The organism is Polaromonas sp. P1_G1 (assembly GCF_056405595.1).
In genome coordinates, this window is the sequence record NZ_JBFUBU010000035.1 from 1 (window position 1) to 56,175 (window position 56,175).

General features: G+C 65.1%; 51 protein-coding genes, 1 pseudogene and 2 riboswitches (1 of these 54 only partly in view). Of the genes and pseudogenes, 24 read left to right on the plus strand and 28 right to left on the minus strand.

What is annotated here, in order from left to right; all coding sequences use genetic code 11:
* The first annotated feature begins 369 nt into the window (after window positions 1-369).
* The 9 genes from AC1D1Y_RS17645 to AC1D1Y_RS17685 all read left to right on the plus strand — a co-directional run bounded on the left by AC1D1Y_RS17645 (window position 370) and on the right by AC1D1Y_RS17685 (window position 8,634).
* Complete coding sequence (locus AC1D1Y_RS17645; protein WP_477683463.1) at window positions 370-1,947, plus strand: sugar ABC transporter ATP-binding protein; 1,578 nt, start codon at window positions 370-372, stop codon at window positions 1,945-1,947.
* 38 nt (window positions 1,948-1,985) lie between these two features.
* Window positions 1,986-2,969 (plus strand): ABC transporter permease, encoded by a 984-nt coding sequence (locus AC1D1Y_RS17650; RefSeq protein WP_477683464.1) that lies wholly within the window; start codon window positions 1,986-1,988, stop codon window positions 2,967-2,969.
* A 68-nt stretch (window positions 2,970-3,037) separates the two neighbouring features.
* Window positions 3,038-3,982 (plus strand): substrate-binding domain-containing protein, encoded by a 945-nt coding sequence (locus tag AC1D1Y_RS17655; RefSeq protein WP_477683465.1) that lies wholly within the window; start codon window positions 3,038-3,040, stop codon window positions 3,980-3,982.
* 51 nt (window positions 3,983-4,033) lie between these two features.
* On the plus strand, window positions 4,034-5,041 hold the full coding sequence (locus tag AC1D1Y_RS17660; RefSeq protein WP_477683466.1) for an aldo/keto reductase: 1,008 nt from the start codon (window positions 4,034-4,036) through the stop codon (window positions 5,039-5,041).
* Window positions 5,042-5,051: 10 nt separating this feature from the next.
* Complete coding sequence (locus tag AC1D1Y_RS17665) at window positions 5,052-5,174, plus strand: hypothetical protein (protein WP_477683467.1); 123 nt, start codon at window positions 5,052-5,054, stop codon at window positions 5,172-5,174.
* 1 nt (window position 5,175) lies between these two features.
* Window positions 5,176-5,505, plus strand: a complete 330-nt coding sequence (locus tag AC1D1Y_RS17670; RefSeq protein WP_477683468.1) for an L-rhamnose mutarotase — start codon at window positions 5,176-5,178, stop codon at window positions 5,503-5,505.
* A 22-nt stretch (window positions 5,506-5,527) separates the two neighbouring features.
* Window positions 5,528-6,538 (plus strand): zinc-binding alcohol dehydrogenase family protein, encoded by a 1,011-nt coding sequence (locus AC1D1Y_RS17675; protein ID WP_477683469.1) that lies wholly within the window; start codon window positions 5,528-5,530, stop codon window positions 6,536-6,538.
* Window positions 6,539-6,551: 13 nt separating this feature from the next.
* Window positions 6,552-7,682, plus strand: coding sequence for a mannitol dehydrogenase family protein (locus AC1D1Y_RS17680; protein ID WP_477683470.1), 1,131 nt, complete (start codon window positions 6,552-6,554; stop codon window positions 7,680-7,682).
* 181 nt (window positions 7,683-7,863) lie between these two features.
* Window positions 7,864-8,634 (plus strand): transglutaminase-like domain-containing protein, encoded by a 771-nt coding sequence (locus AC1D1Y_RS17685; protein ID WP_477683471.1) that lies wholly within the window; start codon window positions 7,864-7,866, stop codon window positions 8,632-8,634.
* A 15-nt stretch (window positions 8,635-8,649) separates the two neighbouring features.
* Here AC1D1Y_RS17685 and AC1D1Y_RS17690 read toward each other — a convergent pair whose 3' ends face one another.
* The 9 genes from AC1D1Y_RS17690 to denD form a co-directional block, all read right to left on the minus strand.
* On the minus strand, window positions 8,650-9,405 hold the full coding sequence (locus tag AC1D1Y_RS17690; RefSeq protein WP_477683472.1) for a sulfite exporter TauE/SafE family protein: 756 nt from the start codon (window positions 9,403-9,405) through the stop codon (window positions 8,650-8,652).
* A 36-nt stretch (window positions 9,406-9,441) separates the two neighbouring features.
* Complete coding sequence (gene gcvP, locus AC1D1Y_RS17695) at window positions 9,442-12,336, minus strand: aminomethyl-transferring glycine dehydrogenase (RefSeq protein ID WP_477683473.1); 2,895 nt, start codon at window positions 12,334-12,336, stop codon at window positions 9,442-9,444.
* Between the two features lie 63 nt (window positions 12,337-12,399).
* Window positions 12,400-12,765 (minus strand): glycine cleavage system protein GcvH, encoded by a 366-nt coding sequence (gene gcvH, locus AC1D1Y_RS17700; protein ID WP_477678003.1) that lies wholly within the window; start codon window positions 12,763-12,765, stop codon window positions 12,400-12,402.
* A 39-nt stretch (window positions 12,766-12,804) separates the two neighbouring features.
* Window positions 12,805-13,965: a glycine cleavage system aminomethyltransferase GcvT gene (gene gcvT, locus AC1D1Y_RS17705; protein WP_477683474.1), complete on the minus strand. Its 1,161-nt coding sequence runs from the start codon at window positions 13,963-13,965 to the stop codon at window positions 12,805-12,807.
* 38 nt (window positions 13,966-14,003) lie between these two features.
* Window positions 14,004-14,105, minus strand: a riboswitch (glycine riboswitch).
* A gap of 21 nt (window positions 14,106-14,126) precedes the next feature.
* Window positions 14,127-14,240: riboswitch (glycine riboswitch) on the minus strand.
* Window positions 14,241-14,681: 441 nt separating this feature from the next.
* The gene (locus AC1D1Y_RS17710; RefSeq protein ID WP_477683475.1) at window positions 14,682-15,251 is read right to left on the minus strand and encodes a hypothetical protein; all 570 of its coding nucleotides are present in this window, start codon (window positions 15,249-15,251) and stop codon (window positions 14,682-14,684) included.
* 76 nt (window positions 15,252-15,327) lie between these two features.
* Window positions 15,328-16,605 carry a TRAP transporter large permease gene (locus AC1D1Y_RS17715; protein ID WP_477683476.1) on the minus strand — a complete coding sequence of 426 codons (1,278 nt, stop codon included), beginning with the start codon at window positions 16,603-16,605 and terminating at the stop codon, window positions 15,328-15,330.
* On the minus strand, window positions 16,602-17,096 hold the full coding sequence (locus AC1D1Y_RS17720) for a TRAP transporter small permease (protein WP_477654772.1): 495 nt from the start codon (window positions 17,094-17,096) through the stop codon (window positions 16,602-16,604). The genes AC1D1Y_RS17715 and AC1D1Y_RS17720 overlap by 4 nt, the downstream gene beginning before the upstream one ends.
* Window positions 17,097-17,226: 130 nt before the next feature.
* Window positions 17,227-18,198, minus strand: coding sequence for a TRAP transporter substrate-binding protein (locus tag AC1D1Y_RS17725; RefSeq protein ID WP_477683477.1), 972 nt, complete (start codon window positions 18,196-18,198; stop codon window positions 17,227-17,229).
* Between the two features lie 66 nt (window positions 18,199-18,264).
* Window positions 18,265-19,290 (minus strand): D-erythronate dehydrogenase, encoded by a 1,026-nt coding sequence (gene denD, locus AC1D1Y_RS17730; protein ID WP_477683478.1) that lies wholly within the window; start codon window positions 19,288-19,290, stop codon window positions 18,265-18,267.
* Window positions 19,291-19,665: 375 nt separating this feature from the next.
* On the opposite strand from denD, the gene AC1D1Y_RS17735 reads away from it, so the two are divergent.
* Window positions 19,666-20,136, plus strand: a complete 471-nt coding sequence (locus AC1D1Y_RS17735) for a hypothetical protein (RefSeq protein WP_477683479.1) — start codon at window positions 19,666-19,668, stop codon at window positions 20,134-20,136.
* Window positions 20,137-20,250: 114 nt separating this feature from the next.
* Window positions 20,251-20,814, plus strand: coding sequence for an exonuclease (locus AC1D1Y_RS17740; RefSeq protein WP_477683480.1), 564 nt, complete (start codon window positions 20,251-20,253; stop codon window positions 20,812-20,814).
* A gap of 71 nt (window positions 20,815-20,885) precedes the next feature.
* On the opposite strand, the gene AC1D1Y_RS17745 is transcribed toward AC1D1Y_RS17740, so the two are convergent.
* The 3 genes from AC1D1Y_RS17745 to AC1D1Y_RS17755 form a co-directional block, all read right to left on the minus strand.
* The gene (locus tag AC1D1Y_RS17745; protein ID WP_477683481.1) at window positions 20,886-22,184 is read right to left on the minus strand and encodes a TAXI family TRAP transporter solute-binding subunit; all 1,299 of its coding nucleotides are present in this window, start codon (window positions 22,182-22,184) and stop codon (window positions 20,886-20,888) included.
* A gap of 3 nt (window positions 22,185-22,187) precedes the next feature.
* A complete protein-coding gene (locus AC1D1Y_RS17750) occupies window positions 22,188-23,495 on the minus strand; it encodes a TAXI family TRAP transporter solute-binding subunit (protein ID WP_477683482.1) in 1,308 nt (435 codons plus the stop codon).
* A gap of 127 nt (window positions 23,496-23,622) precedes the next feature.
* Entirely contained in the window at window positions 23,623-24,621 is a 999-nt protein-coding gene (locus AC1D1Y_RS17755; protein WP_477683483.1) for an acyltransferase family protein, read from the minus strand.
* Window positions 24,622-25,042: 421 nt separating this feature from the next.
* Between AC1D1Y_RS17755 and epsA the strand changes: the two genes are divergently transcribed.
* The 6 genes from epsA (at window position 25,043) to epsG (ending at window position 32,024) form a co-directional block, all read left to right on the plus strand.
* Window positions 25,043-25,828 carry an XrtB/PEP-CTERM-associated transcriptional regulator EpsA gene (gene epsA / locus AC1D1Y_RS17760; RefSeq protein WP_477683484.1) on the plus strand — a complete coding sequence of 262 codons (786 nt, stop codon included), beginning with the start codon at window positions 25,043-25,045 and terminating at the stop codon, window positions 25,826-25,828.
* The gene (locus tag AC1D1Y_RS17765) at window positions 25,821-27,248 is read left to right on the plus strand and encodes an undecaprenyl-phosphate glucose phosphotransferase (RefSeq protein WP_477683485.1); all 1,428 of its coding nucleotides are present in this window, start codon (window positions 25,821-25,823) and stop codon (window positions 27,246-27,248) included. Before epsA ends, AC1D1Y_RS17765 begins: the two co-directional genes overlap by 8 nt.
* A 253-nt stretch (window positions 27,249-27,501) precedes the next feature.
* Window positions 27,502-28,704 carry an XrtB/PEP-CTERM-associated polysaccharide biosynthesis outer membrane protein EpsL gene (gene epsL / locus AC1D1Y_RS17770; RefSeq protein ID WP_477683486.1) on the plus strand — a complete coding sequence of 401 codons (1,203 nt, stop codon included), beginning with the start codon at window positions 27,502-27,504 and terminating at the stop codon, window positions 28,702-28,704.
* A gap of 73 nt (window positions 28,705-28,777) precedes the next feature.
* Window positions 28,778-29,701, plus strand: coding sequence for a polysaccharide export protein EpsE (epsE, locus tag AC1D1Y_RS17775; protein ID WP_477683487.1), 924 nt, complete (start codon window positions 28,778-28,780; stop codon window positions 29,699-29,701).
* Window positions 29,702-29,721: 20 nt separating this feature from the next.
* A complete protein-coding gene (gene epsF, locus AC1D1Y_RS17780) occupies window positions 29,722-31,119 on the plus strand; it encodes a chain length determinant protein EpsF (RefSeq protein ID WP_477654782.1) in 1,398 nt (465 codons plus the stop codon).
* A gap of 2 nt (window positions 31,120-31,121) precedes the next feature.
* Window positions 31,122-32,024, plus strand: coding sequence for a chain length determinant protein tyrosine kinase EpsG (gene epsG / locus AC1D1Y_RS17785; protein ID WP_477676232.1), 903 nt, complete (start codon window positions 31,122-31,124; stop codon window positions 32,022-32,024).
* Here epsG and AC1D1Y_RS17790 read toward each other — a convergent pair.
* On the minus strand, window positions 32,011-32,424 hold the full coding sequence (locus AC1D1Y_RS17790; RefSeq protein WP_477683488.1) for a VanZ family protein: 414 nt from the start codon (window positions 32,422-32,424) through the stop codon (window positions 32,011-32,013). The two genes, epsG and AC1D1Y_RS17790, sit on opposite strands and share 14 nt — an antisense overlap.
* Window positions 32,425-32,468: 44 nt before the next feature.
* On the opposite strand from AC1D1Y_RS17790, the gene AC1D1Y_RS17795 reads away from it, so the two are divergent.
* Window positions 32,469-33,236, plus strand: a complete 768-nt coding sequence (locus AC1D1Y_RS17795; protein ID WP_477683489.1) for a WecB/TagA/CpsF family glycosyltransferase — start codon at window positions 32,469-32,471, stop codon at window positions 33,234-33,236.
* Here AC1D1Y_RS17795 and AC1D1Y_RS17800 read toward each other — a convergent pair.
* The 12 genes from AC1D1Y_RS17800 to AC1D1Y_RS17855 form a co-directional block, all read right to left on the minus strand.
* Window positions 33,223-33,867, minus strand: a complete 645-nt coding sequence (locus tag AC1D1Y_RS17800; RefSeq protein WP_477683490.1) for a serine O-acetyltransferase — start codon at window positions 33,865-33,867, stop codon at window positions 33,223-33,225. The two genes, AC1D1Y_RS17795 and AC1D1Y_RS17800, sit on opposite strands and share 14 nt — an antisense overlap.
* Window positions 33,855-34,859, minus strand: a complete 1,005-nt coding sequence (locus AC1D1Y_RS17805) for an NAD-dependent epimerase/dehydratase family protein (protein WP_477683491.1) — start codon at window positions 34,857-34,859, stop codon at window positions 33,855-33,857. Before AC1D1Y_RS17805 ends, AC1D1Y_RS17800 begins: the two co-directional genes overlap by 13 nt.
* Window positions 34,856-36,547 (minus strand): FAD-dependent oxidoreductase, encoded by a 1,692-nt coding sequence (locus AC1D1Y_RS17810; protein ID WP_477683492.1) that lies wholly within the window; start codon window positions 36,545-36,547, stop codon window positions 34,856-34,858. The genes AC1D1Y_RS17805 and AC1D1Y_RS17810 overlap by 4 nt, the downstream gene beginning before the upstream one ends.
* Window positions 36,544-37,728 (minus strand): glycosyltransferase family 4 protein, encoded by a 1,185-nt coding sequence (locus AC1D1Y_RS17815; protein WP_477683493.1) that lies wholly within the window; start codon window positions 37,726-37,728, stop codon window positions 36,544-36,546. The genes AC1D1Y_RS17810 and AC1D1Y_RS17815 overlap by 4 nt, the downstream gene beginning before the upstream one ends.
* Window positions 37,729-37,735: 7 nt before the next feature.
* Entirely contained in the window at window positions 37,736-38,812 is a 1,077-nt protein-coding gene (locus tag AC1D1Y_RS17820; protein ID WP_477683494.1) for an acyltransferase family protein, read from the minus strand.
* Window positions 38,809-39,888 (minus strand): glycosyltransferase family 2 protein, encoded by a 1,080-nt coding sequence (locus AC1D1Y_RS17825; protein ID WP_477683495.1) that lies wholly within the window; start codon window positions 39,886-39,888, stop codon window positions 38,809-38,811. The genes AC1D1Y_RS17820 and AC1D1Y_RS17825 overlap by 4 nt, the downstream gene beginning before the upstream one ends.
* Before the next feature lie 4 nt (window positions 39,889-39,892).
* A complete protein-coding gene (locus AC1D1Y_RS17830) occupies window positions 39,893-40,864 on the minus strand; it encodes a glycosyltransferase family 2 protein (RefSeq protein WP_477683496.1) in 972 nt (323 codons plus the stop codon).
* 4 nt (window positions 40,865-40,868) lie between these two features.
* On the minus strand, window positions 40,869-42,368 hold the full coding sequence (locus tag AC1D1Y_RS17835) for an O-antigen ligase family protein (protein ID WP_477683497.1): 1,500 nt from the start codon (window positions 42,366-42,368) through the stop codon (window positions 40,869-40,871).
* Between the two features lie 11 nt (window positions 42,369-42,379).
* On the minus strand, window positions 42,380-43,900 hold the full coding sequence (locus tag AC1D1Y_RS17840) for a lipopolysaccharide biosynthesis protein (protein WP_477683498.1): 1,521 nt from the start codon (window positions 43,898-43,900) through the stop codon (window positions 42,380-42,382).
* Window positions 43,901-43,902: 2 nt separating this feature from the next.
* The gene (locus AC1D1Y_RS17845) at window positions 43,903-44,253 is read right to left on the minus strand and encodes a hypothetical protein (protein ID WP_477683499.1); all 351 of its coding nucleotides are present in this window, start codon (window positions 44,251-44,253) and stop codon (window positions 43,903-43,905) included.
* A 145-nt stretch (window positions 44,254-44,398) separates the two neighbouring features.
* Entirely contained in the window at window positions 44,399-45,514 is a 1,116-nt protein-coding gene (galE, locus tag AC1D1Y_RS17850; protein WP_477683500.1) for a UDP-glucose 4-epimerase GalE, read from the minus strand.
* A gap of 474 nt (window positions 45,515-45,988) precedes the next feature.
* Window positions 45,989-47,020: a saccharopine dehydrogenase family protein gene (locus AC1D1Y_RS17855; RefSeq protein ID WP_477683501.1), complete on the minus strand. Its 1,032-nt coding sequence runs from the start codon at window positions 47,018-47,020 to the stop codon at window positions 45,989-45,991.
* A gap of 106 nt (window positions 47,021-47,126) precedes the next feature.
* Here AC1D1Y_RS17855 and AC1D1Y_RS17860 point away from each other — a divergent pair, with 106 nt between their 5' ends.
* Complete coding sequence (locus AC1D1Y_RS17860; RefSeq protein WP_477683502.1) at window positions 47,127-47,738, plus strand: TetR/AcrR family transcriptional regulator; 612 nt, start codon at window positions 47,127-47,129, stop codon at window positions 47,736-47,738.
* Between the two features lie 70 nt (window positions 47,739-47,808).
* Here AC1D1Y_RS17860 and AC1D1Y_RS17865 read toward each other — a convergent pair whose 3' ends face one another.
* Window positions 47,809-49,494: an electron transfer flavoprotein-ubiquinone oxidoreductase gene (locus tag AC1D1Y_RS17865; protein ID WP_477683503.1), complete on the minus strand. Its 1,686-nt coding sequence runs from the start codon at window positions 49,492-49,494 to the stop codon at window positions 47,809-47,811.
* 125 nt (window positions 49,495-49,619) lie between these two features.
* On the opposite strand from AC1D1Y_RS17865, the pseudogene AC1D1Y_RS17870 reads away from it, so the two are divergent.
* The 4 genes and pseudogenes from AC1D1Y_RS17870 (at window position 49,620) to AC1D1Y_RS17885 (ending at window position 52,451) form a co-directional block, all read left to right on the plus strand.
* A pseudogene (locus AC1D1Y_RS17870) lies at window positions 49,620-50,410 on the plus strand (SDR family oxidoreductase).
* A 43-nt stretch (window positions 50,411-50,453) separates the two neighbouring features.
* On the plus strand, window positions 50,454-51,104 hold the full coding sequence (locus AC1D1Y_RS17875; protein ID WP_477683504.1) for a LysE family translocator: 651 nt from the start codon (window positions 50,454-50,456) through the stop codon (window positions 51,102-51,104).
* A 10-nt stretch (window positions 51,105-51,114) separates the two neighbouring features.
* The gene (locus tag AC1D1Y_RS17880; protein WP_477683505.1) at window positions 51,115-52,017 is read left to right on the plus strand and encodes a DMT family transporter; all 903 of its coding nucleotides are present in this window, start codon (window positions 51,115-51,117) and stop codon (window positions 52,015-52,017) included.
* Window positions 52,018-52,031: 14 nt separating this feature from the next.
* Window positions 52,032-52,451: an acyl-CoA thioesterase gene (locus AC1D1Y_RS17885; RefSeq protein ID WP_477683506.1), complete on the plus strand. Its 420-nt coding sequence runs from the start codon at window positions 52,032-52,034 to the stop codon at window positions 52,449-52,451.
* Between the two features lie 141 nt (window positions 52,452-52,592).
* Here AC1D1Y_RS17885 and AC1D1Y_RS17890 read toward each other — a convergent pair whose 3' ends face one another.
* Window positions 52,593-53,504 (minus strand): metal-dependent hydrolase, encoded by a 912-nt coding sequence (locus tag AC1D1Y_RS17890; protein ID WP_477683507.1) that lies wholly within the window; start codon window positions 53,502-53,504, stop codon window positions 52,593-52,595.
* 7 nt (window positions 53,505-53,511) lie between these two features.
* The gene (locus AC1D1Y_RS17895) at window positions 53,512-54,135 is read right to left on the minus strand and encodes a peroxidase-related enzyme (RefSeq protein WP_477683508.1); all 624 of its coding nucleotides are present in this window, start codon (window positions 54,133-54,135) and stop codon (window positions 53,512-53,514) included.
* Window positions 54,136-54,382: 247 nt separating this feature from the next.
* Between AC1D1Y_RS17895 and katG the strand changes: the two genes are divergently transcribed.
* Window positions 54,383-56,175: the 5' portion of a catalase/peroxidase HPI gene (gene katG, locus AC1D1Y_RS17900; RefSeq protein WP_477683509.1), read on the plus strand. 418 nt of this gene lie beyond the right edge of the window; the window shows 1,793 of its 2,211 coding nt (coding positions 1-1,793); it begins with the start codon at window positions 54,383-54,385; its stop codon lies off the right edge, out of view.

Below are 56,175 nucleotides of genomic sequence, written 5' to 3' on the forward strand. Positions count from 1 at the left end.
GCGTTGCAAAGCCTTGACGGGGTTCACCCCGCCTGCGTTTTGGCGTTGCAAAGCCTTGACGGGGTTCACCCCGCCTGCGTTTTGCGCCTTGCTCAAGGCCTTTTTGACTCGCAACGCATCTTGCATAAATAGCGTTAACAGGCCCTAGCTCCGCCGTCACCCTTTACTCTGGTCAGGCCTGTGCAATTTGCACAGGCTTTTTTTCGTCTTTTCACCCCGATTTTGACCCTCGACAACGGGTAAATACCAGTACACACGCACTTCTTGGTAAGGCCAAATACCTCGATTCATGTCAGGTGGCCTTACCAATTTGCAGGGCGGCAAATTCATCCCTCCAGGTCCCCCTGACCCCACCAAGAGGAGTTCGCATTGCTGTCATCCGTGTCCGATCCCGTGCGCCCCGGCGCGCCCAGCCCCGCCGAGGCTGGCGTACTGTTGCGCCTGGAAGGGATTACCAAACGCTTCCCGGGGGTGCTGGCACTGGACGGTGTGAGCCTTGAGGTGCGAAGTGGCGAAGTACACGCGGTGTGCGGCGAAAACGGCGCAGGCAAATCGACGTTGATGAAGGTGATCAGCGGCCAGTACCAGCCCGATGCGGGAACCCTGCACTACCACGGCGAGGTCTGTCAGTTCCAATCCACCGCCGAATCCGAGGCTGCCGGCATTGCCATCATTCACCAGGAACTGAACCTGGCTCCGCACCTCACGGTGGCCGAAAACATTTACCTGGCCCGCGAGCCGCGCAAAGGCTGGCTGATTGACCGGGCGGCGCTGCGCCGCCAGGCACGGCAATGCCTGGACCGGTTGGGGCTGGACATTGCCACGGACGCTCTGGTCAAAACCCTGTCGGTAGCCCAGCGGCAGATGGTGGAAATTGCCAAGGCGCTGTCGCTCAACGCCCAGGTGCTCATCATGGACGAACCCACCTCGTCCCTCACGGAGTCGGAGACCGAGAGGCTGTTTGCCATCATCCACGAGCTCAAGCGTACAGGGGTGGGTATTGTCTACATCTCGCACCGCCTCGACGAACTGGCGCTTATCGTGGACCGGGTCACTGTCTTGCGCGACGGACGCTACGTGTCCACCGAACGCCTGGCCGACACCAGCGTGGAGGAGATCGTGGCCAAGATGGTGGGGCGCTCGCTGGACGATGTATTCCCCAAGAGAACATCCGTGCCCACTACCGACGTGTTGTTACGCGTGCAGGGCCTGACACGCCAGGGGGTGTTTCACGACGTGAACTTTGAGCTGCGCCGCGGCGAAATCCTGGGCTTTGCGGGGCTCATGGGGGCCGGCCGCACCGAAGTGGCTCGCGCCATTTTTGGTGCCGACCCCATCGACGCCGGCGAGGTGTTTCTGGCCGGGCAGCGTCTCACCATTCACTCGCCGCGGGATGCCGTGCGCCAGGGGCTGGCCTACCTGTCGGAGGACCGCAAGCACGACGGGCTGGCATTGAAGATGACTGTGGCACAGAACATCACACTGGCCAACATGGAAGCCGTGTCCAACCGTGCGGGCATGATCCAGTTTGCCAAAGAGCAGGATGCCGCACGCCACTACATCGGCGCGCTCGACATCCGCACGCCCGGCAGCAGCCAGATCGTGCGTCTGCTCTCGGGTGGCAACCAGCAGAAACTCGTGATCAGCAAATGGCTGTTCCGTCAATCACGCGTGCTGTTCTTTGACGAGCCCACGCGCGGCATCGATGTGGGCGCCAAGTACGCGATCTACCAGTTGCTGGACCAGCTCGCAGGGCAGGGCATCGGCGTCGTGATGATCAGCTCCGAGCTGCCCGAAATCATGGGGATGACCGACCGTGTCGCGGTCTTCCATGAAGGCCGCCTGGTCACCATCCGCCCCACCCGCGAGACCCACCAGGAGGAGGTCATGCACTACGCCTCCGGTCGCAGCGTGCCGCCTCTGCCAGCCGACCAGCCGACCAGCTGACCAACTGAACCCTCCAAGACCCTTCTCCGAACCACACCATGACCGAACAACAACAAGACCTGTTTCAAAAATTTGCCGCGCTGGCCAGCCTGCTGGGACTCATCGCCATCTTCTCGTTCACCAGCAACGCCTTCTTCAGCGTGGGCAATGGCATGACCGTGGCGCTCCAGGTGACGTCCATCGCCTACCTCGGCATCGCGGCGACCTGCGTGATCATCACCGGCGGTATTGACCTCTCGGTAGGTGCCATCCTGGCACTGTCCGGCGTGGTGGCCGCCATGCTGGTCAAGGCGGGCGCGCCCGTGCCTGTGGGCATGTTTGCCGGCCTGCTGGTCGGCGCCCTGTGCGGGCTGATCAACGGGCTGTGCGTGACGGTGCTCAAACTGCCGCCCTTTATTGCCACCTTGGGAATGATGCTGGTGGCACGCGGCGTGGCCTTGCAACTGACCGATGCCCGCGCCATCAGCGGCCTGGGCGACAGCTTCGCGGAACTGGGCAACGGAGCCTTGTTCCGCATCGTCAATATCGGTGCGGACGGCTTCCCCGACGTGGTGTTCGTCGGCATCCCTTACCCCGTGGTGCTCATGGTCGTGCTGGCGCTGGCCGTCTCCATCCTGCTTAACCGTGCCACGCTGGGGCGCCATCTGTACGCCATCGGCTCCAACCTCGAAGCCGCTCGGCTCTCGGGCGTGAACGTCAAGGGCGTGACGCTGTTTGCCTATGTGCTTTCCGGTCTGCTGGCCGGGCTGACCGGCTGCGTGCTGATGTCACGCCTGGTCACGGCCCAGCCCAGCGAGGGCCTGATGTACGAGCTTGATGCCATTGCCGCCGCGGTGATAGGCGGCACCTCGCTCACSGGCGGTGTGGGCACSGTGTCGGGCACCGTSATTGGCGCSTTCGTGATCGGCATCCTGCGCAACGGTTTGAACATGRGYGGCGTSTCCGCYTTCACCCARCAAATTCTGATTGGCGTCGTCATCCTGCTSGCCGTRTGGATCGACCAGATGCGCCATCGCAAGTGATCCCTACCGGCAGGGCTTACCGGGACTTCGAGAGACAACCTCCACAACCATTACCCAAGAGGAAAGAAATGAAAAAATTTGTCCACACACTGATCGCAGCCGCCCTGGTGGCTGCGTCGTCGATGGCCCTGGCCGCCGACAAGGAAATTGCCGTCATCGTGAAGACCGCCAACTCGGACTTCTGGCAAAACGTGAAGAAGGGCTCCAACGCTGCCGTGGGAAATCTCAAGGGCTACACCGCCACCTTCCAGGGCGCGGCATCCGACACCGACCTGGCCGGGCARGTMKCMCTGGTGGAAAACGCCRTSAACCGCAARGTSGCCGGCATYGTGCTKGCSCCSTCSGAYCCSGAYGCCCTGATCCCCGCSATCAAAAAAGCCTGGGAAGCCAAGATGCCTGTSGTGCTGATTGACTCCGCCGCATCGGATGCCGGCAAGGCTTACTACCAGTCCTTCCTGGCCACCGACAACAAGACTGCCGGGGAAATGTCCGCCAAGACGCTGATCGACAAGATCGGTACCACCGGCAAGATTGCCATCATGTCCTACACCGCGGGCTCGGGTTCCGAAATCGGCCGCGTGGGAGGTTTCACCGACTACATCAAGAAGCACTCCAAGCTGCAGATCGTAGGTCCGTTCTACTCCAACTCGCAGATGGGCACCGCACTGAACCAGACCACCGACGTGCTGGCCGCCAATCCCGACCTCAAGGGAATTTTCGGCGCCAACGAACCCACCGCTATTGGCATGGGCCGCGCGCTGGTTCAGTCGGGCAAAGCCGGCAAAGTGGTGGCCATCGGCTTTGACGGCAACGCCGACCTGCAAGGCTTTGTGAAAGACGGCACCATCGAGGCGATTGCCGTGCAAAGCGCCTTCGAGATGGGCAACCTGGGCGTAAAGACCGTGGCGGAAATCGTGGCAGGCAAGAAAGTACCCGCCTTCCGCGATACCGGTGTGTTGATGGTGAACAAGAAAAACATCGACACGCCCGCAGCCAAGAACGTTCTCTACTAAACCGCTCCAACCCAAGGACCCCTCCGGCACCGGCTGCCGGAGGATGGGCATATGCACACCACGGATTTGAAAACCCTTTCCCGCGTGGACCTGAGGCTGACCGCCTTGGGCCTGGGCTGCGCGCAAATGGGCGGCCTGTACCGCGCCACCAGCGCCCGCGAGGTGGAGGAGGTCTTTGCCAGCGCCTGGGCGGCCGGCGTGCGCTATTTCGACACCGCGCCTTACTATGGCTACACCCGCTCCGAGCACCGGCTGGGAGCCCAACTTGCCGATTGCCCTCGCCATGAGTATGTCGTCAGCACCAAGGTGGGCCGCCTGCTGCGCCCCGATGCCAGCGTGGCTCCCGGCGATGGAGGCTGGGCCAACCCCTATCCGTTTCGCCCGCAGTATGACTACAGCTACAGCGGCGTGATGCGCTCGTTCGAAGACAGCCAGCAACGGCTGGGCCTGGCTCACATCGACATCCTGTACGTGCACGACATCGGCCGCGACACCCATGGTGAACAGCATGCGCATTACTGGCAACAACTGACCACGGGGGGCGGCTTCCGCGCGCTGGACGAATTGCGCGGCAGCGGTGCCACCAAGGCGGTGGGCCTGGGCGTGAACGAATGGCAGGTGGTGATGGACAGCATGCGGGAGTTCGACCTGGACTGCACCATGCTGGCCGGGCGCTACACGCTGCTGGAGCAGGACTGCCTCACGCCCTTTCTGGACGAGTGCATGCGCCGCGGCAACGCCATCGTGGCGGCCGGGCCGTTCAACTCCGGCGTCCTGGCGGGCAACACCAAATTCAATTATGCGGAAGCCCCGCCCGCTGTGTTGGCACGCGTGCAAGCGCTGGCGCTGGCCTGTGAGGAATTCGGCGTGCCCCTGCAGGCCGCCGCATTGCAGTTTCCACTGGCGCACCCCGCGGTGGTGAGTTGCGTCACCGGCACCCACACCGCAGCCCAGCTGCAACAGAACGTCGCCTGGCTGGAGACGCCCCTTCCCGCCACGCTGTGGCAGGCCCTGCGCGCCCGCGGCCTGCTGCATCCCGATGCGCCGGTACCAGCCTGAGGAAAACCCCATGCTGATCGACGCGCACCCAGCATTTCTGGAATCTGGCGGATCGCACCGGCCACTGGCCGCCATCTTTGTCGGCAATGCGCGCCGCCTGTACCACCTTGGCCAACCTATAGACGGAAATTGACATGCAACGAATGGGATGGGTCATTGGTATCGACCCCCAGCACATCGCCGAATACAAGCGCCTGCACGCGGCCGTCTGGCCCGCTGTGCTGCGGCGCATTCGGCAATCGCAGCTGCGCAACTACAGCATTTTTTTGCGTGAGCCGGAAAACCTGCTGTTCGGCTACTGGGAATACCACGGCCAGGATTTTGACGCGGACATGGCAGCTATCGCCGCCGAGACCGAGACGCAGCGTTGGTGGACCCTGTGCGGCCCCTGCCAACGCCCCCTTCAAACGCGCGGCCCCGGCGAGCACTGGGCCGCCATGGAATCCGTATTCCACATTGACTAACCACTTCCACCCAAGGACATCTATGCTGACAGTCATTTGCGAAACCCCCGGCGTGCTGCGCACGGTCGAAGCGGCCATGCCCATCCGCAATGAAGGCGATGTGCTGCTGCGCATCCGCCGCGTAGGGGTGTGCGGCACCGATCTGCACATCTTCACCGGCAAACAACCCTTCCTGGCCTATCCGCGCGTCATGGGCCACGAGATCGCGGGCACCGTGGAGGACGCTCCGGCGGACAGCCCCCTTCAGGCCGGTGACAGCGTCTTCGTCATGCCTTACCTGTCGTGCGGCCGGTGTGTAGCCTGCCGCCAGGGCAAGACCAACTGCTGCGTCAACATCCAGGTACTGGGCGTGCACCGCGACGGCGCCTTCACCGAATATCTCAACGTACCCGCGCAGTTTGTGCGCAAGGCGGAGGGGGTCTCACTGGACCAGGCCGCCATGCTGGAATTTCTGGCGATTGGCGCCCACGCCGTACGCCGCGCCGACGTGCAGCCCGGCCAGCGTGTACTGGTGGTAGGGACGGGCCCCATCGGCATGGCTGCCCTGCTGTTCGCCGGCCTGCGTGGCGGCCAGGTCACAGCGCTGGACACGCGAAAGGAGAGGGTGGAATTCTGCAAACAACACCTGGGTGCGCATGCGGGCGTCGTGATAGGTGACAAGGACCTGGACGAGCTGCGCGCACTGACCGCTGGAGATTTTTACGATGTCGTTTTTGACGCCACGGGCAACGCAAAGGCCATGGAGCGCGGCTTCCAGTTCATTGCCCATGGCGGCAAGTATGTGCTGGTGTCGATCGTGCTGGACAACATTACGTTCGCTGATCCGGAGTTTCACAAACGCGAGGCGACGCTGCTGGGCAGCCGCAATGCCACCATGGAAGACTTCGAAACGGTGCTTGAGGCGATGCGGGGCGGCAAAATCCCCACCGCGGCACTCAACACCCATCGCATGGCCCTGGCCGATGTACCCGCTCAGTTCGCCACCCTGCTGGACCCGACGCAGGGCGTGGTCAAGGCGCTGATCGAATGCTGACCGGAGCCTTCGCGTGAGCACTCCCATCCTCCAGTTCGGCACCGGGCGCTTTCTGCAGGCGCATGCGGACCTGTTTGTGTCCCAGGCCCTGGCCCAAGGCCAGGCACTGGGCGGCATCACCGTCGTGCAGAGCACAGACAGCCCGCAGAGCAGTGCACGCGCCGCGGCACTGGCGCATGGCTACCGCGTGGAATTGCGCGGCATGCAACAGGGCCAGCGTATCGAGGAAACCGTGCAAGTGAACGCAGTCCAGGCCGTCTGGCATGCCCGCCGCGACTGGACACCATTGCGCGAKGCCATGGCCACYACKGTRCARGTCATCATCTCCAACACCGCGGATATGGGCTATGTGCTGGACGACGCCGACACCGTGGCGCTGCTGGGCAGCCCGACGACGCCGCCGCACAGCTACCCGGCCAAGCTGGTGGCGCTTCTGCACCACCGCTGGCAGCAGCAGCCGGAGGCTCCCCTGACGCTGTACCCCTGCGAACTGGTCAGCCGCAACGGTGACACACTGCGCGACCTGGTATCCACGCTGGCACAGGGCTGGGGCGTTACGCCCGCCTTCCTTCGCTATGTGCGGGAGCACTGCGTGTGGGTCAATTCACTGGTGGACCGCATCGTGTCGTCTCCGCTGGAACCCGCCGGTGCGGTAGCCGAGCCCTATGCGCTGTGGGCCATCGAACGCCGGCCGCGCATGGTGCTTCCTTGCAGCCACCCGGCCATGGTGGTGACGGATGCGCTGGCCCCCTTCGAGCAACGCAAGCTCTGGCTGCTGAACCTGGGCCACACGGTATTGGCCGAACGCTGGCAACTGCTGGGCGGTGCCGCGGACATGACCGTGGTGCAGGCCATGCACACCCCGGCGCTGCGCATCCCACTGGAGGCTGCATGGGCCGACGAGGTGCTGCCGGTATTTGACGCCGAGGGCACAGGCCCCGAGGCCCGCGCCTACCTGGTGGAATTGCGCGACCGTCTGCTCAACCCGTTTCTGGAACACCGTCTGGCCGACATTGCCAAGGACCACGCGCAGAAGAAGCTGCGCCGCCTGGCACCCGTGGTAGAGCGCGCCGTGGCGCTGCAACTGCCCATCGCACAGACCCAGCTGCGCAATGCCTTGGCCGAAACCGGGGGCTTGGGGTGAGGGCCGGCGGCTTTTGAATGCATGCTGCGGCGCAACATCCAACGCCGCGAACCCTCATGCCTGCCTTCTACCAGGGGAACAAGTAGCCGGCCCCTCAGCGCCCGACTGTGGAACGGAAATCCACCACAATTGCAGCTCCCGGGGTTACGATGCGTGAACCATTCACTCCGTCGGTGGTTCCATGGTGGCACTAGCCGCACAACTTGATTCGCCCCGCCGGCTGCACAAGAAGACCAGCGACCGGCCGCAGGACTGGCTAGGCACAACGCCCCTGCTGGACCTGGACGACACCAAGTTGCGCCTGAAGGCTCGCGCGCTTGTCCAGCTGTGCCGCACCGACCGGGACAAGGCACTGGCCATCTATCGCTTCGTCAAGCGCCTGCCCTATACCAAGAGAGTCAAGCTGCAGTACCCGACGGCCCGCGACGTACTCGAGGCGCGCGGGGGCGACGGCGACGACAAGGCGACCTTGCTGATCGCACTGATGCGCTCTGCCGGCATCCCGGCGCGACTGCGCTACATGGAGATGCGCGGCGAGATGCTGCGCGGCCTGATCCCCAGAGCCACGCCGGCGGCGCGCCCGCTGGCGGAAATCTGGCTGGGCCGTTGGGTGCGTACCGATACCTATATTTTCGATGCCGAATACGTGGCCGCCGCCCGCGAACGCCTGCAAGCGAACGGCTGGGAATGCGGCTGGGGTATCCACATCAATGCCCAGCTTCTGTGGGACGGGAAGAACGACGCCTTCCTCGGCGGTATGCCTACCGACCAGGACCCCATGCTCACACGGCTTCTGTGCGTGGTGAGCGATCCCCTGGAACTGGTGTCGGAATCCTTGCGGGCCAGCGGGCTGCGTTACCGCCGGTCGGTACGGGCCCTGCAATGGAATATGCTGGCGCCCACCATGATGCGGGCCATTCGCGAGCTACGGGCCGGCTCCCGTTTTTATTGAAATGCGTTGCGTGGCCTAGCCTATTCGCCGCAACAAGCCCGGCACGGATGACACCAGCATCGCCAGGCCCGAGCAGGTCAGCAGGCTCAGCACCAGCCTGCGAAAAGCCAGGTCGCTGATGCCCATGTACACCCGTCCACCGAGCCAGGCGGGAATCAGCGCGGCAGGCGCCACGATGGCCAGCATGGGAAGCGTCTCGCGGGTGACCAGGCCGGCGGCCGCGTAGCTGGCCATGGTGACGGTCAACACGGCCAGATTGAAGTTCTGGATGACGGCGCGCTGGGCACTTTTCTCATAGCCCCGCAGCGTGCACCACAGCGTCGGAATAACACCGCTGAAGCCACCTAATGCACCCATAAAACCGCCCGCCGCGCCTATCGCGCCATCGGCGACGCGGCCGCCATGGTGGATGCGTGGAAGCTTGCCCGAAAACAGCATGGCCGGGCACCATGCCGTCAGCAGCACGCCGAGAAACAGCTTGAACAGCTGGACGTCAAGCCGCGGCAACAACAGTAAACCCAACGGCAGCCCGAGCAAGCCGCCGGCCAGGAATGGCAGCAGGCGCTTCCAGTCGGTCACGCGGCTGACCGTGAAAGCCGCCATGACCTGGCCTGTCAGCCCACCGAAAACGGCCATGACAGCCGCCAGTTTCGGGTCTATGGCCCAGGCCCAGAAAGACATGGCCACCAGGCTGAAGCCAAAACCCGACAGGCCCTGGACAAACCCCGCGGCCGCCGCGCCCACAATGATCAGGACGAGCGTGGCGTCCATGCGGCGGGCAAAGTGGCGTGAAGCAAGAGAAGCGTCTTAAGCGTAGTCGCTCACCGGCACGCAGCTGCAGAACAGGTTGCGGTCGCCGTAGACGTTGTCGACCCGGCCCACGGGCGGCCAGTACTTCACCAGCTTGAGCGAAGCCAGCGGGAAGGCGCCGGTTTCGCGTGAGTAAGGCCTGTCCCAGTCGGCGCCCAGCAGGCTGGCCGCTGTGTGCGGCGCATGCTTGAGCGGGTTGTTGTCCTGCGGCCATTGGCCGGCTTCGATCTTGCGGATCTCGTCGCGGATGGCGATCATCGCGTCGATGAAGCGGTCCAGCTCGGCCAGGGTTTCGCTTTCGGTCGGCTCGACCATCAGCGTGCCGGGCACGGGGAAGCTCAGCGTGGGCGCATGAAAGCCGTAGTCCATCAGGCGCTTGGCGACGTCTTCGGCGCTGACGCCGCTGGTTTCTTTCAGCGGCCGCAAATCGAGAATGCACTCGTGGGCCACATGGCCGTTTTCGCTGGCGTAGAGCGTCGGGTAATGATCTTTTAGGCGCGAGCTGATGTAGTTGGCGCTCAGGATGGCGACCTCGGTGGCCTGCGTCAGGCCCTCGGGGCCCATCATGCGGCAGTACATCCAGCTGATGGGCAGCACCGCGGCATTGCCTAAAGGCGCGGCCGAGACGGCGCCCACGCCGTTGACGGGAATGCCCGCCGTGGCATGGCCGGGAAGGTAAGGCACCAGGTCGGCCACCACACACACAGGGCCCACACCCGGGCCGCCGCCGCCGTGCGGAATGCAGAAGGTCTTGTGCAGGTTCAGGTGGCTCACGTCGCCGCCGAACTCGCCCGGCGCGGCCACGCCGACCAGCGCGTTCATGTTGGCGCCGTCCACGTAGACACGGCCGCCATGGCTGTGCACCATCGCGCAGAGTTCTTTCACCTGCGTTTCAAACACGCCGTGCGTGCTGGGGTAGGTGATCATCACGCAGGCCAGCTTGGCGCTGTGCTGTTCGCACTTGGCCTTGAGGTCGGCCATGTCGACGTTGCCCTGCGCGTCGCAGGCGGTGACGACGACCGTCATGCCCACCATCTGCGCGCTGGCCGGGTTGGTGCCGTGGGCCGACGAGGGGATCAGGCAGATGTTGCGGTGGCCCTGGCCCTGGGCTTCATGGAAGGCCTTGATGACCAGCAGGCCCGCGTATTCGCCCTGCGAGCCGGCATTGGGCTGCAGGCTGATGCCGGCATAACCGGTGGCCTGGCACAGCCAGTCGCGCAACTGCTTGTCGAGCTCGGCATAACCCTGCAACTGCTCGGCGGGCGCAAAGGGGTGAATGTTGGCGAACTCGGGCCAGGTGATGGGAATCATCTCGCTGGTCGCGTTGAGTTTCATGGTGCAGCTGCCCAGCGGGATCATGCTGCGGTCCAGGGCCAGGTCTTTGTCGCTCAGCATGCGGATGTAGCGCAGCATGCCGGTTTCGGAGTGATGCGTGTTGAACACCGGGTGCGTGAGGAAGGCCGTGGTGCGGCGCAGGTCGGCGGGGATCAGCGACTCCACGCCTTTTTCAAAGGCGCTCACCACGGGGATCGTCTGGCCGGGCTTGGCGAAGAAGGACCAGAGCAGCTCGATGTCCTTGCGGCTGGTGGTTTCGTCCAGCGACACGCCGAGGTGGTTGTTCAGGCGAAAGCGCAGGTTGGCGCCGGACTGGCGCGCGCGCTCGGCGATTGCATTGGTCGCCTCGCCGGTCTTCACCGTCACGGAGTCAAAGGCGCCGGTGTTGGTGATCTCATAGCCGAGTTCCTGCAGGCCGCGCACGAAGACAGCCGTGTAGGCGGCCACGCGTTCGGCGATGCGCTTCAAGCCTTGTGGGCCGTGGTAGACCGCGTACATGCTGGCGATCACCGCCGGCAGCACCTGCGCGGTGCAGATGTTGGAGGTGGCTTTTTCGCGGCGGATGTGCTGCTCGCGCGTCTGCAGCGCGAGGCGGTAGGTCGGGTTGCCGTGGCTGTCGACGCTGACGCCGACCAGGCGGCCCGGCAGCGAGCGTTTGAACTCGTCGCGGCAGGCGAGGTAAGCCGCGTGCGGCCCGCCGTTTCCCATGGGCATGCCGAAGCGCTGGGTGTTGCCCAGCACGATGTCGGCGTCCCATTCGCCGGGCGGGGCCAGCAGCGTGAGCGCCAGCAGGTCGGCCGCGACGCACAGGGCCGCGCCGTCGACGTGGGCCTGGCCCGCAAGCGGGCGCAGGTCGTGGATGCTGCCGGTGGTGGCCGGGTACTGGGCCAGCACGCCGAAGTAGTCGCCCTCGGCCATGAGCAGGGGCAGGGTGGCCGACGCCGTGCTGACCTTGACTTCAATGCCCAGCGGCTTGGCGCGGGTCTGGATCACCTCGATGGTCTGCGGATGGCAGTCACCGGCCACGATGAAGACGTTGCTTTTGCTTTTGACGCTGCGTTTGGCCAAAGTCATGGCTTCGGCGGCGGCGGTGGCCTCGTCGAGCATGGATGCGTTGGCGATCGGCATGCCGGTCAGGTCGCAGACCATGGTCTGGAAGTTGATCAGCGCCTCCATGCGGCCCTGCGAAATCTCGGCCTGGTAGGGCGTGTAGGCCGTGTACCAGGCGGGATTCTCGAGGATGTTGCGCAGGATCACGCCCGGCGTGCAGGTGCCGTAGTAGCCCTGGCCGATGAAGTTCTTGAACACCTGGTTCTTGCCCGCGATGGCTTTCAGCTGCTTGAGCGCGGCGGCTTCCGTGACCGGGGCCGGGATGGCCATGGGCGTGCTGCGCGCGATGGAGCGTGGAACGATGCCTTCGACCAGCTCGCGGCGCGAGGCCGAGCCCACGATGCTGAGCATGTGGACTTCGTCGGTCTCGTCAATGCCGATGTGGCGCGCGATGAACTCGGAAGGGTTTTCAAGGTCGCCCAGGGGCTTGGCGGTTTGCATCAACATGTCGGGTCCCGTGTCAGGCTTGGCAGCCAGGAGTCAGAAAACAGAAAAAAGGAGCGGAAAAAATCAGGCCGAGAAAGCCGTGTAGCGGGTCTCGTCCATCAGCGCGTTGAGCTGCGAAGGGTCGGACAGCTTGATCTTGAAGAACCAGCCGGCGCCCATGGGGTCGCTGTTGGCCAGGGACGGGTCGTCCTTCAGGGCTTCATTGATGGCGGTCACTTCGCCGCTCACAGGCATGTAGACGTCGGCGGCGGCCTTGACCGACTCGACGACGCCGGCGGTTTCCTTTTGCGCGAAGGTCGTGCCCACGGCGGGGAGGTCCACAAACACCACGTCGCCCAGCGCGTCCTGCGCATGCACGGTGATGCCGACGGTGGCGATGTCGCCTTCAATCTTGAGCCATTCGTGGTCTTCGGTGTATTTGACGGTCATGAAAATCTCCAGGGGTTAAGGGGGTGGGGATGGCAGGGTTCAGCCGCGGAAGTAGCGGTTGGGGACAAAAGGCATGGCCGCGACTTCCATGGGGACGGGCTTGCCGCGCACGATGGCGTTGACGCGCGTGCCCAGGGCGGCGAATTCGGGTTTCACATAGCCCATGGCGACCGGTTGGTTGATCGTGGGGCCCAGCAGGCCGCTGGTGACTTCGCCGATCACCGTGCCGTCGATGGATTGCAGCTCGGTGTGGTCGCGCACGGGCACGCGCTCCAGCGCCACCAGGCCCACACGCTTGCGGGCCAGCGCGGCGGGGTCGGCCAGTTGTGCCAGGATTTTGTCCGCGCCCGGGAATCCGCCGGCGCGCGCGCCACCGGTGCGCCGCACTTTTTGCATGGCCCAGTTGAGGCTGGCTTCGACCGGCGTGGTCGTCGTGTCGATGTCGTTGCCGTAGAGGCAGAGGCCGGCTTCCAGGCGCAGCGAGTTGCGTGCGCCCAAGCCTATGGGCTTGACCTCGGGCTGGGCCAGCAGCGCGCGCGCCAGCGTTTCGGCCTGGGACGCATGAACGGAAATTTCAAAACCGTCTTCGCCGGTGTAGCCGCTGCGCGTGAGGAAGCAGTCACAGCCGGCGACGCTGAAGCGCCCGCCGGTCATGAACACGAGCTTTTCGACGCCGGGCGCCAGGCGCTGTAGCGCGGTGACGGCCTGCGGGCCCTGCAGTGCCAGCAGCGCCATCTCGGGCATGGGAATGACCTGGCAGCGCGCGCCGATTTTTGCCTGGATGTGCGCGATGTCGCCCACCTTGCAGGCGCCGTTGACGATGACGAAGAGGTCGCCGCCGTTCGCGTAATCGCGGTTGAAAAACATCAGGTCGTCGATGATGCCGCCTTCGTCATTGAGCAGCAGGCCGTAGCGCTGCTTGCCGGCCGGCAGGTCGATCACGTCGACCGGAATCAGCGATTCGAGCGCCGCCGCGGCGTCGGAACCCACCAGGCGCAGCTGGCCCATGTGGGACACGTCGAAGAGGCCGGCGGCCTGGCGCGTATGAAGGTGTTCGGCCATCAGCCCTGCGGGGTATTGCACCGGCATGGAATAGCCTGCGAAGGGCACCATGCGCGCGCCGAGTTCCACGTGCAGGTCATGCAGTGGCGTTTTCAGCAGGGTTTCAGGGGCGGCGGAAGAGGTGGACGAATCGGACAAGGCATTCTCCAGAGGGGCAAACAGGTTCTAAATCCATGGGTGCCCCTGCTGTCCACTTTACCTGAGAGATTCACCCGGCGATGCGGATTTGCTCCTTCGGTGGGCCGCTTTGAAAACGGCCTCTCTCCAGTAGGGAACGCCTTGCCGCGTGGTGCGCCGCAGGGCGGTTGCCAGTCCTTTTGCCTGAGCGTTCAGTGCACCAAAAAGGGTTGCCCCGGGGTGTACGTGCGCCTTCGGCGGTTTTCGCTGGGAAAACTCTCTCCTGACCCCGCCGAGTGTAACTTAGGCCGCCCACAAGACCCTCCCGGCGATGCTGGCCAAGTCTTGCACCCTCTCCCTCTGGGAGAGGGCGGGGTGAGGGCTGCGGCCTTCAAACATGCGCAGCGAAATATCAAGCGCCGACAGCCCCCATCCCTGCCTTCCCCCMGCGGGGGAAGGAGCAAAACCAAAAGACACGACTGCAGCGCGCCGCTTCTTTCTTACTCCCTCTCCCCCTGGGAGAGGGCAGGGGCTGAGCGCTGCGGCTCTGGATGCGCCTGCGCGCATCCGGACAGCGCGAAGAAGCCCAGGCTCTGACTGGGTTGCGGTCTGCAAGACAGGGCCGCGGCTTACGCATGAAAGCTTTGGGTATTTGCCGCCGCCGGCCCTCACTCCAACCCTCTCCCCAGGGGGAGAGGGGGTAAAACCTCAGGGGTTTGGTCGCGGCTCTCAGGTCGCTACGCCACGATGTCTATGTGCTGCGGCAGCAGCATGGCGATGCGCTCGCTGATGGAGTCGGCACGCTCGTGGCCCGCGATTTTTTCGATTTCTTCGATCATTTCGCGCGAGGCGGCCAGCATGCTGTCGCGGTCCTTGGCGTTGCGCAGCGCTTCGCGAAAGCGCTCGGCCATCACCGGGTCGCGCCGGGCGAACATGCGTTCGCAGATATCAAAAAGAAACATGCGCGTCGTGGCCAGCGAGCGTTTGCCTTCAAACTGGTCGGCCGAGACCTGGATGGCCTGCGTGGTTTCGGGGCTCGGGAAGTTCTGTAGCTGCGCTGGCGTGGGTTTGGGTAGGGGGGCAGAGGCCGGTGTGGGGGCGGACGTTTTGCCCGGATGGGCCTCCAGAAAGCCTTCGCGCAACAGCCGCAGGGCGATGGCCTCGCCGTCGCCGTCGAACAGCGGGCGGAAGTCCTGGGCTGACTTGCTGCCGTCGGCCATCAGCAGCAGGGTGCGCTCGCGCTGGCCTAGCGTTCTCACGCCGGGCTTGAGCTCGGCGCGGGCACGGTCGGTTTTGTGGAGCTGCATGGATTTCATCCTGAAATGAAAGCCTGAGCATTACCTCCATAGATGACAAAGGCGTGAAACCCCGCCTGAAAAAAAGCTATTTGGCGTAGACCAGGTCGCGCAGCCCCAGCGAGAGTTGCGGTACGTAAGTGATCACCATCAGGCAAACCAATATGACCGCTACAAAAGGCAGCAGGTGGGTCACGATGCGGTCCAGCGATATCCTGGCGACGGTGCAGGCCGCGAACAGGTTCACGCCGAAAGGCGGCGTGATCATGCCGAGCGCGAGGTTGACCACCATCACCAGGCCGAAGTGCACCGGGTCTATGCCGAAGTGCACCGCCACCGGCGCCAGGATGGGCGCCAGCACGATGATGGCGGCGCTGGTCTCGATGAACATGCCGATGATGAACAGCGCCGCGTTGACGCCCAGCAGGAAGAGGGCGGGCGACTTCAGCACTTCCTGCAGCCAGTGGCCTATGGCGTCCGGCACGCCGGCCCGGGTGATCAGGAAGGCGAACAAGCCAGCGTTGGCGATGATGAACATGATCACGGCGCTGGAAATTACCGACTTGCGCAGGATGACATACAGGTCCGCCAGCTTGATCTCGCGGTAGATCACGATGCCGACGACCAGCGCATAAAACACCGCCACCGCCGAGGCTTCGGTCGGCGTGAAAATCCCACCGTAAATGCCGCCCAGGATGATCACCGGCATCAGTAGCGCCCAGCCGGCCTGCCAGGTCGCCTTGCCGAAACTCAGGCGGCCGTCGCCATCCTGTTTGCCCCAGCCCTTCCAGCGGCAGTACAGGTGCACAAACAGCATCAGCGCGAAGCCTATCAGCAGTCCGGGGCCGAAGCCGGCGATGAAAAGCTCGCCGATGGAGACTTCGGCGCTCACGCCGTAGAGGATCATGGGGATCGACGGCGGAATGATCACGCCCAGCTCCGCGCTGGTGGCCTGCAGGGCCGCGGCGTAGGCCGTGGGGTAGCCGTGCTTGATGAGCGCGGGGATCAGGATGGCGCCTATGGCGAAGGTGGTGGCCACGGACGAGCCGGAGACGGCCGCGAAAATCATGCAGGTCAGCACGCAGGTCATGGGCAGGCCGCCCTGGACGCCGCCCACGATGCTTTTAGCGAACTCGACCAGCCGGCGCGAGATGCCGCCGGTTTCCATCAGGTTACCGGCCAGGATGAAGAAGGGGATCGCGGCCAGCGGGAATTTGTTGATCGAGGAGAACATCTCCTTGACGGAGATCAGCATGTTGGCGTTGGACGCCTGGATGCCGAAGATGGAGGCCAGGCCGATGGACACCGCCACGGAGACGGTGAGCGCAAAGCACAGCACCATGGTGGAGATCATCACTGCAGTCATTGCGCCGTCTCCAGTTCGTTACGCTGCGGATCCAGCAGGTTGCCGATGATGCCGATCACGCAGAACATGCCGCCCACCGGCATGGCCACATAACCCCAGAACATCGAGACCGATTCCAGGCCCGCCATGGACTGCACGCGGCCGCGCAGCGAATAGTCCCAGCCCCACCAGACGATGACGGCGACCAGCGCCAGGGCGGCCAGGCAGACAAACCAGTCCAGTACGCGCCGGATGCGTGGCGGGCTCCAGCGGTAAAGCACGTCCACGCTGACCATGGCGCCCTGCCGGAAGGCCATGGGGATGCCCATGAACACCATCCAGATCAGGCTCAGGCGGATCAGGATTTCGCTCCACTCGGCGGGCTGCTCCAGGACGAAGCGGGTGACGATCTGGAACATGCCGAGCGCCGAGGCGATGACCAGCATTAGGCAGGCCACCAGCATGGAGAAGCCGGTGGTCCAGCGTTCAAATGTGAGGAAGGCTTGTTTCATGCGATGCGATGGAGAAGAGAGGGGAGCCGGTGCATGGAAAGCGCCCGCCAGTGCGATGTCTGCGGGCGCGTTCGGTGAAAAAAAAGTGCGCAGGCCGGGCAGTGAAGCCGGTGGCCCGCGTGCCTTGCACTTACTTGTAGTTCCGGATCGCGTCGATGTTTGCCTTGCCGAACTGCTTCTCGAAATCGGCATTGACGGGTGCCAGCATGGCCACGAATTTGGACTTGTCGACGTTCTCGATCACGGTCATGCCCTTGGCGCGCAGCTCGGCCACGCCGTTGGCATCGTCCTGATCGACGCGCGCGCGGTTGACCTTGGTGGCCTCCTTGGCCGCATCGACGAAGGCCGTCTTGTCGGCGGCGCTGAGCTTGTCGAAGGCCGCCTTGTTCATCACAAAAATACAGGGCGAATAAACGTGGCCGGTCAGCGACAGGTGTTTTTGCACCTGGTCGAACTTGGCGGACATGATCACCGACAGCGGGTTCTCCTGGCCGTCGACCGTGCCCTGCTGCAGCGCGGTGAACACCTCAGGAAACGCCATCGGCGTGGTGATGATGCCCAGGCCCTTGTAGGCCGCGATGTGCACCGGGTTTTCCATGGTGCGCATCTTCAGGCCCTTGAGGTCTTCAGGCAGTTTCACGTCGCGCTTGCTGTTGGTCATGTGGCGAAAGCCGTTTTCGGCCCAGGCCAGCGCCTTGAAGCCTTTGGCGTCGAACTTGGTCAGCAGGTCCTGGCCGATGGGGCCGTCGAGCACCGCGCGCGCATGCGCCTTGTCGCGAAACAGAAAGGGCACATCGAGGATTTTGGTCTCGGGCACGAAGTTGGGTATCGGGCCGGTGGACGAGAAGGCCAGTTCCTGGGTGCCCAGCTGCACGGCCTCAATGGATTCGCGTTCGCCGCCCAGCGCGCCGTTGTAAAAGGTCTGGACCTTGTAGCGGCCGGCCGTGCGTTTTTCGACTTCCTTGGCAAAAGTGTCGATGGCAACGCCCTGGTGTGAATTCTGCGCCGTGGAAATGCTGATCCGCATGGTGGTCTGCGCGCTTGCCGTCGCGATGAAACCCAGGCCCAAAGCCATGCCGACCAGCAGTTTTGAAATTTTCATGGTGTCTCCAAAATAATCGTTGTTCAGAAAATCCGCGACTACGGCATGCGGCCGTATGCACACCTATTATTGCGTCGCTGCTGGGGGCGTGGTGCGCGGGTTTTCGCTTAAGTAAGCCGCAATAATGCTGTCGAAATCGGGATCGGGCAGCAGTCCCAGGCCCCGGGCCCGGGCCGCGTCTATGACCGCCGGCCAGTTGGCCACGATGTTGGCGATGGCAGGGTCCGGCGTCCAGTCGATGAGGCCGGCGGCCTCCTTGCCGGCCACGCGCTCCAGCGCCGCGGCCATCTCGCCCACCGTGGTCTTCAGCGCCGGCAGGTTGATCGCCGTGCGCGCACCCCATTCGGTATCGCTGGCCTCCGCCGCGCGTACCAGTCCTTCAATCGTTCGCGCCGGCGAGGCCAAGGCCACGGCCGTTTCGCGCGGCACCGGGCATGTGGCGCGCTGGCCCGCCAGCGGCTCACGGATCATGCCGCTCAGGAAGCTCGAGGCCGCGCCGTTGGGCTTGCCGGGCCGCACGCTGACGGTCATCAGCCGCACGTTGCGACCGCGTATGAAACCCTTGCGCGCGTAATCCGCCACCATCTGCTCGCCGATGAACTTCTGGATGCCGTAGCTGTTCTGCGGCGTGGGCAGCGTCCTGTCGTCGATCACCGGCGGCAGGGGCTGCGCGGGCGAATTGCCGAACACCGCGAGCGAACTGGCGAACACCACGGTGGGCGAGCTGCCCAGCTTGCGGCAGGCCTGCAGCAACGCGCGCGTGGCATCGACGTTGCTGCGCATGCCGAGGTCGAAGTCGGCTTCGCATTCGCCGCTGACTGCGGCGGCCAGGTGAAACACCAGCGCGTCGTCGGCGTGTACCACCTGTGATGCCGTATCGCTGGTTTCGAGGAGTTGGTTGAGGTCGCCGACCACGGAGCGAATCCGTGGGTCCGCCGCCAGCGCCGCGGGCGGTGCGACCCGGTCGATCAGTGTGATGGTCTGTATGGTTTGCGGCGCGCCGCCTGCAAGGGAAAGTTTTCCTTGCTCAAGCAGCTGGCGGGCGAGCCTGGCGCCCAGGAAACCGGCGCCGCCGGTAATGACGATATTCATGTGTGTTTTGTCTCCGCAATGACTGTTCTTGGTCTCCGCCGCTTGATGTTGGCGTGTCGCACAGTTTAGGCCAAGACTTGTTTCCACGAAGACAGAGAGCCGGCTCCCGTGATTGCGGTCATGGGTGGCGATGCTCAAACACAACGGAATTGGTTGTTTGGTTTGCGCTCGTTCATATTGAGGAGGCGGCGGCCACGCTACTTGCCTAGAATCGCCCTGCCTCCTTTTTGTCGAGCTGAGCGAACCCAAAAATGGACAATAGGTTTTTTAATAGCAAGCGTTTGGCTGATCTCCTTGTGACCAGCTTATGCCGCAGGCGCCAGGTTATGCCGCAGACCTTGCGGTATACGTTACGTTAGACCTCGGAAAGACTCGATGCCACAAGTTCACCAATGGTTGGTCAAGCAGGGCCGTCTCGGGATGTCCGCAAGTGCTGAGCGCGTCCTGCTGGAGGTTGACCCCGAGGGGTCTGAAAGCTGTGTGCTTACGCCTCGCGACGCAGCGGAGGTGGCTAGCATCCTCACGGAGCACGCCAGAATTCTGTGGCAACAGAGCGCGCAAGCGCACGAGTACGAGCCTTCCGTCAGAGAATTGACCGAGATGGAGTACCAGTGGCAAACGCAGTCAGGGCTGCTCACGGTCCTACTATCACCCGAACAACCCGAAATGGCCGTGAAATATGCTGGAGCAAACCCGTGCCAACTTTCCGTCGCCGAAGCTGTCGAGGTGGTTCAAGTGATCGAACGGCTACTCAGCCGACTTGCCCATCGAGCAGTCTCCACACCACCAGCATCCGAGCCGCAAGCCGAGGTCGCGCCAAAACGTCCATGGTGGAAAATTTGGTGAGGCCACAACCGAGGTCTAACCCGTCCATCGAGGGAACGGTCGACATCAGGCTTCGCCAGCTATCGGCCATCCTCTTTCCAAACCTTAGACATCATCTATTACGGGCAGATCTACATGAGCGAAATCTACATCAGCACCGACGTTGAGACTGACGGGCCAATTCCGGGGCCTCATTCCATGTTGAGCTTTGGCTCTGCCGCATATACCGCCGACAAGAAGCTTGTCTCGACTTTCTCCGCAAACCTGGAAACACTCGACGGAGCGAATCCACATCCAAAGACAGCCGAATGGTGGGCTACGCAACCGGAAGCATGGGCTGCATGCAGGGCGGATCTGCAGAAGCCGGAAAGCGCCATGCGAGTCTATGTCGAGTGGATTAAATCCCTCAAAGGAAAACCTGTATTTGTCGCCTATCCGGCAGGTTTCGACTTCCTGTTTGTCTACTGGTATCTCATCAGGTTCGTAGGTGAAAGTCCGTTCAGCCACTCTGCGCTTGACATGAAATCCTATGCCATGGCGGTGCTGAAGACCGAATACCGCGAGAGCACCAAGCGCAATATGCCAAAGCAGTGGTTCGACTCATTTCCTCACACCCATGTTGCGCTGGATGATGCCATTGAACAAGGTGCGCTTTTCTGCAACATGCTCAAGTTCAATCACGAGAAGAGCGGCGCGTAACCCTCCACCGAGAGGATGTAGATCTACGCAGATTAAAAACTACGTGTCTTTGGTCATGGCGGTGGCAGACCCTACCGCGACCTGAGCTTCAGCAGCCGGTCGCGCGCGGCCGCCAGGTGTTCACGCAAGGTGTACCAACGTTCAGAAAACTCATCGGGCAAGTCCAGCGCCACCACCTGGCGCTCGATGTTGTCCAGCCGCTCCAGCAACTGCCGCAGCGCCATCGGGTTGTCGGCGGCGACTTCGTCCATGTCGTTTTCCAGGAACTTCAGGTCGCCGTAAAAATGGTTCAGCGCCGAGCTGATGCGCCAGTCGAACAGCTTCGGAATCCACGCCAGCATCAGCAGGGCGATGGCCAGGATGGGCCCGATGGCATAGAACACCAGTTCCGCGTACTGCGCCGTGCGGTAGGGCAGCAGGGTTTCCATCCAGGGGCGGGCGCCCAGGCTGTAGGCGCGGGCCGTGGGGGACAGCGGGAAGTCGCTGCCGCGAAAGCTCGGGAACTGGCCGTGGCGCTGCAGGAAGTTGGGTATCTCGTGGATCTCGACGGCGGCGTCGAGCAGGGCGCGCTGCAGGGCCGGGTGCACGTCGGGCCGCACCAGCAGGTGGGTTTGCAGGCTCATCAGCGTGAGATCTTTGGGCGGGATGTCGCCGCGCAACTCGATCGCGCCTTGCGGCAGCAGCAGCGGCTGCAGGCGCGGGTTCTGGGCGGCCAGCGCGCCGGCGTGTTCGGCGCCCAGCAGCAGGATGCCGCTGCTGCGTGTCAGCAGCTGCACGGCCTGCGAGTCGTCACCGGCCGCCTGGAACACCAGGTCGACCTTGCCGTCCATTAGCGCATTGGCGGCGGCTACGCCGGTGGCATTGTCGAACTGGACGTCCGCGGGCCGCACGCCGGCGTGCGCCAGCATCAGCTTGGCCGCGATGAAAGACGAGGACGAAGCCGGCCCCGCCGCGATGCGCMGGCCCCTGGCCTGCGCCAGCGACGAGGGCCCGCCTGTGGTGGAAAAAATCCATACCGGCTCCTGGCCAACGACGGCCAGCGCCTGCACGGGGGTGTCGGCGTTCGCGTAGATGCCGTGGGCAAAGCCTATGCTGGTGGTCTCACTCGTCCGCGTCAGCCGGTCCAGCGAGCCTTTCTGCGTGTCCGAATACACGACCTCGGCGCGAACGCCTGTGCGCTCGAGCTGCTCGGCGTAGCGCTGCGCCAGCATCGAATAACCGTCTTGCGGCGAGCCTGCACTTATCACCACTTCGGCGGGCGGCAGCACCTTCCATTGGGTGGCGGACCACCACAAGGCCAGCGCCGCGCACAGCAGCACGGGTACGTAGAACAGCCACCAGCGCCGGCGGTAAAGCAGCAGCAGCTTCATCGCTTACCGCCCCCTCATCCGGTAAAGCCGCTGGCGCACGAACTCGATGTGCTGGTGCAGCGTGTAGCAGCGCGCCATCAGGTCGCGCGGCGTGGCAAAAGCCATCATGGCCTTGTCGATGCCGTTCAGGCGGATCAGGAAACGTGTCAGGTCCAGTCCCGAGAGCGATTCCTGGCCCAGGTCGTTCTCAATGAACTTGAGCTCGCCATACCAGCGGTTGACCCGGCTTTCCAGAACCCAGCGCAGGTAGGCCGGGACCAGCCGCATCAGCCACAGGGCCAGCAATGCCAGCGGCAGCACGATCAGCAGGATGCGCTCGGTGACCTGCGCCCACCAGAAGGGCAGCACGCGTTCCAGCCAGGGCAGGCCGTGCGTCAGGGTCTCGCGCGCCTGCGGTGCGGTGGGAAAGTCGATGCGCCGCAGCGAAGGGAAATCGCCGGTGCGGTGAAACAGCCCGCCGCCGGCGTGCACGTCCATGGCCACCGCGATGGCCAGGCGCTTGAGGGCGGGGTGCAGGCCCTCGCGCGCCACCAGGCTGGCCGAAGTGGTCAGCAGCGTGATGTCGCGCGGGGGAAGCCGCGCGTCCAGCGTTCCTTGCGCCAGCAGGCGCGGCTCAAGGTAGGGGTTGCGTTCGGTGATGGCGGCGGACTTGCGGATGTTCGCCAGGTGGATGCCCGGCAGGCTCAGCATGTTCTGCACGGCGAAGGACTCAGGCGCGGCGACCAGGAAGACCACGTCGATCGCGCCCTGCCGCAGCGCCTGCACGGCCGGGCTGCTGGTTAGCGGCGAGAGCGTCAGGTCCCTGGCCTCTATCCTGGCCTGCTCCAGCAGCCTGAGCGCTACCTTGCGGGTCCCGCTGCCCTCGGGGCCTATGGCCACGCGCAAGCCTTGCAACTGGTTGAGCGAATCGATCTCGCGGCCGCGCGTGAAAATCCACACCGGCTCCACGTCCACATTGACAAGGGTCTCGACGCGGCTGCGGTCGCGCCTTTCCAGCGAAGTGCCCAGGTAGCCGAAGCCGCCCTGCATCAAGGCCAGGTCGACGGGTGTGCCGGCGCGGCGAAGGCGTTCAAGGTTTTGCTGCGAACCGGCCGAGGTTTGGATCTCCAGCGTGATGCCGTGGTCCGCGAATTTTTCGGCGTAGCGCTGGGCGTGAAGGTAATAGGCGCCGTCCGCGGCGGCGGTGCTGATGCTCAGCCGGTCGGGCGGCATGGGGTAGGCGAACATCCACAAACCGGTGGCCGTGGCGGCGGCTGCGAGGACGATCGGAAACCGGATCCACAGCCATTTGCGTTGGTATAACTTCGCCATGCGCACAGGGAAGAGTCCTGTAAAAGGTTGTACCTTTATAACGCAAAGCTGTTACTTTCCTCACGCGGAGTAACGCGAAGGATGAAGCCGGAAGCGCCGACGCCTCATTGCGCCCATCAAAGGCGTGTCAAGCGGGTGCTGTTTTCGTTTCTTTTGGTTTGGACCTGGAACCGGTCGTGCCCAGCAGCCAGAGGTTGAGGCTCGCATGCCGGCTGATGAGCAGCGCCGAGACGATGGGGCCTGCAAGGCCTGCGGCCAGGCCGGCCATCATCAGCACATAGGTGTCCGTGACACCTATCTTCTTCAAAAGGATGCGGCTTGCCGCGGTGAAGAACACATGCAGCAGGTAGATCGCGAATGAATAGGAGCCGACGTAGGCCATACGGGGAGAGCTCCATCCGCTGCGCAACAACAAAAAGGCGCTGCAAACACCGAGCCCGAGCGCGGGTATGGAGGTGCCCTGTTCGGAGAACTGTGGAAGCAGCATGGCCGCGGTGGCGGCGCAGATGAAGACGGCCGCCGCGATGCCGCGCGCGGCGGGGCCGCCTATCTCGAAGCGCTTGCAGGCCAGGCCCGCGAGGAAAAACGGCAGCAGGTAGACCGCGCCCTGGGCGGCAAAATAATTCGGCGGGCTGAAGTAATCGAACAGCACCGCGCTCAAGGCCCAGACCAGCGCGAAGCCGGCCGGCGTGGCAAGCGCTTTCAGGTGCTCCAGCAGGATGACAACCAGGAAGACGATGAACAAGGCCTCCAGAAACCAGAAGTGCCCCACCGGCACGATGTGCAGCAGCCACCAGCGGTCGACGGCGTTGTTGGCACCCGGCGTGAACGCCTGTACGACCGCAAAAAGGGTTCCCACCGTGACCAGCGGAAGCAGCAGCCTGCGCACCTTGCCCTTGATAAAGCCGAGCGGGCGGCCCTGGTAGGGACGAAAGGCGTAGACGTAGCCCGAGATAAACGAGAACAGCGGCATGCGGATGTAGGCCAGCGCTTCATTGAAGATCTGCAGCCAGTGCCCTTCGGGGATCCTCAATCCGGTGGTGGGGGTGTCTCCCACCACATGGAACAGGACCAGCAGGACGCAGGCAATGCCTCTGAGCGTATCCACCTCAAGGCTGCGTTTCATTTTCTGGCCGGTCATCGGATGCGGGTTCCTCTCTTGATGGTGCGCAAAATATCCCGACACCCGGATCGCGGGGTCGTGTGAGCGCGTGTCTCTGCGCGCATGTCTGCGTTGGAATGCCTAGAGCGTAATCAAGCAAGGCGGCAACTTCGGGTCCGAAAAAAAGCAAACTGTTGCAAGCCGTATCGTTTTATGCGGCATCCCTCATCAAGCAAACAGCTGTTACGTTGTTGCAACGAATGCGCAACCTTTTCGTCAAATGAATCAATCGGGAAAACCCTAAACTGGGCTCGTCTCCTACATCAACTGTCTCGCTTGGCGCATGGTGCCTCCCGGCGATTTGTTCGATCCTCAATCAGCCGTTCAGTAGCGCCCCCTTACACAGGCGAGCTCGTGGAACAAATACAGGAAGTGACCTCCAGATATGAATTTTCAGACTCCGCTTTCAAGCGAAGATTCCGCGCGTTATGCGGCGCTGGTCGAGCAAAGCGCGGCCATCACGCGGCATGCCGAACTGCTGGCCTGGCTGCAGGGCGACATGCAGCAGTGCCTTCCCCACGACATCCTGCTGGCGGGCTGGGGGAATTTCCAGGAGGGCGCTGTGCAGCACGACGTGGTGTCCAGCTTGCCGGGCGCGCGCTCCTATGCCCCGGGCACGGACGGCCTACCTTTTCTTCTGGGAAAGTTCCACGAACGTTGGCTGGCCGCCGGTCGCCAGCCCTGCAGCCTGGACTTCCGTGAATTCGAATACCTGCTGGGCCAGGCGAGCCTGCCGGGCTCTTTCAGCGACAGCCTGCGCGGCATGCGCTCGGTGCTGATTCATGGGTTGCAGGATGAGCGGGCGCAACAGGACTGCCTTTATGTCTTGATGTGCGCCCAGCAAATTCCCATGGAACCGGCACGCACGGCCATGCGCATGCTGATGCCCAGCATGGACGCCGTGCTGCGCCAGCTAGCGCCCCTGCCGCAGCAGCGCCGCCCTGCGCCGGCTGCGCGGGGCGTAGCCGAGGACGCCTGCGGCCTCAGCGAGCGCGAGACGCAGATCATGGCCTGGGTGGCCATGGGGAAAACCAATTCCGAGATAGGCGCCATCCTGAACATCAGCGGCTTCACCGTGAAGAACCACATGCAGCGCATCTTCCAGAAGCTCAATGTCTTTAACCGCGCGCAGGCGGTTTCCAAAGTGACGAGGGTCAGTATCTATGGCTGAAGCCAACCAGCTCCAATCCGCGTCCGCCTGGCTCAACCAGCGCGAGCCCCGCTCCATGGGCCTGGGGCGCAGCCACCTGTTCACCGCCGTCGAAGCCGGGCTGGACCCGCTGGTGCTGGTGTTCTCGCTGTGGGCGCTGGCGTTTTATTTTGAGGGCTCGGTGCGGCCCGCCTACCTGATCCTGTCCGTGATCGTGTTCTCGCTGACGTTTCCGGGCAGCTCCCAGTTGCGCCTGCCGGTGTGGAAGGTGTTCTCGACCATCGCCTTTCACTGGATATGGATCGCCGGCCTGCTGCTGCTGACCGGCTATGTGACGGAGTACTTCCACAAATTTTCCATGACCGTGCTGATGCACTGGCTGTGGGTCGCGCCCGTGGCCCAGGCCGGCGCGCACCTGGCGCTCAGGGCCGCGGCGCCGCAGCTGCTGAAGCTGCAAGGGCCGGCGCGCGGCGCGGTGATCGTCGGCATGAACGAGCAGGGTGTTTCGCTGGCCAGGCACATCGCCGGCTCGGCCTACTCGGGCATTGAACTGAAGGGCTTTTTCGACGACCGCGGCGAGGAGCGCCGGGAAGCCCAGGACGAACACCGGCTGGTCGGAAAGATCGACGACCTGCCGGCCTACGTCAAGCAGCACCGCATCCAGTTCATCTACCTGTCGCTGCCCATGGCTTCGCGGCCGCGCATCCTGCAGGTGCTCGACGGCCTCAAGGACACCACCGCCTCGATCTACTTCGTGCCGGACATGTTCATCACCGACCTGATTCAGGGCCGCAGCGACACGGTGTGCGGCGTCACGGTGATCTCGGTGTGCGACACGCCGTTCCGCGGTGTCAACGGCTTCCTCAAGCGGGCCAGCGACATCGTGCTGTCGCTGCTGATCCTGCTGCTGATCTTTCCCATCATGGGGGTCATCGCCCTGCTGGTGAAGCTGGACTCGCCGGGCCCGGTCATCTTCAAGCAGCGCCGCTACGGCCTGGACGGCGAGCAGATCCTGGTCTACAAATTCCGCTCCATGGCCGTCACCGAGGACGGCGCCGCGATACGCCAGGCCAGCAAAAACGACATGCGGGTCACCCGCCTCGGCGCCATCCTGCGCAAGACCTCGCTCGACGAGTTGCCGCAGTTCATCAATGTGCTGCAGGGACGCATGAGCATCGTCGGCCCGCGCCCGCACGCCGTGGCGCACAACGAGATGTACCGCTCGCTCATCAAGGGCTACATGGTGCGCCACAAGGTCAGGCCCGGCATCACGGGCTGGGCCCAGGTCAACGGCCAGCGCGGCGAGACCGACACGCTGGACAAGATGCAGTCGCGGATCGACTGCGACCTGGACTACCTGCGCAACTGGTCGCTGCAGCTCGATTTTTTCATCATCCTGAAAACCATTCGCCTGGTCTTCAAGGATGGCGCGGCTTATTGAGATTCAGTGTTGAGAGATTCGGGTTCGCCGAAGTTTGTTGAGTTCGTTGAAGTTTGTTGAAACCGGAATAACCAAAAAAAGAAAGGAAAAAAGGCGTGGCCTTGCCAACCCATTAGGACAAAAGGACTATCGCCTCCCCATCATGAATCCGCTATCTTCATCTCGTCCCCCCGCGGCTCCCACTCCATGCGGCGATCGCGGGCACCCCACGATTCCCAGTCTTGCCGCTTCCGGCGCGGAGGGCCCCCTTTCCTTGAGTCCCCATCGCAAACTCCTTCCGATTCCCTTCCTGCTGCTGGGCCTGTTCCCGCTCGCCGGGCAGGCCGACGAACTGGACACGCTGCAGTTCCGGCTGGGGCAAAGCATCACGCACGACAGCAATGTGTTCCGCCTGTCCGATTCCGCCAACACGCAGGCGCTGCTCGGAAGGCCGGAGCGCGACGACAACGTATCGGTGACGACGGCGGGCTTCAAGATCAACAAGCCCTTCGGGTTGCAGCGTTTCGAGTTCGACGCCAATATCGAAGACCATCACTACAGCCGCTTTTCCTACCTGGATTTCACGGCGGTGAACTACGCGGCCGCCTGGCGCTGGAGTTTCACGCCGGCCCTGCACGGCAACCTGACGAGCGACAGCCGCGAGTACGTCGACACCTACGCCGACGTGCAGGGCGCCGGGCAGATCAACCGCCGGACCAATCGCTCGACTATTTTTGACGCGGAATATGAGCTCGACGGCGCATGGCGCGTGGTGGGCGGGCTGTTCGAGCGCACCAGTACCAACAGCCAGCCCAACACTTTCGAGGGCGACACCAAAATCCACGGCGCCGAGGCCGGCGTGCGTTATGTTTATCCATCCGGTACTTCCATGGCCTACCGCTTCAGGGAGGGCAAGGGCGAATACCCGGGCCGCTTCCTGGCGCCGGGGGTTGGCGGCGATTTCACCGACCGTGAGCATGAGTTCCGTTTTGACTGGGCGCCCAGCGCCAAGACCACGTTGCGGGCCAAGGTCGCGCACCTGGACCGCAACCACGACGGCCTGGGCGCGCGCGACTTTTCGGGCGTGACCGGCCAGCTCGACGCGGCCTGGTTCATCACGCCCAAAACCACCTTGGCCGGCGGCCTGGTACGCGAACTGGCCAGCTACCAGACCACCACCGCCAGCTACTACGAGGGCTACCGCTTCTTCATCGCCCCGACCTGGAAGCCCACCGAAAAAACCGCGGTGCGCCTGCGCTACGACCACGGCGCGCGCGACTTCAAGGGTCCGCTGCCGGGCTTTGCGGCGACCAATCGCCGCGATACCACCAACCTGCTGTCGCTGGCGCTGGAATGGCAGGCGATGCGCGCGCTCAAGCTGACCGCGTCGATGCAGAGCGACAGGCGCAAATCGAATGAACCGGGTTTTGACTACAAGAGCAATTCCTTCGGTCTGTCAGCCGACGCAAGTTTTTGATGAGAGCCTCCCCTGGCCGGCCCTTCCTGCTTTTGAATTTTCCTGAATCCACGCTTTCCCGAGAGGCCACAAGATGAACCCGCTGATGCTCAAACCCCTGACCCGATACCTTCTGGCCCCGCTGTTGTGCGCGCTGGCCGCGCCGCTGTGGGCGCAAACCGCCCCGGCGGCACCGCCGCCGCCCGCGGCGCCTCCTGCCGTGCAGGCCGCGGCGACAACGACACCTGTGGCGCCGTCGTCGGTGGCGGCTACGCCCACCTTGCCCAACAGCCAGGACTACCGGCTGGGCGCCGGCGACGCCATCGGCGTGCAGGTCTACCAGAGCCCGGATCTTTCCATCGATGCGCGCGTGTCCGAAAGCGGCGTGATCAGCTACCCGCTGGTGGGCAGTGTGCAGCTCGGCGGGCTGACCATCGCCGAGGCCGAGAAGAAGATCGGCGACGCGCTGCGCAGCGGCGGCTTCGTCAAGGTGCCGCAGGTCAACATCGTGCTGCGCCAGGTGCGCGGCAACCAGGTGGCGGTGCTGGGGCAGGTAAGCCGGCCCGGCCGCTTCCCGCTGGAGACCTTCAACACCCGTGTCAGCGACATGCTGGCCGCGGCCGGCGGCACCACCCCCACCGGCGACGACGTGCTGATCGTTACCGGCCAGCGCGAGGGCAAGCCGTTTCGCAAGGTGATAGACATCCCGGCGCTGTTCCTCAATCAAAAATCGGATGAGGACATCGTGCTGGCCGGCGGCGATACGCTGTACGTCAACAAGGCGCCCATGTTCTACATCTATGGCGAGGCGCAGCGCCCCGGCCCCTACCGCATCGAGCGCGGCATGACGGTGATGCAGGCGCTGGCCCAGGGCGGCGGCCCCACGGTGCGCGGCAGCCAGAATCGCCTGAAGCTGCATCGCCGCGACGCCTCGGGCAAGGTCGTGGAAACCACACCAAACCTGAACGACCCGGTACGCCCCGAGGACGTGATCTACGTCCGTGAAAGCCTTTTCTAAACAGCCATGACTGGAAAGCCATGACACTCCATCAATTCTTACTGATCCTGCGGGCCCGCTACGGCGTGGCCCTGCTGGTGATTCTGCTGGCCATCTCGGCGGCTTTGGCGGTCAGCCTGGTGCTGCCGAAAAAATACACGGCGCAGACCGCCGTGCTCGTCGACGTGCGCTCTCCCGACCCGGTGGCCGGGGCCGGCAGCGCGCCCATACAGGGCCTGGTGGCGCCCAGCTACATGGCCACGCAGGTCGACATCATCGGCGGCGACCGCGTGGCCCAGCGCGTCGTGAAGGCGCTCAAGCTCGACGAAAACCCGCGCACCAAGGAGCGCTGGCTGGAAGCCACGGAAGGCCGGGGCACGCTCGAAGGCTGGATCGCGGATTCGCTGCAGAAGCGCCTGGACGTGCGGCCCGCGCGCGAAAGCAATGTGATCAACATCACCTATAAGGGCAGCGAGCCTGAAGAGGCCGCCAACGTCGCCAACGCCTTTGCCCAGGCCTACCTCGACATCAACCTGGCGCTGAAGACCGAACCTGCCCGCATCTACGCGGAATGGTTTGACGAGCAGACCAAGGCCTCGCGCGCCAAGCTCGAGGAAGCCCAGGCCCGCCTGTCCGAATATCAGCAAAAGGCCGGCATCGTCAGCAGCGACGAGCGTGTCGACTATGAAACCACCAAGCTGGCGGAACTGTCCTCGCAGCTCACCACGGTGCAGGGCGACACCACCGACAGCCAGAGCAAGCGCGGCTCGCGCGGCGACACCATCGCCGAGGTGATGCAAAGCCCGCTGATCAACGGCCTGAAAGCCGACGTGGCGCGGCAGGAGGCCAAGGTGCAGGAGATCGGCGTGCGCCTCGGAGAGAACCATCCCGAGCGCCAGCGCGCCGAATCCGAACTGGCCGCCCTCAAGAGCCGGCTGGCCAGCGAAACCGGGCGCATCAATGCCTCCATCGAAACCACCTACCGCGTCGGCAAGGACCGCGAACGCGAACTCCAGGGCGCCGTCGGCGCGCAGAAGGCCCGCGTGCTGGCCATCAACAAGCAGCGCGACGAACTCAACGTCTACCGCCGCGACGTCGAGTCGGCCCAGCGCGCCTACGAAACCGTGAGCCAGAGCGCTTCGCAGACGCGCCTGCAGAGCCTGACCAACCAGACCAATGTGGTGCGCCTCAATGTGGCGACGCCGCCCATCTTGCCGTCCAGCCCGAGGTTGCTGGTCAACCTGCTGGTTGCCGCGTTCGGCGGGACGCTATTGGGCATCGCCTGCGCCTTGCTGCTGGAGCTCGCCAACCGCCGCGTGCGCTCCGCCGAGGACCTGGTCCAGATGCTGGACCTGCCGGTGCTGGCCAGCATTTCTTCGAGCACGGGCAACACCCGGCTCAGTGGTCCGCGCCGGCTGGCGCTCGGTATGGGAGGATAGACATGAACCGAAACAACAACGCAACGGTGGCGCGCCCCGTTCCCCTGACGGTGCCCAGCAAGCCGGCCACCGGTTCGGCTCGCTCGATAGGCGCCATCCTGGTCGATGCCGGGCGGCTCTCGCCGCTCGATGCCGAGCGCATCGTGCATTTCCAGAAGGACCGCGGCGCCCGCTTCGGCGATTCAGGCAAGGCGCTGGGGCTGCTGACCGACGACGACGTGCGCTATGCGCTGTCGGTGCAGTTCGACTATCCCTACCTGGCTCGCGAAAGCAATTTGAGCCGAGAACTGGTGGCGGCCCACCACCCGAACAGCCAGCCTGTTGAGCAACTGCGCGCGCTGCGCAGCCAGCTGATGCTGCGCTGGTTCGACACCGGGCCGGACCGCCGCGGCCTGGCCATCGTCAGCGCCGGCTCACGGGAAGGGCGCAGCTATATCTCGGCCAACCTGGCCATCGTGTTTTCGCAGCTGGGCCTGCGCACCCTGCTGATCGACGCCGACATGCGGGCGCCGCGCCAGCACCTGCTGTTCAACCTCGGCAAGGGTGCGGGCCTGTCGGACATGCTGGCCGGCCGCGCCGGGCTGGAGGCCGTGGTCAGTGTCGCGGCGCTGCAGGACCTGTCGGTGCTGCCGGCCGGCGTCATTCCGCCGAATCCGCAGGAATTGCTGGGCCGGCAGGAGTTTTCCCGGCTGCTGCAATCACTGGGCCAGGACTTCGACATCATCATCATCGACACGCCGCCCGCCAGCGAGTGCGCCGACGCCCACACGGTGGCGGTGCGCGCGGGCGCCGCGCTGGTGGTGGCGCGGCAGAACACCAGCTCGGTGCCGCAGATGACGCGCTTCACGCACAGCCTGCGCGAGTTCGGCGTGGCAATGGTGGGTTCGGTGCTTAACGATGCGTGAGGCGATGCAGGAGGCGTCCGCCCGAGAAGCGGTCCGCCGCAGCCAGCAGCGTCGCGCCCAGCAGGCCGCCGGCCGCGTCTGCGGCCAGGTCGGCCCAGCTCGCGGTGCGGCCCGGCAGGAAGGCCTGGTGCAACTCGTCCATGCCACCGACAAGGAGGGCACCCGCGAGGCAGCACAGCGCCATGCGCCAGCCGCGCATGCCGCAGGCCAGGCCGGCGGCCATGCCGACCACGGCAAAGGTCAGCAGGTGGGCCAGCTTGTCCCAGGGCGCGGGAAAGAGTCCCACGGCCACCGGCTGGGCGCCGCCCACGTACAGCACCGCGGCGCTCATGGCGACCGTCAGCGCCGCGAGGATGCGAACGGTACGCTGGAGATTTTCAAGGGAAAGTGCTTTGGCCATGGGCCCAATTTTCTCATGCCCCGGTCCCGTCGGCGGAAACGTCCATGCTGAATCCCTACGCCGAAAGCCCGTCCGACTGGCGCGGGCGCTGGTCGCTGCTGCTGGCCAAAATCGAGCGTGTGCAAAACCCAGCCCAGGGACAGGCCTTGCTGGCCGAGTTGAGCCAGCCCCGCGCGCCCTTGGTACTGGCATTCGCCAACGCGCACGCGATGAATTCCATGGCGGTGTCGGCGCCTTTTTTTGACGCGATGCAGTCGGCCGACAGGGTGCTCAGGGACGGCTCCGGCATGGCCACCTTGTTCAAACTGCTGCGCATGGAGCCCGGCCTCAACCTCAACGGGACCGACCTGATTCCGCAGCTGATACGCGCCTTCGACGGCCGCGGCATCGCGCTGTTCGGCACGCGCGAGCCTTACCTCGACAAAGCCCGGCAGCGCGTGCGTGAGGAGCTTGCCCCGCACAGCGAAGTCATACAGGCCCACGGTTTTCTCGACGTGCATGCCTACGCCCTGCTGGCGGCAGAGCACCGTCCGGCGCTGATCGTGCTCGGCATGGGCATGCCGCGGCAGGAAGAGGTCGCGGCCCAGCTGCGTAGCGTACTGGGCTTTCCCTGCCTGATCGTCTGCGGCGGCGCCATCATCGATTTCCTGGGCGGCAAGACACCGCGCGCGCCGATGTGGATGCGCCGGGCCGGACTGGAATGGGTGTTCCGCCTCGCGCTCGAGCCGCGCCGGCTGTTCCAGCGCTACGTGGTCGGCAACCCCGTGTTCCTTACGCGGGCGCTGCGGCTGGCATCGCTTAACCGGCGTTGATATGGTGGGCGTCGCCCGCTGCGGTTGAATGGGCGGCCTGGGCCACGGGAATGTCTTCCTCTTCGTACCGGTTGTCCACGTCGGGCGTGCAGTCGCGCCTGACGATCTGTCCTGGATTTCCCAGCACCACTGAATAGGGCGGCACGTCTTCGAACACATAGGCGCCGCCGGCAACGCGGCTGCCTTTGCCCACGGTGACGCCGCCCACGATGATGGCGTGCGGCCCTATCCAGACTTCGTCCTCAATCACCGGGTACAGGGTGTGCCTGCGGCCCTGCGCGTCAATATGGTCGCGCTGGCCCAGCGTGACGCCGTGGAACAGCGTGACGTTGCGGCCTATGCGCGCGCCGGCGTTGACGACGATGCCGCGCCCGTGCGTGAGCGCCAGCCCAGGGGCGATGTCGGTGCGCCAGGGAATCTCGATGCCGGCCAGCTGGCTCACCAGGCGGTAGAGCAGCCGCGCGGGCAGCACAGCCAGCAGGCGCCAGCTGGGCGGCAGTTGCTGCGCGGCCTGGCACAAGCGCAGGCAGGCGAGCACGCGAAACGCCGGATCCAGCAGCGCGGCCTTGAAGGTGGACTGGGCGTCGGTTTGCCCGGACTTTCGGTAGGTGTCGGCTTTCAGGGCGTGCATATCATGTTGTCCAGGGTGGCATGGCTGGCGGCGGGGGCGCAGAACCACAAGGCGGAGTCGCGCAGGCCGTCGGCATAGGGTGTCCATTGCACGCCCAGCTGCCGGGTGGCCGCCTGCGTGTCTAGGTGTATGTGCTGCGACCACAGGCCCAGCAGGCCCGGCGGCAGGGCGTCGGGCAGTTTCAGGCCGTGGCTGCCCAGCCGCCTCAGGGCCAGCTCGGCCGCCTTGAGCGGAGGGCCGCAGAGCCAGGCGTCAAGCTGGAGCCGGCGCCGGCCCAGGCGGCGCACGGGCGTTGCCTTGATCTCCAGGGCCAGGTCCACAAAATACTCGTTCCAGCGCGGGCTGTCGGGCGTTGCCAGGTTGAACACCGGCATCTCGCCCGGCGCCACCGGCAGCTGCAGCGCCAGCAACAAGGCCTGGCAGACGTCGTCGACGTGGACCAGGTTGGCCCAGCCGTCGCCCTCGATACCCAGGTCGCCCAGGCGGCCGGCCTGCAGCCAGCGGCCTATGCGTCCTACCCACAATTGGCTGCCGGGGCCGAAGACGCAGCCGGGCCGCAGCAGCACCGCCTCGCCGCCGTGCTGCACGAAGTCGCGCATGGCGGCCTCCGCTTCGCATTTGGCCCGACCGTACCAGCCCAGGCCCGGATCCAGCGGCGCGTCCTCACGCACATTGCCTTCGGCGGGACCGTAGACCGACATGGTGCTCAGGTGCACGATGCGCCGGCAGTCGGCTTGCAGCGCGGCCTGCGCTAACGCGCGCGCGCCGCCGGCGATCGAGGCTGCGTCGCCCGCCACGCAGTTGACGACGGCATCAAAACCTTTCAGCGCCGATGCCAGTTCGCGCGGGTCGCGGCTGTCGAGTTCCAGCCAGCTCGCGGTGTTTTTCATGTGCCGGGACGCACCCGTGGCCACCGCCCAGGGCGTGGCGTGCAGCATCTCGAGCAGGCGCGCGCCTATGTGGCCGGAGGCGCCCAGTACCAGGACTTTCATGCGGCCTCCTTCATCTGCAGCGGCGAGCGTTCGGCGCGCAACTGTCGCGACAGGAAGTCGCCCAGCCGCAGCGACAGCGCGACCAGCGTCAGCGTCGGGTTGGCCTGGCTGGAGGTCGGGAAGACCGCGCTGCCGGCGACAAACAGGTTGCGCACCGAATGCACGCGGCAATCGGCGTCGACCACGCTGCTGCGCGGGTCCGTGCCCATGCGCGCCGTGCCGATGTGGTGGCCGCCGTAGGCGCCGAAGCGCATCAGGTCTTCTTCCAGCGTGTGGCGGTTGTAGTCGAAGCGGGCCTTGCCGCTGCGCTCGAATTCCTGGGCCATCACGTCCAGGGTCGCGCCCACGGAATCGATGTCGGCGCGGCTGTAGCGCCAGTCGACCTTGAGGCGGGGCATGCCCAGCGCATCGACGCCGCCGGCCAGCGTGACCCGGCTGTGGGCCTGGGGGATCTGCTCGCCGTGCACTTCCAGGCTGAAGCGGTTGCTGCGGTTGCGCAGGATCACCGAGGGAAATTTGCGCTCCGCCAGGGTGCGCTTTGCCAGCCAGTGCGCCAGGAAGGCCGTCGTGTCCAGCGGGTCGGCGACGACATTCAGCAAATGACGCGCATAGATACCGGGAGTCGGCGGCGCACCGTCCTTCAGGCGCTTGCTGTATTCGTAGCTGATCATCTTGCGCGCCAGGAACAGGCCCGACAGCACACCACTGCGGTGCGCCGGGTCTGTGATGCGCGGGAAGTGCAGGCGCGCCACCGCGTTGGCCAGGCCCAGGCGCTGCTGTTCGCTGGCCGCGACCGAGAGGCGGCGCCGGCAATACACGCCTTCTGGCGAGACCTCATAGCCGTGCCGCACGTCGCGCGTCGGTCCGTGCACCGTCAGCATGCCGACGTTGCCGGCGATGTGGCACATGTAATAGCGGCCGACCACGTCGTGCGCATTGCCCACACCCTGCGGCGCCACGTCACGCGAGGCCAGCAGCAGCCGCGCGGTCTCAAGCCCGCCCGCGGCCAGCACCGTGTTGCGCGCGGCGACGGTAAATTGCGTGCCGGCCAGCGTGCGCACTTCGAGTTCACGCAGTGCCTGGCCGTCGGCCTGCAGCCGCAGCGCGGTGCAGTTGGCGCCCGTCAGCACCTCGAGCGTGGGCGCCAGCGCCAGCCGCTTGGCATAGCGGCTGCCGAAATGCGTGGGGCAGGAAAAGCGTTCGAGCCCGTTGCTGAGCACGCGCGGACTGTCGAAACCGGCGATTAGGGGCCCGGTTCCCGGCTCCAGGGCCTCCTGCGCGTCATACAGAAAACGCCCGGCCTCGGCCAGGGCGTTGGCGCGCGGGTACCAGGGCAGCAAGTCGCCGTAAGACAGCGGCCAGCCGCTGTGCGGAATATGGGCGCGGGTTTCAAAGTCGATGGGGTCGAAAGGCATGCAGCGCCCCCCCCAGATCGCGGAGGATCCGCCCAGCCGCCGCTGCCGGTATTTGCCGGGCGGGCTGTGCAGCTGTTCGTCGGCGACCTCGCCTTCGTACAAGTCTYGCGTGGGGGCATGCGCCTGCAGCTGGCCCGACTCGAGCAGCAGCACGGCGTGCCCCTGGTCGCTGAGCGCCAGCGCCAGCGCGATGCCCGCCGGGCCGCTGCCGACCACGCAGACGTCCGCCTCCAGGCGGCTGCCGTTGGGGATGGTGCTGGCGTCGCGGATCATGCCGCGCCTTCCTGTGAAGCCGCGGCCGGGCGCAGCAGCCGTCCGGCCACGCCGAAATCGCGCTGGTGGATATGGGCCACGCTGGAGAAAAAATGGGCGATGGAAAAGGTTTGCTCGTACAGCGCCCGGCCGTTGCGTTCCAGCGCGGCGCGTAGTTCGGCATCCTGCAGCACGCGGCGCAGGCTGGCCGCGATGCCGGCCACGTCGCCGGGCTGCACAAAGCGGGCACTGACGCCGTCGCTGAGCACCGTCGGTATCTCCCCGACGGGGCTGCACACCACCGCGACACCGTTGGCCAGCGCCTCCAGGATCACCAGCGGCAGGCCTTCATCGTAAGAGGGCAGGACCAGCACGTCGGCGCGCGCCATCAACCGGGCCACCTGCTGTTGGTCCGACCATCCGGCAAAACGCACGAAGCTGTCTATGCGCAGCTGCCGGGCTTTGGCTTCATAAGCCTCGACGTCGCCGCCGCCGGCCAGGGTCACTTCCAGGCGGGCCGTGTCAAGGCCGGGCAGGGCCAGCGCCTGCAGCAGGTCGGTCACGCCCTTGCGCTCCGACAGGTTGCCCACGAACAGCAGGCGCTGCATGGCGGAATCGCCGGCGACGCGGCGCGCGTGGGTGGGCTCGGGCACGCCGTTGATGACGATGTCCACGCGCTCGGGCGCCACGCCCAGCTCCTCGATGACAAAGCGCCGCGCGGCCGAGCCCAGCACCACGACACTGGCCGGCAGCGAGAACACCCAGCGCGTCAGCGCCTGCAGCGGGCGCGGCAGCGACTGGTAAAAATGGTGCAGCTGCGCGGCATGCAGGTGCAGCACCACCGGAACACCCAGGGCGCGGCAGGCGGCGATGACGGCGCCCTTGCGGAACAGGCTCAGCCGCTCCGCCWTGTTCACGTGCACGCCGGCCAGCCGGCCGCTGAGCCTGCCGCGGGCGATGCGGGCCAGCGCGGTGGCGAGCACCCAGAAGGAATACAGGGCGTTGGCGCCGCCGCGCGTGTCGAGCGGCCTGAGTTCGGCGGCTTCTGCCGAGGCGAGGCTGGCCGAAGAGGCCTGGGCCTGGATCAGGTAATCCGCCACCTTGAACATGCCGCCGCCCAGCGGCGTCCAGGGGCAGGCGATGTAGATGTAGCGGCCTTCGCGTTCGCGGATGGCGGTACGTGGCAGCGATTCGGTTCGCATCGGGGGATTACTTTCCGGGATGTTGGTAAGAGAGCTTGGGCGCGCCGAACAGGGCGCGCTTGAAGAAGGCGGTCATGGGCCGCTCCATCCACACATAGGAGAGGCAGCCCGCCACGGCCACCGCCAGGCCGACGGCCAGCATGATGGCCAGGCTGTCCTGAACGCCCAGGCGCTTGAGCGCCTGCACGCCGGCCGGCACCACAAAGGTGTGCGACAGGTAGATCGAATACGAGGCGTCGCCCAGGAAAGACAGGCGCGAAGCCAGCGGCGCGCGCACGGTCCAGGGTTCCATCCAGACGGCCCCCAGCACGATGAGCGCGGCGCCGCAGCCCCAGGTGGCGAAGCGGTCGGCGGAGTGCCCCCAGTCGGGCGCGAACATGTACAGCGCGCCGGCCGCCATCGCCACCAGGCCCGCCAGCGGCCCGGGGCGGCGGAAATGCAAAAAGGCATGGGCGATGCAGACGCCCAGGATGAACTCGAACACGATGGTCTGGGCGTAGAAGTTCAGTGCGACCGACTCCGGCAGCAATCGCCCCGCCGCGAAGATCAGCACAAAGGCCGCCAGACAAAACCGGATGCGCGGCGCGCCCAGTGCGATGGCTACGGCGAACACCGCATAAAACAGCATTTCAAAATTCAGGGTCCAGCCGACAGGCAGCGTGGGCTGCACCAGGCCCCAGGGGCTCATGCTGGGGATGAAGAGCAGCGAGGCCGCGAGGTGGCCGGGCTCCACCGAGGAGCGCGCGGCCAGCGCCGGCATGGCCAGCAGCAGGGCCACCTTGAGCAGGGTGTAGAACCAGTAGAGCGGCGCGATCCTGACCAGGCGGCGGCGCATGAAGACCCAGGCCGCGTCCATGCGCGCCGGCCCGTCCGCCGGCAGCGAGGCGGTCGACATGGCCATGACAAAACCGCTGATCACAAAAAAGATGTCCACCCCCGCGGAGCCCGCTCCCCAGTAGTGGCTGGGCCCGGTCCCGCTGATGTGCATGGAGATGGCCTGGGTGATGTGCATCACCACGACCAGCATGGCCGCGGCGAAGCGCAGCACCTGCACGCCGGTAAATTGCTGGGTCTCGCCTTTCAATGGGCAGCCCCCTGGATTGCAGGGTGATGCGTCATTGCCGAGTCCTTGACAATCCGGCTTGCGATGGCCTCGCGGGCCGGCCGCTGCCGGCGAAGCAGGCCGCGTATGAAGCCTGCGGCATTGAAGCACCAGGAAACCACTGAATAAAGTGCCTTGGTTGCGGACCGTTTTCGCCAGGTCATCAGCAACACCGGCGCCGTGGCGATGATGCAGAAGAACGCCAGGCGCAGGGATGCGGAAACCGGCCAGAACACCAGGCTCGCCATGACCGCCCACCAGCCGAGCACTGCCAGGTACAGGCGCAATTCCCGCAATCCCTCCAAAGCCAGATGCAGGCGCGGCTTGCCTGCTGCCGCGCGGACAAGTTCACCCAGTCCGCAGATATAGCGAGTGCGCCAGCGCCGCATCAAAAGGCGATAGGGTGGTGCGTCGTGCCCGAAGTGATTGACTGCATCCACCGGCAAGCGCCAGAGGCGCCAGCCGAGGGCACGCAGCCTGATGGCCAGGTCAAATTCTTCGTAGCTGTGAAGGTTTCGGTCGGAAAGATAGCCTGCCGCCTCGATGGCGCTGCGGCGGTAAAGCCCGCCGCCGTCGAGCCGGTCCACTTTGCCCGGCCGCAGGTGCGGGGAGTCCCGTTCTCCACGCGCCATGTACTCGAGGCTCTCGGTGTTTTGCTCCACCACCCGTCCGCCCACGCCTGCAACATCCTCATGCGCCTCCAGGAAGGCGAGGGCTTTCTCAAGAAAGCCCTCCTGCATTTGCATGTCGCCATCGAGGATATAAATGAAGTCGCCATGCGAATGCTGGTAGCCGAGCTGCGGACCGACGCCGCAGCAGCGCTCATTGGGATTAGCCAGCTGGACGATGCGTATGGGATACGTGCAAGCCAGCTCCACCGTGCGGTCCGTCGAGCAGGAGTCGGCCAGGATCACTTCTCCGCCAACGGCAGAGACGGCGCGCAGTGCACTTTCGATGGTCGCCCGAATGCGTTGTTCCTCGTTCAGGGCCTTGATGACCACGGAGACCCGGCACGAATGCCAGAGGGGTGTCATTTTGCGAGGTAATTTTTGGTTCATGCTTTCATCCTGCTTCGGCGGGGCTGGCCGCAGGTACGGTGCGGCGCACGCGCCAGCGTTGCCAGTTCCTGACCAGCGGGCCCGGCATGAAGAGCGCCATGGCGGCTGTGAGCCACCAGCGCTTTCCGCCGGCCGCGCGGTGCGCCTTGATTAGCCAGGCCCAGCCTTCGCGACGATTGCCGACGGCCAGCGCCTGCCGCGCCAGCGTGAGCTGGTACTGGGCCACCAGCCACAGTGCTGAACCGCGCCGCGCGGGTGGCATGGCGCCGGAAAGCGCGCGCTGCTCCATGCGCTCGAGAAAAGGCGGCATGGCCAGCGGCGCATGCCCGCTGCTGAGGCCGCCTTCCACGGCGAGCCGATAGGCCATTAGCGGCGTGTGGGCCAGCGCCACAGGCGCCTGCTCCGCGAGGCGGAACCACAGGTCCACGTCTTCGCCATGCGATTCACCGGGGGGAAAGCAGGGCTGCATCCCCAGCAGCCGCGTGCGCCGCACCGAGACGGCACTGGTGCACAGCGTCGGCGAGGCCATCCAGCGCCGCGGCAGGTCGGTGACGACCTCTATGTCCGGGTTGCTGTCCATCGCGGGCCAGCGCGGTGGCCACATGTCCTGGGTGTCGGGCACCGGAAGGTAGTCGGTGGCCACGGTGTCGGCCTGGGGGCAGCGCGCCTGGGTCCACACCAGCGTGGCGAGGTAGTCGGGGTGGTGCCAGTCGTCGGCATCGAGAAAGGCCACCCACTCGCCGCGCGCCAGCGCGATGCCGTGGTTGCGTGCCGCCGAGACGCCGGCGTTGGCCTGGCGCACCAGGCGCACGCGCGGGTCGGTGACGAAGCTCACGAGCTCCGCGCCGCCGTCGGTGGAACCGTCGTCCACCACGATCACTTCGAAGTCGGTGAAGGTCTGCGCGAGCACCGACGCGAGCGTGCCGCTGATGTAAGGCGCCTTGTTGTAAAGGGGGATGACGATGGAAAATTTCATGGTTTCATCGGTGCAGCCGCGCGGCGGCCAGGGGAGGTTGGGGGGCTCTGGGGTCTCGGGAAAAAGCCGATGCGGCGCGCGGAACCGGCGGCCTCTGCGTCGGCTGGCGTTTGCGCTCGCGGGCTTCGCGCACGGCGGCGGCCAGTGTCATCAGCAGCAATACATGGGCAATCAATTCAGGGCCGTAGCCGAAGAGCAGCAGCGGCACCTCGCTGATGGCGCGCAGCACCAGCGCCACGAACAGTGCCAGCGTGAGGCCGCCGCTGGCGCGGGCGTAGCGGATGGACAGCACCAGCAGCACCAGCGCATACAGCACCAGCGCCGCCGCGCCCACCGTGCCCGAGCGCGACAGCGTGTCCATGAACTGGTTGTGCGCGTGGGTCGCGTTGGGCATGCCTATGGCTTCGCGAAAGGTCGCGTCCCACAGGGTCGGCCCATAACCGAACACCGGGTTGCGCAGCCATTCGTCATGCGCGATGGCCCAGATCTGGTCGCGCCCCGTCATGGACGCCAGCTGCGCGCCCTGGGCGCTGTCGAAGAAGCTGCTCAGGCGCGCGTCGATGTCGCCGAACATCAGCAGGGCGGCGAATGCCACGACGGCGGCCATAAACGCCAGCAGCGAGACGATGCCGAACTCCGGCCGCACCGGGTCCCCCACACGGCGCATGAAGCCGGGGCCCTGGCGAACGATGAGGATACAGGCGGAGCACAGCGTGAAGGAAATCCAGGCCGTCTTGGATTGCGCGAGGAACAGCACGAACAGGCCCATGGCCCAGGCCAGGCGGTTGAGCCACACGCGCTGCAAGGGGCGCGCAAGCAGGCACAGCAGGCCGAGTTGCGCCAGCATGCCCAAGGACACGGCATGCGGCGCCAGGCCCGCCAGGCGCGGCACACCCGGCAGCAGGCCCTGGGTGTAAGAGGCGTCCAGCACCAGGCTGGGCTTGAAGGGAACCAGCAGCAGCCCGGCGGCGATGAAGAGCAGCAGGGCGTTGCGCGCCGCGCCAAACGCCAGGTCGCGTTCGGTGGCCGTCGCCAGCACCGCCGCGAAGCCTATCACCAGCGGGTACACATAGTCGTGCGACAGATGCGGGTGCGCCCCCAGCAGGGCCGGTGCGGCCACGGTGCCCAGCCAGAAAAGAAGAAAGGCCACCAGCAGCGCGGAAGGCGCTTGTGCGGCCCTGTCGCGGCGTATCCAGTGCGTGATCACGCGTTCGCCGGCGAGTGTGAGCAGCAGCAGCGAGGCCATTGGCTGCATCAGCGACACCAGCGGGTGGCGCACCACCACCGCCACTTCGTCGAACTTCATGTTGCTGCTGGAGAGGTCGCGGCCCGAAAGAAGATTGGCCATGGCCACCATCAGCAGGATGGCGTAGAAGATGAAGTGCATATAACCCTGCGCCCGGCGCGAGGTCACGTGGACCGCGCCCGCCATGCCCAGCGCGGCGGTGAGTGCCGCCAGGATGGCGCCGGCGACGAGGACTGAAATGACGATGGGTTGGTCCACGGTGAGCCGCCTTAAGGATGCTGTTCGCTCAGGGACGCGGGCAGGGCGGAAGCGGCCGTGGGTCGGCGCAGGAACTTCGCCGCGCCGGGCAGGAAGCGGATCACCATGTCGGAGGCGTCCGGGCCCAGCACTTGCGGCCGCAGCAGCAGCAACAGCGCCGGCAGCACACCGGCCGCGAGCGCGCCGGCGGCCAGCGAAATCAGCGGCATGTTGAATGTCGCCACGGCGTGCTGCCCAGCCAGCGCGCCGCCGGCGCAGAGCGCGCTCAGCAGCAGGCCGCGCCAGGCGTGCGGCAGCAAGGCGCTTGCGCGCAGGTCCAGCGCGCGGAAGGCCGCAGTGGTGATGACGGCCGCGCGCAGCACCAGCAGCCCGCCCGCCACGGCCGCGGCGACGTGGATGCCCTGGCCGGCCAGCAGGTAAAAGCCCAGCGCGCCGGCGACGACCAGCGGCAGCTGCAGCATGAACTCATAACGCTTGCGGCCGGTGTTCCACAGCACCGGCGTCGACAGGCCCCAGATGACATAGGCCGGCATGCAGAGGAACAAAGCGCCCAGCACCCAGGCCGCGTCGCTCCAGGCCGGCCCGTAGAGCACGCGCACGATGTCGCGCGAAATAAACGCCAGGGTCACAAAAGCCGGCAGGCCCAGCACCACGATGGTGGCCAGCATCTGCAGGTAGGCGCGGCCCAGCCGCGGCAAATCGTTTTGCAGGCGCGCGCCTGCCGCCAGGAAAGCCGGCTGCAGCGCGCCCAGCAGCAAGGTGTTGGGCATGGTCGCCAGGTTGTAGGCGACGTTGTAGAGGCCCAGGGCCTGCGCATTGAGCAGGCGCCCTATCAGCACGCGGTCCAGGTTGTTGAGCACCCAGTTGACGATGTTGGTGAAGAACACCGTGTGCCCGGTGCCCACGGCCGAGCGCGCATCGGCATACCAGAACAGCGGGCGTACCGCGTGCGGCTTGAGCGCATAGCTGGCCGCCAACTGCACCGCCACTTGGACCAGCCAGGCCGCCACCAGCGAGGCCTCGCCCTGGCCCGTCAGCGCCATCGGCAGGCCCACCGCGATATAACCCGCCGCGTAGCTGCCTACCTGTACCAGACCTACGGCGCGGAAGTTGAGGTCGCGCTGCAGCAGGTAGGTGGCCGGTTGCGCGGCGGCGCCCAGCAGACAGGCCAGCGAAAGCCATTCAATGACGGCCAGCGCGCGCGGCTCGCGGAAATAGGCGGCCAGCAGGGGCGCCAGGAGGTAAACGGCCAGCGTTGTCGCCAGGCCCACGATGAGCTGCCAGGTCCAGGCAAAGCGCACGTCCTCGTCGCTGAGTTTTTCGCGCTGCAGCAGGCTCCAGCTGAAACCGAAGCCGGACACAAAGGTGGCAAAGGTCAGCACCACCATACCGATGGCGAACACACCGAAGATGTCCGGGCCCAGCGTGCGGGCCAGGACGACCTGGGCCATCAACTGCAGCACAAAGCGGGCAACCGTGGACGCCGCGCTCCATTTGACCGCTGCGACGCCGGGCCGGCCGAGTCCGCTCACGCTCAATGCCTTCCCTCCTTGAAGCGCCGCACGGCGATCACGCCCATCAGCACCAGGGTGGCCAGCAGCATGCCGTAGGAACGCCAGCCGGACTCGCCGGCCTCCGGTTCGTCATCCGCCGCGAAGACCTGTGGCGGGTTGGGGCGTGGGCGTATGTCCGGGCTGTAGACGGCGCGGACCTTGACCGTATCAGCGTCGGCCTGCAACTTCATGGGCGTGTTTTTTGCGGCGCTTGCCTTGGCGGCGAGCGCCTGCGGTGGCGGCTGGTCGGAAGAATCGGAGTAGGCCGATGCTGAAGCCATGCAGGTGGCCAGAACGGCGGCGGTCATGGCGGGAATGAGGGCTTTAAGCATGAATTTCTCCTCTGTCAAAGCAGGAGATGAGTGTCTTGTGCAGTGCAGCAATCGGCAATAGTCCGAACGGCTCATGGCCTGTTTTGTGCTGGTGAAAGCAGATGTGTTTTGTGCGCATGGGGCACCTGTTTTGCGCCGTGGCGAATCACACGCTGACCGCTGGGCGGATGGGTCCGTTCGGGCTATTGCGCACAGGCGCCGGGGCATGCATGGCGGGGCTGCCGGAGGGCAAGGTCCGGTAGCCGTCGGGGTTGCGTTGCTGCCAGTGCCAGGAATCGCGGCACATGTCGTCGATGTTGCGCATGGCGCGCCAGCCCAGCAGGCTGCGGGCCAACGATACGTCGGCAAAATACTGCGCCACGTCGCCCGCGCGCCGCGGAGCGAATTCAAACGGGATGGGCTGGCCGCTGGCGCGCTCGAAGGCGCGCACCACGCCCAGCACGCTGGTGCCTTCACCGGTTCCCAGGTTCACCGTGAAGCTCTCGCCCTTGGCCAGCAGCGCCTGCACGGCGGCCACATGGCCGGCGGCCAGGTCGGACACGTGCAGGTAGTCGCGCACGCCGGTGCCGTCGGGCGTCGGGTAGTCGCTGCCGAAGACCTGCAGGCGAGCCCGCTTGCCCACGGCCACCTGGGTCACGAAAGGCATCAGGTTGTTGGGGATGCCGTTCGGGTCTTCGCCGATCAGGCCGCTGGGGTGCGCGCCCACCGGGTTGAAGTAGCGCAGCACGCCGGTGCGCCATGACGGATCCGACACGCGCAGCGAAGCCAGGATGTTTTCGCACATGAGCTTGCTCTCGGCATAGGGGCTCTCGGGCGCGCAGGGGAAACCTTCATCAATCGGCACGCTGGCCGGGTCTCCGTAGACCGTGGCGCTCGAGGAAAACACCACGGAGCGGCAAGCGGCGGTGGTGGCCATGGCCTCCAGCAGGCTGAGCAGGCCGCTCACGTTGTTGCGGTAGTACATCAGGGGCTGCTGCACGCTTTCGCCGACGGCCTTGAAGCCGGCGAAGTGCACGGCGGCGACACAGCGGTGGCGCCGCAGCACCTCGGCCACAAAGGCGGTATCCAGCACGTTGCCTTGTTCGCAGGGAACGCTGCGGCCCGTCAATTGCGCCAGCCGCTCCAGCACGGCCGGGTGGCTGTTCGAAAAATCATCGAGGATGACCGGCTGCAAGCCGGCCTCCACCAGGGCCACAAAAGTGTGGCTTCCGATATAACCTGCGCCGCCGGTCAGCAGCACGCTGGGAATGTTTTTTGTCATTGGATCAATAGATATGAAGCTGACGGGCAGCGGGTAGATGCGCCAAAAAACGCTGACACATACGGCCTGGCCGCCGGTGAATTGGCGCGGCCACATCCCGTACCTGGGATAGCTCCAGTGTCTTTGTGGCGATGAGGGAAGGCGTGTCAGCGTAAGCCGCAAGCCTGCGTCGGATGCCCGGACACAGGCCTTAAAGCGTGTCGAATCGTTCGGTAAGCACTTGTGAATGGCGCGCGCAAACCGCGTGCGGACGGGGGCGTTTGCCGTGCGCTCGCTGCAGGGCGCGTTTTGCCGCGCCGACAGAAAGTCACAAAGGTTTCCAGGCTTGTGCCGCGTATCTGTGGCGTGCACGCGACTGAAAGGCAAAGGCCGCATGCGGGATGCGGCCTTTGGAAAATCGCGCGGGTTCTTCCGGATTCTTCCGGGTTCTTCTGGTTTGGCAGAGAGCCGGAAGAAGGCCTGTCAGACCTATCGCTATCGCATCTCGAGAGAAAGATGCGTGGGGCTCAGCGATGCCAGGAAGTCCGGAGCGTCGAATGCTTCACCGGCGGTCAGGACACCGGTGGTTTTGACCTGGCCGCCGATGACGCGTGCCATGGCTTCGACAACCAGGGGCGCGGTGAAGCCATAGATGTCCCGTCCGTGGGCGATGGCGCGGCGTTCCTCGCCGCCGCGGCGCGCGAGCACTTCCACCACAAAGGTTTGCGTCGACAGCCCGCTGTCGTCATCGGCCACGGGCGCTTGTGGGTTCGGGTCGGTCAGGTCCTTGACAGCCGTGGCCGTCATGTAGGAACGGATCTCGGGCACCTTGAGGTGGCGCGAGATCGTCACCGTGTCCGCCATGGTGAATTCCGCGATGACCGGTTGTTTTCCAAGCGGCTCGGCAAAGGTCCATTCAGCGGCCGGTGCTGCTTCCGTGGTGTAGCCGATTTTTCCGTTGGCGAAAACGACCCGGCGGCCGTCCCGGCGCTGCTTTGATACTTGGCCGGCGATCAGGGTCCCCGGCGTTGGCCGCCAGCTGTCAAGCCCGTAGGCGATGGAAATTTCGTCCGCTGAAGTCCAGTCGCCCATGGCTGCGGTTGCCAGCAAGTCACCGAGGCCACCGTAGAAGGCCATCGCGTGCACCACAACGATGCCGGCTTCGCGTGCGCGATCCGCGAAGAGATTGAAGGTGTCGATATTGGCTTCTATTTCGGCCGCGACATCCAGGTAGGGAATCCGCGCGCGCATGGCGGCTTCAATCAGCGGTGCGGCGGTGCTGGCAAAGGGGCCGGCGCAGTTGATGACTGCCGCGGCGCCGGCCAACGCACGGTCTAGCGAGGTGGGGTCGTCGACCGACGCGGGCCGCAGTTCCAGATCGGAGTATTCCGTGCCGAACGCTTGCAGCTTGCCGGCATCGCGCCCCGAGAGGATGGGCGTCCAGCCTCTGCGGCGCAACTCCTTGACCACGAATTTCCCGGTATGCCCATAGGCGCCGTAGACGGCCACTGTCTTGTTTGATGTCATCACGAATTCCCCTTGTTGAGTTATTTGCCAAAACGATACAGATCTGTAGCGTTTTGGGTAATGTACAGTACAGATCTGTAGCGTGTCAATTGTGTGGAGAAATTCGATGAAAAAAAGTACCGAGACGGCCACTCCGGTGGTGGATGAACGCGGCCCGCTGAGCGTGCGCGACCGCGTGCTGGAGACGGCGGCGACGCTGTTCTACCGCGAGGGTGTCAGGGCTGTCGGCGTCGACCTGGTGGTCGAGCGTTCCGGCGTCGCCAAGACCAGCTTGTACCGGCACTTCGCGACCAAGGACGATCTGGTGGTGGCATTCCTTGAGCGCGAGGATGCCGAATATTGGGAGGACTGGGAAAGTGTCGCGGCGCGGGAGCCCGACGATGCCGAGGCGGAACTGCAGGCGCACCTGCGCTGGATCGCCGAGCACATCGCCGCGCCCAGGTACCGCGGCTGCCCCTTTCTCAATGTGGCGACCGAGTTCCCGGAACCAAGCCATCCTGCCCGCGCGGTTTCCATGCGTAACAAGACGGAACTGCTGCGCCGCCTGGCCGTGATGGCAAAGAAGATGGGGGTGCGCAAGCCTGACGATCTGGCCGGCCAGCTTGTGCTGCTGATCGACGGCGCTTATATGAACGGCCCGCTGCTCGGCAAGAAGGGGCCGGCGAACTCGCTCGTGACGGCGGGACAGGCCCTGATGGCCGCCGCGCCGCGCCGTTGACCTTCGGGACAAAAGAAAAAGCCCTTCTCAGGTCGAGAAGGGCTTTTTCAATAGAAGCACTTCAGTTGGCTTACATGCCCGCGTAGTTGGGCCCGCCGCCGCCTTCAGGCGTAACCCAGACGATGTTCTGCGTCGGGTCCTTGATGTCGCAGGTCTTGCAGTGCACGCAGTTCTGCGCGTTGATCTGCAGGCGGTCGGAGTTGTCGGGGTTCTTCACGAACTCGTAGACGCCGGCCGGGCAGTAGCGGCTTTCCGGGCCGGCGTATTTGGCCAGGTTGATGCTGACCGGCACGCTCGCGTCCTTGAGCGTCAGGTGCGCGGGCTGGTGTTCTTCGTGGTTGGTGTTCGACACAAAGACCGAGCTCAGGCGGTCAAAGGTGATCTTGTTGTCGGGCTTGGGATACACGATTGGCGTGCACTCGGCCGCCGGCTTGAGTTTGGCGTAGTCGGGAATGCTGTTGTGGATGGTCCAGGGCGGCGACTTGAAGCCCAGCTTGGGCAGCAGCCAATGCTCGATGCCGGTCATGAAGGCGCCGACGTAAAGGCCCTTCTTGAACCAGGACTTGAAATTGCGCGACTGGTTCAATTCCGCCGCGAGCCAGCTTTTGGCGTAGGCCTCGGGGTAGGCGGCCAGCTCGTCGTGCTGGCGGCCGGTGGTGACGGCGTCATAGGCGGCTTCGGCGGCCAGCATGCCGGACTTGATGGCCGCGTGGCTGCCTTTGATGCGCGCCGCATTGAGGTAGCCGGCTTCGCAGCCGATCAGTGCGCCGCCCGGGAACACGGTCTTGGGCAGGCTCAGTGCGCCGCCCGCGGTGATGGCGCGCGCGCCGTAGCTGATGCGCTTGCCGCCTTCAAGATATTGTTTGATGCTGGGGTGGGTCTTCCAGCGCTGCATTTCTTCGAACGGGCTCAGGTAGGGGTTGCTGTAGTCCAGGCCGGTGACCATGCCCAGCGTGACCTTGTTGTCCTCGAGGTGGTACATGAAGCCGCCGCCGTAGGTCTGGCTGTCCATGGGCCAGCCGGCGGTGTGGATGACCAGGCCCGGCTTGTGTTTGGCCGGGTCGATTTCCCACAGCTCTTTGACGCCGAGCGCGTAGCCTTGCGGGTCGCGGCCTGCGTCGAGCTTGAAGCGGCTGATCAGCTGGCGGCCCAGGTGGCCGCGCGCGCCTTCGGCGAACACGGTGTATTTGCCGTGCAGTTCCATGCCGAGCTGGAAGTTGTCGGTGGGCTGGCCGTCCTTGCCGATGCCGAGGTTGCCGGTGGCCACGCCCTTGACCGAGCCGTCGTCGTTGTAGAGCACTTCGGCCGCCGCGAAGCCTGGGAAGATTTCAACGCCCAGCGCCTCGGCCTGCTGCGCCAGCCAGCGCACCACATTGCCCAGGCTGATGACGTAGTTGCCTTCGTTGTGAAAGCAGTCCGGCACAAAAAAGGCCGGTGTCTTGATCGCGCTTTTTTCGCTGAGAAAGAGCACCTCGTCAGCGGTGACGGGCTGGTTCAAGGGTGCGCCCTGGGCTTTCCAGTCGGGCAGCAGTTCGGTCAGTGCTTTTGGGTCCATCACCGCGCCCGAGAGGATGTGGGCGCCGGGCTCCGATCCCTTTTCGAGTACCACGACGGAGATGTCCTTGCCTTTTTCGGCCGCGAGTTGTTTGAGCCGGATCGCGGTGGCGAGGCCGCCGGGGCCGCCGCCCACCACGACCACGTCGTATTCCATCGCCTCACGGGGGCCGAACTGGGCCAGAATTTCTTGGGTATTCATCGGGGACTCGCTGATAATGATTTTCAGGAAGGATTGTCGGTCTCGCGTTGGATTTTATGTCGCGAATGCCGCGATGCGAACGGTCGTTCTCTTTTGTGCGGTTTAAATTGAGAGAGGAGCCTCTAATGGCTTACAGCATTGATCTGTCGGGGCGTGTCGCCCTCGTGACCGGCGCCTCGGGCGGCCTGGGCGCCCAGTTCGCCAAAACACTGAGCCGCGCCGGCGCGGCGGTGGTGCTGGCCAGCCGCAGGCTGGACAAACTCAAGGCCCAGCCCACCTGCGCGCGCAGATCGAGGCGGCCGGCGGCGACGCGCACGTGGTCGAGCTCGACGTGACCGACCACGCCAGCATCAAAGCCGGCGTGGCCCATGCCGAAACCGAAGTCGGCCCCATCGACATCCTGGTCAACAATTCGGGCGTGAGCAACACGCAGCGCATCCAGGACGTGGATGAGGAAGACTACGACTTCGTCTTCAACACCAATGTGAAGGGCGCCTTCTTCGTGGCTCAGGAAGTCGGCAAGCGCATGCTGGCCCGTTCGCGCGGCGCCGGGCCCGGCAACTATGCCGGCGGGCGCATCATCAACATCGCCTCCATGGCCGGGCTGCGCGTGCTGCCGCAGATCGGCGTGTACTGCATGAGCAAGGCCGCCGTGGTGCAGATGACCAAAGCCATGGCGCTGGAGTGGGGCAAGTTCGGCATCAACGTCAATGCGATCTGCCCCGGCTATATTGACACCGAGATCAACCACCACCACTGGGAGACCGAGCAGGGCAAGAAGCTGGTGCAGATGCTGCCGCGCAAGCGCATCGGCAAGCCACAGGACCTGGATGCGTTGCTGGTGATGCTGGCCAGTGGTGAGAGCCATTTCGTGAATGGTGCAGTAATCGCCGCAGATGACGGCTTTGGCGTCTGAACCGATTCACAACATCAATCAATTCACGGAGAGAGAGAACAACATGATGGATTCCGTAGTGCCTTACTTCGGCCCGATAGGCCTGATCTTCCTGGCCTTGCTCGCGGGCGTGGTCAGCCCCGGCCCCAGCTTTGTGCAGGTCGCGCGGATCGCGGTGTCGCGTTCGCGCGCCGACGGGCTGGCCGCCGCGCTGGGCATGGGATTGGGCGCGCTGGTGTTTGCCATGCTGGCACTGGCCGGGTTGCAGGCGCTGCTGGCGGCTTTGCCTGGCGTCTACATGGCGCTCAAGGTTGTCGGCGGCCTGTACCTGATGTGGATCGCCGTCCAGATCTGGCGCGGCGCGCACCAGCCGCTCGAGATGGGCGGCGACGAAAAGGGCGCCTCGCGCCGCACGGTGCTGCAATCGTTTCGCCAGGGGCTGGTGACGCAACTGAGCAATCCCAAGATTGTGGTGGTCTACAGCAGCGTGTTCGCGGCGCTGCTGCCCGCGCAGTTTCCCCTGCCGGCTGCCTTGCTGGTGCTGGCCGGTGTGCTCGTGATGGAAACAGGCTGGTATGCCGTGGTGGCGGTGGTGCTGTCTTCGTCGGTGCCGCGCGCCGCCTACCTGCGCAGCAAGGCCGTGGTGGACCGCACGGCCGCCGGCGCCATGGGCTTGCTCGGGCTGCGCCTGGTGGCCACCGCGCACACCGCCTGATGTCTGATAGATGCTGACCGGCATTCTGGCCGGGCTCGCGGCGGGTGCGCTGTGGGGCCTGGTGTTTGTGGCGCCGCGCATGCTCGAAATGGGCTCGGGCGGCTATTCTTCGATCGACCTGACAGCCGGGCGCTTTGCAGTCTACGGCGTGCTGGCCGTGCTGGTGATGCTGGCGGGCATGCGCAGCCGCCGCCTGCCCACGCTGCGGCAGGCATGGGCCGCGCTGGTCATGAGCATCCTCGGCTTCAGCGGCTATTACCTGCTGCTGGTGCTGGCGATACGCGACGCGGGCACTGAAGTGCCTTCGCTCGTCATCGGCACCATCCCGATCTGGGTCATGCTGCTGGGCAAGCCGCAGGGCCTGCGCTGGGCCGCGCTGCTGCCGGGGCTGGCGCTCACGCTGGCCGGGCTGGCGCTCATGATGGGGTCCACACACGAAGCCGGCCAGGGAACGGCGACGCATTTCTGGCGCGGCATGCTGTTCGTGACGGCCTCGCTGGTCTGCTGGACGGCTTTCGCGATTCTCAACTCCGCCTGGCTCAAGCGCCACCCCGAAGTCAACGCCACCGACTGGGCCAACTGGTTGGGCGTGGCCACCGGCCTGGGTGCGCTGCTGATGTGGGGCGTGGCGGGCTCGGACGCCGGCGTGCTGGCCGGGCGTGAAGACCGATGGATGTTTGTGCTGCTGTGCGTGGTCGCGGGCGTGGGCTCGACCTGGCTGGCCACCATTTTGTGGAACATGGCCAGCCAGCGGCTCAGCGCCAGCCTGTGCGGGCAGCTCATCGTCAGCGAAACGATTTTTGCACTGCTGTATTCCTTTGCCTGGGACGGCCGCTGGCCGACGCTGGTGCAGCTCACCGCCTGCGTGCTGTTCACGCTGGGCATTCTTGCCTCCATACGGGCGCACCGCTAGGTGCGATGGCCATCATGAAGATTGAAATCCCCGAGAAGAAAAAACTGGTGCATGAGATGGTCGTCCCGATCCGCTGGGGCGACATGGACGCCATGGGCCACCTCAACAACGGCAGCTACTTCCGTTACCTGGAAACCATACGCATAGACTGGATGTATGCGATAGGCTGCAGGCCCGATCCGCGCGGCGAAGGTCCGGTCATCGTCAATGCCTTTTGCAACTTCTACAAGCAGCTCGAATACCCGGGCGACGTGCTGATGAAGATGTATGTCAGCGATCCGGGCCGCAGCACCTTTGAAAGCTGGGCGACGATGGAGCGCACCGATGCGCCGGGCGTGATCTGCGCCGCGGGCGGCGCCACCACCATCTGGGTGGATTTTCCGGCGCAGAAATCCAGACCGCTCCCTGATTGGATGCGCAAGATCGTCGAGTAGAACCGCCAAAAAAACTTCTTACTCCCTCTCCCTCTGGGAGAGGGCGGGGGTGAGGGCTGCGGCTTGTGCATGGAGCGCTGGGGTATTGGTCGCCGCTGGCCCTCACCCCAACCCTCTCCCAGGGGGAGAGGGGGAAAACAGTCAGCGCACCACGCGAAAGCTCTCCGCGTGTTCTTTCAACCAGCGCTGGGCCAGGGTCCGTGTCTGTAGCCCGGGCTCCGCAGACGCTTCCTGGTCCGGATGGAAGTTGCGCCTGAAGTAGGCCAGCAGTGGGCCCGTGGTGTACCACATCGCACCCTTGCGGCCCCAGAAGAATTTGGCCGCGCTCCACCAGGTTCCGGGCTTGAACAGCGTGCCGTCGTGCCACAGGTTGAGCACCGTCTGCCGCCCTGAGTCGAAGGTGAACAGCAGCACCGCGTAGATGTACCAGCGTATGCGCCAGGCGTAGTTGCCCTGCACGGCCTGGTAAAGGTCATAGGCGACGGCACGGTGCTCGGTTTCCTCGGCCGCGTGCCAGCGCCAGAGGGTTTGCATTCTCGGGTCGGCGCTGTCCAGCGTGTCGTTGTGGCGCAGCAGGTAGTCGGCCAGCACCGCCGTGAGGTGCTCATAGGCAGCGGTCACCGCCAGGAAGTGGCGCGGCGCGATGCCTCTTTTCTTCGCATAGTCGATGCGCGCCGTGGCCCAGTGCTGCCAGCGGTTGACCAGGCCCTGCGTTTCCAGGTGCGCGTTGTAGAGCGCGTGGATGTGGCGGTGCGTGGCCTCCTGGCCTATGAACTGCGCCGCGGCTTCATGCAGCAGGGCATGCTCGGGCGTCTGCGGCAGCAGCTTCGCGCAGTCGCGCACGGAGTCGATAAAGGATTGCTCGCCGACCGGAAAGCTCATCGACAAGGCATTGTGGTACTGGCTCAGGAAGGCGTCGCCGCCATACCAGTGGCGGTCAAAGCCCTGGCCCAGGTCGACCTCGAGCTTGCGCACGGTCAGGCCGGAGGGGCTGGCCGCTGCGGGGTTGGGCGCGGCCGGGGCGACGGGAGAAGCGATGGCGGTCGAAGTCATGAAATCCTCAGGCTGGCTTGGGCGGTTTGGGTACGCGGCCCATCAGGTAGAACTCGGGGTTGGGCTGCATGTCGCTGAAGCTCGCCATGCGGTTCGAGAGGCCGAAGAAAGCCGTGATCGCCGCGATGTCCCAGGCATCCTCGTCGTCAAAGCCGTGGCCGTACAGCGCCTCGAAATCGGTGTCTTCAATCCGGTCGGCCTGCAGGCAGACCTTCATGGCGAAGTCCAGCATGGCGCGCTGGCGCGGCGTGATGTCGGCCTTGCGGTAGTTGACGGCCACCTGGTCCGCCACCAGCGGCTTCTTTTCATAAATCCGCAGGATGGCCCCATGCGCCACCACGCAGTACAGGCAGTTGTTGGCCGCGCTGGTGGTGGTGACGATCATCTCGCGCTCGCCCTTGGTCAGCGTGCCGCTGGGGTTGGAGCCTTCTTCCTTGAGCATCAGCGCATCGTGGTACGCAAAAAAAGCGCGCCATTCGGCGGGACGGCGCGCCAGCGCCAGGAAGACATTGGGCACAAAGCCGGCTTTTTCCTGTACTTCCAGGATCTTGGCCTGGATGTCTTGCGGCAGGTCTTTCAGTTCGGGAGCGGGATAGCGGGGTGCCGCACCGGAGGTTTTGGGGCTGGTCATCAGGGTCTCCTTCAAGGGCTTTATTTATAAGTGGCCCGGCTTCAAGCGTAAAGCAAGAGGGCACGTTCGGCGGCGTGGAAGCCGGCAGCAGGCATGCAATTAATAAAAACTATGAGATAAATACTTTTAATTACCTTTGATTATTTTGCTGCGAAACCTAGACTGTGCTTCACAGGCCAACCGCCTGGCAAGCCCAAGCCCTCAAAGCCCTTATCCGGCGCCACTTACTCATAGAAGGTAACCCATCATGGCCGATCACAACACGCAAAGCGAAGCCTCCTGCCCATTCTCGGGCGGCGCCCGCAAACACGCACTGGCTGGCGCCGCAACCAATGCCGCCTGGTGGCCCGAGCAGCTCAACCTCAAGATCCTTCACCAGAACTCCCCGCTGTCCGACCCCATGGGCCTGGCGTTCAACTACGCCGAGGAGTTCAAGACCCTGGACCTGCATGCCGTCGTCAAGGATCTCCATGCGCTGATGACGGACTCGCAGGACTGGTGGCCTGCGGACTACGGCCATTACGGCCCGTTTTTCATCCGCATGGCCTGGCACAGCGCCGGCACTTACCGCATCGCCGACGGCCGTGGCGGCGCCGGTTCCGGCACGCAGCGCTTCGCGCCGCTGAACAGCTGGCCCGACAACGGAAACCTCGACAAGGCGCGGCGCCTGTTGTGGCCGATCAAGCAGAAGTACGGCCGGAAAATCTCCTGGGCCGACCTGATGGTGCTGGCCGGCACCGTGGCCATGGAATCGATGGGATTGAAGACCTTCGGTTTTGCCGGCGGGCGCCCCGACGTCTGGGAGCCGGAAGAAATCTACTGGGGACCTGAATCCGAGTGGATGGGCGACAAGCGCTACAGCGGCGACCGCGAACTCGAAAATCCCCTGGGCGCGGTTCAGATGGGCCTGATTTACGTGAACCCCGAAGGCCCGAACGGCAAGCCGGACCCGCTGGGCTCGGCACGCGACATCCGCGAGACCTTCGCTCGTATGGCCATGAACGACGAGGAGACCGTCGCGCTGACCGCCGGCGGGCACACCTTCGGCAAATCCCATGGCGCTGCCAATCCCGGCGAGCATGTCGGCCCCGAGCCCGAGGGCGGCAGCATCGAGGACCAGGGCTTTGGCTGGATCAACAAGTTCGGCGCCGGCCACGGTGTCCACACCATCACCAGCGGTATCGAAGGGGCCTGGACCAAGAACCCCACCAAGTGGGACAACGGCTATTTCGAGAACCTGTTCGGCTATGAGTGGGAGTTGACGAAAAGCCCCGCCGGCGCGCACCAGTGGAAACCCAAGGACCCGGCCGCCGCGACCACCGTGCCGGATGCCCATGATCCCGCGCTGCGCCATGCCCCGATGATGACCACGGCCGACATGGCCATGCGCATGGACCCGGCCTACGAGAAGATCTCGCGGCGTTTCATGGCCAACCCGCAGGAGTTCGCGGATGCCTTCGCCCGCGCCTGGTACAAGCTGACGCACCGCGACATGGGCCCGGCCGCGCGCTACCTGGGCCCACTGGTGCCGAAGGAAGAATTGATCTGGCAGGACCCGGTTCCCGCAGTCGACCACCCGCTGGTCAATGAGCAGGACATCGCGGCCCTCAAGGCCATGGTCCTCGCCTCCGGACTGTCCGTCTCCCAGCTCGTCACGACGGCCTGGGCGTCCGCCGCCACTTTCCGCGGCAGCGACAAGCGCGGCGGTGCGAACGGAGCGCGCATCCGCCTCGCTCCGCAAAAGGACTGGGAAGCCAACCAGCCGGCGGAGCTGGCGAAAGTGCTGAAAGTGCTGGAGTCCATCCAGGCCGGTTTTAATGGCGCGCAGTCCGGCGGCAAGAAGGTGTCGCTGGCCGACCTGATCGTTCTCGGCGGCTGCGCGGCCGTCGAGGCGGCCGCCAAGAAGGCCGGCCACGACGTGAAAGTGCCTTTCTCGCCGGGGCGCACCGATGCTTCGCAGGAGCAAACCGATGCGGCGTCGTTCGCCGTGCTGGAGCCGACCGCGGACGGCTTTCGCAACTACAGCCGCAAGGGGCAGGA

Excerpts from the sequence above, each read along its gene's own strand:
- AC1D1Y_RS17660 (WP_477683466.1), top strand. The coding sequence starts at position 4,034 with ATGCACACCACGGATTTGAAAACCCTTTCCCGCGTGGACCTGAGGCTG.
- AC1D1Y_RS17665 (WP_477683467.1), top strand. The coding sequence starts at position 5,052 with ATGCTGATCGACGCGCACCCAGCATTTCTGGAATCTGGCGGATCGCAC.
- AC1D1Y_RS17670 (WP_477683468.1), top strand. The coding sequence starts at position 5,176 with ATGCAACGAATGGGATGGGTCATTGGTATCGACCCCCAGCACATCGCC.
- AC1D1Y_RS17675 (WP_477683469.1), top strand. The coding sequence starts at position 5,528 with ATGCTGACAGTCATTTGCGAAACCCCCGGCGTGCTGCGCACGGTCGAA.
- AC1D1Y_RS17685 (WP_477683471.1), top strand. The coding sequence starts at position 7,864 with ATGGTGGCACTAGCCGCACAACTTGATTCGCCCCGCCGGCTGCACAAG.
- AC1D1Y_RS17690 (WP_477683472.1), bottom strand. The coding sequence starts at position 9,405 with ATGGACGCCACGCTCGTCCTGATCATTGTGGGCGCGGCGGCCGCGGGG.
- gcvP (WP_477683473.1), bottom strand. The coding sequence starts at position 12,336 with ATGTTGATGCAAACCGCCAAGCCCCTGGGCGACCTTGAAAACCCTTCC.
- gcvH (WP_477678003.1), bottom strand. The coding sequence starts at position 12,765 with ATGACCGTCAAATACACCGAAGACCACGAATGGCTCAAGATTGAAGGC.
- AC1D1Y_RS17710 (WP_477683475.1), bottom strand. The coding sequence starts at position 15,251 with ATGCAGCTCCACAAAACCGACCGTGCCCGCGCCGAGCTCAAGCCCGGC.
- AC1D1Y_RS17715 (WP_477683476.1), bottom strand. The coding sequence starts at position 16,605 with ATGACTGCAGTGATGATCTCCACCATGGTGCTGTGCTTTGCGCTCACC.
- AC1D1Y_RS17720 (WP_477654772.1), bottom strand. The coding sequence starts at position 17,096 with ATGAAACAAGCCTTCCTCACATTTGAACGCTGGACCACCGGCTTCTCC.
- AC1D1Y_RS17725 (WP_477683477.1), bottom strand. The coding sequence starts at position 18,198 with ATGAAAATTTCAAAACTGCTGGTCGGCATGGCTTTGGGCCTGGGTTTC.
- denD (WP_477683478.1), bottom strand. The coding sequence starts at position 19,290 with ATGAATATCGTCATTACCGGCGGCGCCGGTTTCCTGGGCGCCAGGCTC.
- AC1D1Y_RS17735 (WP_477683479.1), top strand. The coding sequence starts at position 19,666 with ATGCCACAAGTTCACCAATGGTTGGTCAAGCAGGGCCGTCTCGGGATG.
- AC1D1Y_RS17740 (WP_477683480.1), top strand. The coding sequence starts at position 20,251 with ATGAGCGAAATCTACATCAGCACCGACGTTGAGACTGACGGGCCAATT.
- AC1D1Y_RS17750 (WP_477683482.1), bottom strand. The coding sequence starts at position 23,495 with ATGGCGAAGTTATACCAACGCAAATGGCTGTGGATCCGGTTTCCGATC.
- AC1D1Y_RS17755 (WP_477683483.1), bottom strand. The coding sequence starts at position 24,621 with ATGAAACGCAGCCTTGAGGTGGATACGCTCAGAGGCATTGCCTGCGTC.
- epsA (WP_477683484.1), top strand. The coding sequence starts at position 25,043 with ATGAATTTTCAGACTCCGCTTTCAAGCGAAGATTCCGCGCGTTATGCG.
- AC1D1Y_RS17765 (WP_477683485.1), top strand. The coding sequence starts at position 25,821 with ATGGCTGAAGCCAACCAGCTCCAATCCGCGTCCGCCTGGCTCAACCAG.
- epsE (WP_477683487.1), top strand. The coding sequence starts at position 28,778 with ATGAACCCGCTGATGCTCAAACCCCTGACCCGATACCTTCTGGCCCCG.
- epsF (WP_477654782.1), top strand. The coding sequence starts at position 29,722 with ATGACACTCCATCAATTCTTACTGATCCTGCGGGCCCGCTACGGCGTG.
- epsG (WP_477676232.1), top strand. The coding sequence starts at position 31,122 with ATGAACCGAAACAACAACGCAACGGTGGCGCGCCCCGTTCCCCTGACG.
- AC1D1Y_RS17790 (WP_477683488.1), bottom strand. The coding sequence starts at position 32,424 with ATGGCCAAAGCACTTTCCCTTGAAAATCTCCAGCGTACCGTTCGCATC.
- AC1D1Y_RS17795 (WP_477683489.1), top strand. The coding sequence starts at position 32,469 with ATGCTGAATCCCTACGCCGAAAGCCCGTCCGACTGGCGCGGGCGCTGG.
- AC1D1Y_RS17800 (WP_477683490.1), bottom strand. The coding sequence starts at position 33,867 with ATGCACGCCCTGAAAGCCGACACCTACCGAAAGTCCGGGCAAACCGAC.
- AC1D1Y_RS17805 (WP_477683491.1), bottom strand. The coding sequence starts at position 34,859 with ATGAAAGTCCTGGTACTGGGCGCCTCCGGCCACATAGGCGCGCGCCTG.
- AC1D1Y_RS17825 (WP_477683495.1), bottom strand. The coding sequence starts at position 39,888 with ATGAACCAAAAATTACCTCGCAAAATGACACCCCTCTGGCATTCGTGC.
- AC1D1Y_RS17830 (WP_477683496.1), bottom strand. The coding sequence starts at position 40,864 with ATGAAATTTTCCATCGTCATCCCCCTTTACAACAAGGCGCCTTACATC.
- AC1D1Y_RS17845 (WP_477683499.1), bottom strand. The coding sequence starts at position 44,253 with ATGCTTAAAGCCCTCATTCCCGCCATGACCGCCGCCGTTCTGGCCACC.
- galE (WP_477683500.1), bottom strand. The coding sequence starts at position 45,514 with ATGACAAAAAACATTCCCAGCGTGCTGCTGACCGGCGGCGCAGGTTAT.
- AC1D1Y_RS17855 (WP_477683501.1), bottom strand. The coding sequence starts at position 47,020 with ATGACATCAAACAAGACAGTGGCCGTCTACGGCGCCTATGGGCATACC.
- AC1D1Y_RS17860 (WP_477683502.1), top strand. The coding sequence starts at position 47,127 with ATGAAAAAAAGTACCGAGACGGCCACTCCGGTGGTGGATGAACGCGGC.
- AC1D1Y_RS17865 (WP_477683503.1), bottom strand. The coding sequence starts at position 49,494 with ATGAATACCCAAGAAATTCTGGCCCAGTTCGGCCCCCGTGAGGCGATG.
- AC1D1Y_RS17875 (WP_477683504.1), top strand. The coding sequence starts at position 50,454 with ATGATGGATTCCGTAGTGCCTTACTTCGGCCCGATAGGCCTGATCTTC.
- AC1D1Y_RS17880 (WP_477683505.1), top strand. The coding sequence starts at position 51,115 with ATGCTGACCGGCATTCTGGCCGGGCTCGCGGCGGGTGCGCTGTGGGGC.
- AC1D1Y_RS17885 (WP_477683506.1), top strand. The coding sequence starts at position 52,032 with ATGAAGATTGAAATCCCCGAGAAGAAAAAACTGGTGCATGAGATGGTC.
- AC1D1Y_RS17890 (WP_477683507.1), bottom strand. The coding sequence starts at position 53,504 with ATGACTTCGACCGCCATCGCTTCTCCCGTCGCCCCGGCCGCGCCCAAC.
- AC1D1Y_RS17895 (WP_477683508.1), bottom strand. The coding sequence starts at position 54,135 with ATGACCAGCCCCAAAACCTCCGGTGCGGCACCCCGCTATCCCGCTCCC.